The following is a 57671-nucleotide window of genomic DNA, read 5'->3' as shown; positions in this document are numbered from 1 at the left end:
AGGCGCCATTTTCATGGTGTCAAACTACGCCTCAATCTATAAAGTGAACTCCAGCATCGAATCCGTTCAAAGTTCGATCAACTACGAAAATAAAGTAGTGGATGATTACAAACAGCAGGTCACAGAACTAAGTGCACCCGACCGCATTCTTAAAATTGCAAAAGAAAAGCTAGGGATGACGCTTAACGATAAAAACGTAAAAGTGCTTGAAAATTAAGGCGGAGTATTGAACTATGGAAAATAAGTTTAAATTTAATTGGGGAGCAGGGGTTATCATGTTAGTTTTCAGCCTGCTCTTTTTTGTGTTGATAGGAAGATTTTTTTACATCGCGTATACGAAACACATTGAAAATGTTGATTTAAAAGCCTATGCAGAAGAAAAATGGACGAGGCACAAAACCCTTGATGCCAACAGGGGGACAATCTTTGACCGCCGCGGGCAGGCAATCGCCAAAGATATTCCATCCTATACTGTAACAGCCACACTTGACAAGAAGTATCCGACCCATATTAAGGATCCTGCAGCGGCTGCTTCCAAGCTGGCAGGTGTCCTGGATGCAGATGAAGGGACGATTGAAGAAGCGCTGAGCAAAAAGAAATTGTTTGAGGTCCAAGTTCCCGGCGGCAGAAAGATCAGCCACAGCGATAAAGAAAAAATAGAAAAGATGAAAATAGACGGTATTGATTTTCGGCCGGAAACGAAACGATATTATCCAAACCAAACGTTTGCTCCTTACGTGATCGGCTATACGAATGAGCAGGGGGAAAATGAAATATCTGGGGCTTTCGGTCTTGAGAAAACGCTTGATAAATACTTAAAAGAAACAAACGGAAGCCTGTCGTTCAAGAGTGATACGAAAGGCGTAAAGCTTCCGGATCCAGGAGAAAAGATCAAGAAACCGAAGAACGGTTCCAATGTATACTTAACTCTCGATGAGAAAATCCAAATGGTGCTCGAACAGTCGATGGATAAGGCGAACAAAAAATATAAGCCTGAAAAGATTATCGGTATTGTAGCCGATCCCAAAACGGGCAGGATATTGGCCATGAGCAACCGGCCGGCTTTTAATCCGAACAAGCGGAACATTAAAGACTTTACGAACCTTGCCATCTCAGATCCTTACGAGCCAGGATCTACGATGAAAATCTTTACATTGGCGGCTGCGATCCAAGAAGGGGTGTACAATGGCAATGAAACTTATAAATCAGGCCAATACAAGATTCCCCACAACCGGCCGATCAGCGATCATAACAAAGTTGGCTGGGGAACGATCACCTTCAATGAAGGGGTTCAAAACTCTTCCAACGTGCTATTCTCCAAGCTTGCGAGAGAGAAGCTAGGCTATGACAGGCTTTTAAATTACTTGAAAAAGTTCGGCCTGGATCGTCCAACCGGCATTGATCTGCCGAATGAAAAATCCGGAAGAATCCTCTACAACTATGAGATTGAAAAACTCACCACCGCATTCGGACAGGGGACAACAGTAACACCAATCCAGCAGATCCAGGCGGCAACAGCAATAGCGAACGGCGGTAAAATGATGAAGCCGTATGTGATTGACAAAGTGGTGGATCCCTCCGACAAAAAAGTGCTGCTGCAGCACAAACCGGAAGTGGCAGGAAGACCGATTTCAGAAAAAACATCAAAAGAAGTCCGCGATATTTTAGAGACCGTTGTGACGAAAGGAACAGGAAAGCCTTATCAGATCAAAGGGTACTCTGTCGCTGGCAAAACAGGTACAGCACAGGTGGTAGATAAAGAGACTGGAAGATATGCTCACGGATGGGGACAAAATGTTTTTTCTTTCATGGGTATGGCTCCTAAAGACGATCCTAAGCTGCTCGTCTATGTCGCTGTTGACCGCCCTCATTTAAAGAATAATGAGCTCGGATCTTACCCGGTGTCAGACGTCTTCACTACAGTTATGAAAAACAGCCTTCAATACTTGAACATTGAACCTGAAGATGAAAAAGAAACAAAAAGAAAAATTTCCGACAGTTCAATCAAAATCGATGATTACAGCGGTGAGGAGTCTGCAAAAGCTGAAGATGAACTGAAACAGAAAGGGATGAAAGTGCTGACCCTTGGAAGCGGAAACCAAGTCATCTCCCAGCAGCCCTCTGCCTCTTCAGGACTGCTTCCTGGAGAGAGGGTCATCCTACGGACAGAAGGTGATGTACAGATGCCGGACCTTACCGGATGGTCTTTGACAGATGTCCTGAAATTTTCGAAGATCATGGACATCGACGCCTCCGTAGAAGGTTCAGGTTTTGCATCGAAACAGAGTTTGAAAAAAGGATCGGTAATCAAAGATAAAGATTACCTGACAGTCGAGTTTGAAAAGCCTCAGATGCCTTCCGTGAATCTCAGCGATGAAAGCGGAGGCGGAACAGAATAGATTGGCGGAATGGCACACTGCCATTCCGTTCTAATCGCCTATGTACAAGCATATATTGAAACGAGCCATGTGGAGGAGGTAATCATGTGCGTGTTTCAAATGTGACGGTACGTAGGCGGTTAATTTTTGTTCTTACCTTTGGGCTGATCTTCTTTTTTATCATTGGAGTCAGGCTTGGTTATGTACAGTTTGTAATCGGAGACTGGCTGACAGGCAAAGCACTTGACTCATGGAGCCGGAATATTCCGTTTGAACCGCAGAGGGGTGAAATTCTGGATCGGAACAATGTGCCGCTGGCAACCAATATCAGTGCGCCTACTGTCTTTGTGATACCAAGGCAGATCAGCGATCCTGTTCAAACGTCTGAAAAATTAGCAGCCGTGCTGGATATTTCCCAGCTTGATGTATATAAAAAAATCACAAAGAAATCTTCCATCATCCGTCTGGACCAAGGCGGCAGGAAGATCAGCAATGAAAAAGCGAATAAAGTCCGTGAGCTAAACCTGCCTGGTATCTTTATTGCTGAAGACAGCAAGAGGCACTATCCTTTCGGCAGCTATCTCTCCCATGTGTTGGGTTTTGCCGGGATCGACAACCAGGGGCTTATGGGACTGGAGCTCTATTATGATAAACAGCTAAAAGGAACAAAAGGACATGTTTCGTTCTTTTCTGATGCGAGGGGACGCAGAATGCCCTCGTTATCGGATGATTATGAGCGGCCAAAGGATGGTTATAACCTCAAACTGACCATTGACTCAAAAGTACAGACCATCATCGAACGCGAACTGGACATCGCGCAGGCGAAATACAATCCTGATGGAGCAGTAGCCATTGCGATGAACCCGAATACCGGTGAGATCCTTGGCATGTCAAGCCGGCCTGACTTTGATCCCGAAGAATACCGCCGTGTTGCGCCGGAAGTGTATAACCGAAATCTGCCGGTATGGGCAAACTATGAACCCGGTTCAACATTTAAGATCATTACGCTGGCAGCGGCCCTGGAAGAAAATAAAGTTGATCTCGAGCACGACCACTTTCATGATCCTGGATCTATTGAAGTTGGCGGCAGGAAACTGCGCTGCTGGAAAAGGGGAGGACATGGCAGCCAATCCTTCTTGGAAGGAGTTCAGAACTCATGCAACCCTGGATTTGTTATTCTCGGGCAGCGTCTTGGCAAAGAAAAACTGTTCTCCTATATTCAAAAGTTTGGATTTGGCCAGAAAACGGGTATCGACCTTCAAGGAGAGGGAACAGGAATATTGTTTAATCTGAAGAACGTAGGGCCGCTCGAGCTCGCAACGACCGCGTTCGGCCAGGGGGTTTCAGTTACGCCGATCCAGCAGGTTGCAGCGGTATCCGCTGCGATTAACGGTGGTTATCTGTATGAGCCATACATTGCCAAGGAACTGGTTGATCCAGCGACCGGGAAAACGGTGAGCAGGCAGACGCCAAAACTAAAACGGCGTGTCATATCAGAGAAAACATCCAAAGAAGTCCGGCATGCACTTGAGACCGTTGTGGCACAAGGTACTGGCGGCAATGCGTTTGTAGATGGCTATCGTGTAGGCGGAAAAACAGGGACAGCACAAAAAGCTAAGAATGGAAAATATCTTCAGAACAATCATATTGTATCGTTTATCGGTATGGCTCCTGCAGATGATCCGCAGATCGTTGTTTACGTTGCGGTCGACAACCCGAAAGACACCATTCAATTCGGAGGTGTAGTTGCTGCGCCGATGGTTGGAAAGATTGTGGATGACTCCTTACGAGCGATGGGGGTAGAGAAGCGGAAGAACCAGATCGAAAAGAAAAAAACGTGGCAGGATCAGGAGCTGATCAAAGTGCCCAATCTTGTAGGCAAGTCGACGAAAGAAATCAAAGGCTTGCTCTATGATTTGAAAATCCAAAGCTCCGGACGAGGGCAATATATAGTAAAGCAAGCACCGGAACCTGGAGTTAAACTAAAGCCGGGTTCAGTTATTCGCCTGTTTTTGGGTGACAAACCGGATAGGTAGGATTAAAATAGACTTGAATGCTAATAGCCAGGCGATAGCCTTGGCTTCTTTTTCTGATGTGAACTCTTGTAGAAAGGTCTTGATAATGTGGAACTAAAGACACTAGTAAATCATTTATTAAACTATAAAACAGATCATGAAACGAACGCTGAAATTACTTCGATTGAAATGGACTCCAGAGCAGCAGGACCGGGAAGTCTGTTTGTCTGCATCAAAGGGTTTACCGTAGACGGTCACGACTATGCCGGGCAGGCTGTAAAAAACGGAGCAGCTGCAGTATTGGCTGAAAAACCTCTGGAGGGCATTGATTCGGTGCCCGTCATTTTAGTGAACGATACCAAAAGGGCGATGGCGGTGCTCGCGAATGTATTTTACGATTACCCAACAAGTAAACTGCATCTGATCGGGGTCACCGGAACGAACGGTAAAACGACCACTTCTCATCTGATCGAGCAGATTTTTTCAGATGCTGGGAAACGAACGGGCATGATAGGCACCATCGATATGAAAATAAATGGAGTCAGCCATAAAGTATCCAACACCACCCCGGAATCTCTTTTTCTTCAAAAAGCGTTTAAAGAGATGAATGATCAGGGCGTGGAGAGTGCAGTCATGGAAGTTTCCTCCCATGCCCTGGATATGGGCAGGGTCAGGGGCTGCGATTATGACATCGCTGTGTTCACGAATTTTACCCAGGACCATTTGGACTATCATAAAGATATGGAGACGTATTTAAGAGCTAAAGGGCTTCTGTTCGCTCAGCTCGGTAATACATACGCCGGGAATAAGGAAAAGATCGCCATCCTTAACAGGGATGACGAGGCTTCAAAAGAGTTCGAAAAAATGACAGCCGCCCAAATATTAACGTACGGTATTGAACAAAAAAGCGATATTATGGCGAAGGATATTAAGGTGACTGGAAAAGGAACCTCCTTTACTCTTGTAACGCCGTTAGAAGAGAGGCCTGTTTCCATAAAACTAGTCGGTAAATTTTCAGTATACAACGTACTTGCTGCGATTTCAGCTACGCTTTTATCCGGTATTCCGATTGACTCTATTGTCAAAACCATGGAAAATATGAATGGTGTACCGGGGCGGTTTGAAACGGTTGATGCTGGCCAAAGCTTTACGGTAATCGTTGACTATGCCCATACACCTGACAGCCTCGAGAATGCACTTACAACCGTGAATGAATTTGCCGTTGGAAAAGTGATTTCTGTAGTAGGCTGCGGAGGAGACCGTGACCGGACTAAAAGGCCGCTGATGGCAAAGATTGCAGCAGAGCATTCGGATGTTGCCATCTTTACTTCCGATAATCCCAGGACAGAAGATCCCCTTGCGATACTTGAGGATATGAAAGAAGGCGTTCAGGGCTACGAATACATCATTAAGCCAGACCGAAAAGATGCGATCACCTACGCGGTAGAAATCGCAGATGACAATGACATTATCCTGGTTGCCGGAAAAGGGCATGAAACCTACCAAATTATCGGAAAAGACGTTCTGGATTTTGATGACCGGAAAGTAGCTGCAGAAGCGATTGGAGCGAAATAGCAATGAAATTGGATTTAAAAGAATTAACAGGGATAGCTGTATCGACTACTGGAAACATTGAGAATACAGTGATTCATGAGGTAACCAAAGATTCAAGGCAATCTTCTCCGCAATCGCTGTACATCCCAATCTCTGGAGAGAAATTCGATGGACATCGTTTTTTAATGCAGGCCATTGAGCAGGGAGCTGTAGCCTCCCTTTGGAAAGAAGGTACACCCCTGCCAGAGGGGCTCGAAAGCTCGTTCCCTCTCCTTTATGTAAAAGATACGGTGGAATCTCTTCAGCAGATGGCTAAGCTTTATTTAAGGAAAATAAAGCCGGTCGTTATTGCTGTAACTGGTTCCAATGGGAAAACGACGACTAAGGATCTGCTGGAAGCTGTTGTTTCCACGAGTTTTAAAACCCATAAAACACAAGGCAACTACAATAACCATATCGGCCTGCCTCTGACGATCCTGTCCATGGAAAACGACACTGAGGTTATCATTCTTGAAATGGGAATGAGCAATTTCGGAGAGATCTCATTACTTAGCAGATTGTCTGAACCTGATCTGGCGATTGTAACAAATATTGGAGAATCACATATCGAGTACCTCGGAAGCAGAGAAGGCATCGCAAAAGCTAAACTTGAGATTAAAGACGGCCTTAAAGAAAGCGGGCTGCTCATTGTTGATGGAGATGAACCTCTTCTTCAGCATCTGTCATCACCCCATATATTAAAATGTGGCTATGGTGAAAATTGCACGGTGAAGATCGTGAATCAAGATGGTGATGAGGATGGCTTCACATTCGAGCTTGAAGGAGAGAACATGGTTTATTCTCTTCCGCTGCTCGGTACTCATAATGTTAAAAATGCAGCATATGCTATCGCAGTCGGCCATTATTTGAACATTGAGGACAGCGCGATCAATGAGGGTTTGAAAAACCTGAAGCTGACCAACATGAGGCTGGAAAAATACCGCGGCTTGAATGGGGCGCTGCTGATCAATGACGCATATAATGCCAGCCCTACAAGCATGGCGGCTGCTATAGAAGCTGTTAAAGGACTGCAGAATTATAAAAGAAAAGCCGTTGTACTGGGAGATATGTATGAACTTGGTCCGACGGAAGAAAAGATGCACCGTGGCGTAGCAGAGTACATTGATGCTGAAATCACAGATGTTATCGCCATCGGAGAAAAAGGAAAGTGGATCGGCGAAGAAGTATTAAAAAAGGGTAAACCTGGGCTAAACGTCTCCATTTTCAACAAAAAAGAAGAGGCGTCTGATGCGATTCGCTCTCTGCTCTCGAAGGACACGGCAGTTCTGTTTAAAGCATCACGCGGGATGGCGCTGGAGACCATCATTAAACCATTTATTGAGGATGTTCAGGAGGCAGGGAAATGATTGAACAAGTATTACTATTTACACTTCTTGCTTCTTTTCTAATTGCTGTTTTAAGCTCGCCATTTTTCATACCATTCTTACGAAGATTAAAGTTCGGGCAAAGCATTCGGGAAGAAGGGCCGAAATCTCATCAGAAGAAGTCGGGTACACCAACAATGGGAGGCATTATTATTATCGTTGCCCTTTCGCTGGCTGCGTATATTATGACTTTTAAATTCATTGGAATGAAGACGGAGACGTATTTGCTTCTTCTTGTAACAGTAGGTTACGGGATCGTAGGTTTTCTGGATGACTTTATCAAAGTCGTAAAAAAGAGGAATCTAGGGCTCACTTCCAGACAAAAGCTGGTAGGGCAGCTGGTTATTGCCGCAATCTTCTACATTGGACTTATTAAAACAGGTTTTTCAACAGAGATCAGTGTACCAGGGACGGATTTTTCCTTTGATGTTGGCTGGTTTTATCCCGTTCTTGTCGTCGTCATGCTGATAGGAGCTTCTAACGCGGTGAACCTAACGGATGGTCTCGATGGACTTCTTGCGGGAACAGCCGCCATTGCTTTTGGGGCATTCGCGGTTCTTGCTTCCAACCTCCACCACTATGAAACTGCGTTGTTCTCAGTAGCTGTTGTCGGGGGCGTTCTCGGCTTTTTAGTTTTCAATGCCCATCCGGCAAAAGTTTTTATGGGTGATACAGGGTCGCTCGCTCTAGGGGGAGCCATAAGTGCTATTGCCATCATTTTGAAACTGGAACTTCTGCTTGTGATCATTGGCGGTGTGTTCGTTATCGAAACATTGTCGGTTATGCTTCAGGTTGCGTCATTTAAGACGAGAGGAAAACGAATCTTTAAGATGAGTCCTCTTCACCACCACTATGAACTCAGCGGCTGGTCGGAATGGAGAATCGTTGTAACCTTCTGGGGTGTCGGATTGTTATTCGCTGCCCTTGGAATCTATTTAGAGGTGTGGGTATAAAATGAACGATATGAAAAATTTTCAAGGAAAACATGTACTAGTTCTCGGCTTGGCTAAAAGCGGATTCGCTGCTGCCAAGCTGCTTAAGACTTATGGTGCGAACGTCGTCGTGAACGATCGAACGCCGATGGAAGAGAATGAACAAGCAAGAAAACTTTCAAGTGAAGGCTATGAAGTAGTCTGCGGGGATCATCCATTATCCTTATTGGACCGTCCGACAGACTTTGTTGTGAAAAATCCCGGAATTCCTTATACCAATCCGATTGTCAGTGAAGCGGTTAAACGCGGCATTCCTGTCATCACCGAGGTAGAAATCGCCGGAAAGGTATCCCGTGCTGAGATGATTGCTATTACGGGATCTAACGGAAAGACTACGACGACCACCCTGGTGGGAGAGATGCTAAAAAACAGCGGACGCAAACCTGTAGTTGCAGGCAACATCGGAACGGTTCTGTCTGAAGTGGCAGACAAGTCAAACGAATCAGATATTATTGTTGCAGAATTGTCAAGTTTTCAATTGATGGGAACACAGTCGTATGCACCAAGAATCGCAGTTCTTCTTAATATTTTTGAAGCGCACCTGGATTATCACGGTTCACTTGCAGAGTATGCAGCAGCAAAAGGAAGGATTTTTGCCAACCAGAAAGAGAAAGACTTCGCGGTTTATAACGCGGATGACCTGAGAGTTTGTGAATTGGCTCAAAGCACAAAAGCGGTGAAGGTTCCCTTTTCTGTGACGAAAGAATGCCATGATGGGGCTTACATAAAAGATGGAAGCCTTTATTTTAGAGAAGAGAAAATCATCTCTTTGAGAGATATTGTTCTTCCTGGGCAGCACAACCTTGAGAATATTCTTGCCGCTGTTGCCGCTTCGAAGCTAGCTGGAGCGAATAATGAACAGATTCAGGAAACGTTAAATACATTTACCGGTGTCAAGCACCGCCTGCAGTACGTAGCGGAGGTCAACGGCAGGAAATTTTATAACGATTCAAAAGCTACCAATATACTGGCTACCCAAAAAGCCATTTCTGCGTTTGAGCAAAAAATTATTCTTCTTGCCGGCGGATTGGACAGAGGGAACGAATTTGATGATTTGATCCCGCAGCTGAAACAAGTGAAGTCGATCATTTTATTTGGCCAAACATCGCCTAAGCTGCAGCGAGCTGCAAAAGACGCCGGAATAGAAGATATTAAACTTGTTGATAATGTGGAGGAAGCCGTTCCTGCCGCATATCAGAATTCTTCTGAAGGCGATATTATCCTTCTATCCCCGGCTTGCGCGAGCTGGGACCAGTTTAAAACTTTTGAACAAAGAGGGGACATCTTTATCAACTCTGTGCATAAACTTAAGTAGAGTTTGTACATGCTGGTTTTGGAACGAGCAAATACAGAAGAGTTGAGGTGTTTCTTTTGCCTGCGACACGAACAACACCGGATATTATTTTAATTGGCACGACATTGCTTCTATTATCCATAGGCATTATTATGGTTTACAGCGCCAGTGCGGATTGGGCACTTGTAAAGTTCAACGATCCGTTCTTCTTCGCTAAACGGCAGCTTCTTTTTGCCGGAGTCGGAGTGGCAGCTATGTTTTTTATTATGAATGTCAATTATATGACCTGGCGTACTTGGGCAAAGATCCTCTTAGTCATATGTTTTGTTTTGCTGGTAGGCGTGCTCATCCCAGGAGTGGGAATGGTGCGGGGGGGCGCAAGAAGCTGGATTGGAGTGGGAGCCTTTTCCATCCAGCCCTCAGAATTTATGAAACTTGCAATGATTACTTTTCTGGCTAAATATTTAGCAGAACATCAAAAAAAGATAACGTCCTTTAAGAAGGGCTTGCTGCCCACATTAGGCCTTGTTATGCTGGCGTTCGCGATGATCATGCTGCAGCCCGATCTCGGTACAGGTTCTGTCATGGTAGGAACGAGCATCGTTATGATCTTTGTAGCCGGTGCAAGAATCTCCCACTTTGTAGGACTAGGGTTCGTCGGGCTTGTGGGATTCGCCGGTCTGATCATATCAGCCCCATACCGGATTAAGCGGATTACCTCCTTTTTGGATCCATGGAGTGACGAGCTTGGAAGCGGATTTCAGATCATTCAATCTCTGTATTCATTGGGTCCCGGCGGATTGATGGGGCTCGGACTTGGTGAGAGCAGACAAAAGTTTGGTTACCTTCCAGAACCACAGACGGACTTTATCTTTGCGATTCTATCAGAGGAGCTTGGATTTATTGGCGGTGCATTGGTCTTGCTGCTTTTTAGCATCCTTCTGTGGAGGGGAGTCAGAATTGCACTCGGCGCGCCTGATTTGTTCGGAAGCTTTCTGGCAATTGGTATTATTGGAATGGTTGCTATTCAAGTAATGATTAACATCGGAGTAGTCACAGGTCTTATGCCGGTCACTGGGATCACTCTTCCACTGATCAGCTATGGGGGATCATCACTGACTCTCATGCTTGCATCGATCGGGGTTCTGCTGAACATCAGCCGATATGCCAAGTATTAAGCAGCGTCTTACATGCTGAATTTTATGGACAAAGAAGTGAAACAGCTGGAAGTACAGTGTCCTCACAGCTGTTTTAGCTTATTTGTCTCTCGCATGCCCTGTCAGTGTGGTGACAGGGTTTGTATTATTTTTAATCAGTTTTACGGAGGTGCTTTATGAGAATTGTGTTAAGCGGCGGAGGTACGGGAGGACATATTTATCCTGCTCTTGCGCTTGCAAATGAGATTAAGAAACTTCATCCGGATGCGGAGATTTTATATATCGGTACAGAAAAAGGGCTTGAGAGCAAGCTCGTTCCGAGGGAAAACATCCCTTTTAAAAGTATTCATATTACAGGCTTTAAAAGAAGTCTTTCAATGGAAAACGCAAAAACGGTCATGCGTTTTTTAAAAGGTGTTTCCCGCTGCAAGAAAATCATGAAGGAATTTAAGCCGGACGTTGTAGTGGGCACAGGAGGATATGTTTGCGGACCAGTCGTATATGCGGCGAGCAGCCTGAAGATTCCTTCGCTGATCCATGAACAGAACAGTGTCCCAGGCCTGACAAACAAGTTTCTTAGCAAGTATGTTAAGAAAATTGCGATCTCATTTGAAGAGAGCGCAAGTTATTTTCCTCAGGAAAAAGTTGTTTTCACTGGGAATCCCAGAGCTTCTGAGGTCATTGGAACTGACGGTGCAAAAGGAAGACAATCATTGAACCTCGATCCGGAGAAGAAGACAGTATTGATTGTAGGGGGAAGCCGGGGAGCCCGCCCAATCAATGAAGCGTTTCTGGATGTGCTTACAGAAGCAGAGAAGAAGAGCTATCAATTCGTCTATGTTACAGGTGACGTGCATCATGAGAACGTCCTGAAGGCGGTCAGCCAGTCAGGAAGCCCGGCGAATGTGACCATTGTTCCTTTTGTTCACAACATGCCCGAACTTCTTGCAGGTGTTGACCTTGTGGTTGCGCGGGCAGGGGCCACATCTATCGCGGAATTGACGGCGCTTGGAATTCCTAGTATTTTAATACCGAGCCCATACGTGACCAATAATCATCAGGAAAAGAACGCGAGAGCTCTTGAACAGAACGGAGCGGCTGTTGTGATTCTTGAAAAAGATATGAATGGTTCATTGCTTCTTGAAGAAGTGGACAATATCTTGCTTAACCAGGAGAACTGGGAACGAATGCACCAGGCTTCAAAAGAACTGGGTATGCCAGGGGCTGCAGCGAATGTGGTAAAGCTGATGGAAAATATTAAACATACTTCTGCGAAATAATATAAAATATGATAATAGATTTTGTGTGATATAGGGGGGATTTTTTTGAATAAACTGGCAGATCAACTGCGGAATGAAAACTTAGGTAAAGTTTTGGAAAATGAGCCGCTGAAAAACCATACTACATTAAAAATCGGAGGGCCTGCAGATCTTTTTTTTGAGCCGAACAATACAGACTCTCTTAAAAAAGCAATGGAATACATTAAAGCAGCAGGTGTACCTTTCCGTCCGATCGGCCGAGGATCAAACTTGCTCGTATCGGATGAAGGAATCGAAGGAGTCGTCATAAAGCTAGGTGACGGTCTAGACAGCCTTGAACAAAATGGGGGCGAGTTTAGGATTGGAGGGGGGTATTCCCTCGTCAAACTGGCTACCGTTCTATCCCGCGAAGGATACTCAGGACTTGAATTTTCCGCAGGAATTCCAGGATCTCTCGGCGGAGCCGTATTCATGAACGCCGGAGCTCATGGATCAGACATGTCAAAAATCTTGAAAGAAGCATTGGTCCTCTTTCCGGATGGGGAGTTGAAATGGCTCACCAATGAAGAAATGGAGTTCTCTTATCGTACCTCAGTACTACAGAAAACCGGCGGGATCTGCGTGGAAGCCGTTCTGCTTCTTGAAAAAGGCGACAGAGAAACCATAATGGCTGAACTGAAAAAGAATAAGGACTACCGCAGAAATACACAGCCTTGGAACTATCCATGCTGCGGCAGCGTATTTAGGAATCCTCTTCCGAATTATGCGGGCCAGCTTATTGAATCCTCTGGTTTAAAAGGAACAACTGTCGGGGGTGCACAGATCTCTGACATGCATGCTAACTTTATTGTAAACACTGGAAATGCCAAAGCGAAAGATGTCCTGGATCTGATCTCGCTGATCCAGAAAAAGATCAAAGAACTGCACAATATCGATATCGAGACCGAAGTGGAGATAATCGGCAGAAAAAGCTAAAAAATGCCACATCGTTCACGTTAACTTATGTTATAATTTAATAGACATAAATCGGACTGGATGGTTCCTTTTGGAGAAGGAGAATAGCTTGCAGAGCTGTTTTCCTTTCTCTTTACATATGAAGGATGGTATTCAGTTATTTGTATTTACACGGGGGAAAGGAAATGGACAAGGAAAAAGTTGTTACGATTGAAGACCGCATTCCCAAATTAAAAACGCAGCGCAAACAAAAAACAAACAGAAGAATGATTATTTACTTGTCCCTTTTCTTTTTGCTGATATTGGTATTTGTCTATTTCCAATCCAGTTTCAGTGACATAAAAAAGATAACCGTGAGCGGGAACGAAAACATCAGCGACCAAGCCATTATTAAAGCGGCGAAAATCAGCCCTCACACCTCTTTTCTGAACCTGTCGGATGAAGACATTCAAAAAGACATACTAAAAATGGGGGAGATCTCCTCTGTTGATGTACATAAAAAGTTCTACAATCATCTCATCATAGAAGTGAAGGAATTTCATAGAGTAGGCTATCTGAAGGAAAATGGAAAATATTATCCTGTTCTCGAAAGCGGGAAACTCCTTGCTGGTATGAAAAAGGGTTCGTTGCCAGTAAACGCACCAATCATCACAGACTGGAAGGACCGGAAGCTCTTGAAACCTATGGCGAAGGAACTCGGCAAGCTGACGAAAGGGATCGCCCACCGTATTTCTGAGATTCAATTAGATACTGAAAGCAAGGACGGCAATCGAATCATTCTTTATATGACAGACGGTTACGAAGTCAGGTCCTCGATCACCCATTTTGCCAGAAAAATGGAGGCTTACCCATCCATCGTACAGCAGCTGGGACCTCATCAAAAAGGGGTTATCAATATGGATGTCAGCACGTATTTCCATGAATTCGGCAAAGAGGAGGCACCTAAGAGTGAAACCGACAGGTAAGTATGTTTTCTTTTCGATCATCATGCTCGTGACAGGCTTTTTTCTATCGTACTCCTATCAAATTACGAAAAAGGAAGCAGCGACTCATGAAACGAACAGCCAGTGGAAACAAGAGGATGGTTTGAGAAGCGGTATATTGAGAACCCAAAAGACTAACCGGAAATTGAATGGGGAATTAAAAAAAATTCAGCTTCAAATTCAAAAAAGAGAAAACAAACTAGCGGATCAGGAGAAGAAATCCTATAACTTAGTTGAAGACCTGAAAAAAATGAGGAAAGTAGTTGGAAGCGTTAAAGTTAAGGGTCCAGGAATTGAAGTAACCCTCTCGGACTCATCTTATGTTCCAGATGGTGAGAATCCCAATAATTATATTGTTCATGAAGAGCACATTCGAAGCGTGATCTACGAAATGCTTGTTTCAGGAGCGGAAGCTGTTGCTGTTAACGGACAAAGGATTTCCCACAGCAGCTATATCACATGCGTGGGTCCGGTCGTCAGCGTAGACGGCAATCAATATCCAGCTCCTTTTACCATTACAGCGATCGGAGATAAGTCAATAATGGAAAAATCGTTGAATTTATCTGTAGTCAGTGATCTTGTCAATGATGGCATTGAAGTTAGAGTAGCGACAAAGGATGGAATTACGATGGATCCTTATTTAAGCAAAGAGGGATGAGCCAATTGAACAACAAAAGAAAAGCAATATTCGCCGGCGTTGCCTGCATTCTGGGCGTAATGCTGGCCATTCAGTTTCAGACAACCAACAATCCCATAACGAGAGACACAAGAGATACGTGGGAACTCCGTGCGGACTTGGAAAAAGAGAAACAGCGCCAGCAGGATCTAAACAATGAAATCAAAAAGTATCAGGATCTTTTAGATGATTATGAGCAATCACGAAAGAAGGAAAAAACAGAGGCGATGGAAAAAGCGCTTAATGACTTAAAAGAGGCGGCAGGTTTGACAGAAGTGAGCGGACAAGGAATTCTGATCACCATCGAACCCTTTAATGAAGGAGAAGCGCCAAAACTCTATCCGGAATTGATCAGAAGGCTGATCAATGAACTGAACAGATATGAAGCAAAGGATATTTCAGTGGATGGCCAGCGAATCATCTCGACTACACCGATCAGGGAAGTCAATGGCGAAACCTACATAAATAACCAGCCGCTCGGCTCGTTTCCTATTGAAATCAAAGTATTATCAGATGATGCCCAAAAACTTCAAAATAAAATTATTGCTTCGCAATCTGCGGAAGATTTTGTGAGGGAGAACCTATACATTGATTCTAAGCCACAAAACCAGCTGACACTGCCCGCTTACGATAAACCCATCCGTGTAAAATACATGAAGCAGGCAAAGGAGGAATTATAATGTGGCTGCCGGTCTTGGCTTTAATCATTGGTCTGGTTTTGGGTTTTTTATCTGAAATACGGATTCCTTATGAATATACAAACTACCTTTCTATCGCTGTTCTGGCAGCGCTTGACACGTTGTTCGGAGGAATTCGGGCCCACATGCAAGGGAATTTCGAGGATAAGGTATTTATCAGCGGGTTTTTCTTTAATATTCTGCTTGCTGCAGGCCTTGCCTATCTAGGAGTACATCTTGGAATTGATTTATATTTGGCGGCAATATTTGCTTTTGGCGTCAGATTGTTTAATAATATAGCTGTCATTCGTCGGCTTATTATTTCAAAATGGAGCAAATCTAGAAAAAACAGTTAATTTTCTTAAAAACTTAAGAAAAAAAAGAGGGAATAATCCTTGTTTGTGGAATTTATTCCTTAATTAACCCACTCGTATACCGATATAATTACATAACGGATAGACGAATAGTATATAACGGACATTTTAAACTCAAGGAGGTGCCAAAGAATGAACAGCAACGAGATTTATGTAAGTTTAGACATCGGTACATCCAATATTAAAGTTATCATTGGAGAAATGACCAGTGAATCCTTTAATGTAATTGGTGTAGGTCACTCAAAATCTGCAGGAATAAAAAAAGGATCTATTGTTGATATCGATGAAACTGTTCGTTCCATAAAAAAAGCGGTTGAACAGGCAGAACGAATGCTTGGCATACCGGTTAATGCAGTAATTGTAGGTGTGAAAGGAAATCATATTCAGCTTCAGCCATGCCATGGTGTAGTTGCTGTTTCCAGTGAAGACCGTGAAATTGGGGATGAAGACATTGCACGCGTGATTGATGCTGCTCAAGTAGTTTCAATTCCTCCTGAACGGGAAATTATTGATGTCATACCTGGACAGTTTATTGTTGATGGAACCGATGAAATTATTGATCCGCGCGGTATGCTCGGAGTCAGGCTGGAAATGGAAGGAACGATCGTAACAGGATCTAAGACCATATTACATAATTTACTGCGTTGCGTGGAAAGAGCGGGGCTGCAAGTTGCTGATATCTGTCTTGAACCACTGGCTACTGCTTCAATAGCCCTTACCAGGGATGAGATGGACTTAGGAACAGCCTTAATCGATATCGGCGGAGGATCAACTACAGTGTCCGTATTTGATCAGGGAACAATGCAGATGACCACCGTTCTTCCATTCGGCGGAGAGTTCATTTCTAAAGACATATCTATCGGACTTCGAACGACTGCTGAAGATGCAGAAAAAATAAAGGTCAAGCATGGACATGCTTTTGTTGATCATGCATCAAAAGACGAAACGTTTTCTGTCGCTCAGATTGGATCCTCATCAGATCAGGAGATCAGTCAGTACGATCTGGCTCTTATTATTGAAGCCCGTATTGCTGAAATGCTCGAACTAGCTGACGAAGAGCTCATTCGAAGAGGCTATGGAGATCTGCCAGGAGGATTTGTGATAACCGGTGGTGTTGCCGCGATGCCTGGATTGCTGGAATTGGCACAGGAAATTTTCCAAAACAATGTCAGGGTCTCCCTGCCGGATTATATCGGCGTCAGAGAGCCGCAATATACGACAGGTATCGGCCTCATCCAATTTACGTACCGCAACATTAAGGTACAAGGAAAAGAGGTAGCTTCTGCCCTTACTGAGGGAGCAGAGGTCCAGCAAAGAAAGAAACAGCCTCAAGCGGCAAAGCAGCAAAGTGATAAAACCGCAGGCGGCATGAAATCCAAAATGAAAAATTGGTTTGGTTTATTTTTCGAATAAGAGACAGGTTTAACTAGTCATTAGGAGGAACGCTCATGTTAGAGTTTGATATGAACATGGATTCATTAGCTACAATTAAGGTCATTGGTGTCGGCGGCGGCGGAAGCAACGCTGTTAACCGCATGATTGAGCACGGTGTACAAGGAGTAGAATTTATTTGCGTGAATACTGACGCCCAGGCACTAAACCTTTCAAAGGCTCAGATTAAAATGCAGATCGGTTCAAAGCTTACTAGGGGATTGGGTGCAGGAGCCAACCCGGAAATTGGAAAAAAAGCGGCGGAAGAGAGCAGGGAACAGGTTGAAGAAGCCCTGCGCGGGGCCGATATGGTCTTTGTTACTGCCGGTATGGGCGGAGGAACTGGAACAGGTGCAGCTCCTGTAATCGCTGAAATCGCTAAGGAAATGGGAGCATTGACAGTAGGTGTTGTTACCCGTCCTTTCACGTTTGAAGGACGAAAACGTTCTACTCAAGCTGTTGGCGGAATCAGCGTATTCAAAGAAAAAGTAGATACATTGATTGTCATTCCAAATGACAGACTACTAGAAATCGTTGACAAAAACACTCCGATGCTTGAAGCTTTCCGTGAGGCAGATAACGTATTGCGACAAGGTGTACAAGGGATCTCTGACTTGATCGCTGTACCTGGATTGATCAACCTTGACTTTGCCGATGTTAAAACGATCATGACTGAAAAAGGTTCTGCTCTAATGGGTATTGGTATTGCCACTGGCGAAAACAGAGCAGCTGAGGCAGCACGAAAGGCCATTTCTTCACCATTGCTTGAAACTTCAATCGACGGTGCCAAGGGTGTCCTGATGAACATTACTGGAGGAGCCAACCTAAGCCTTTATGAAGTTAATGAAGCGGCAGATATTGTATCCTCTGCTTCAGATCCTGAAGTCAACATGATCTTCGGGTCTGTTATCAATGAAGATTTAAAAGATGAAATTCTGGTGACTGTTATTGCGACCGGTTTCGATGAAAGAGAAAACATGCAAGCCATGCAGGCACAGGCGCAGCGTCCAAAATTCCAGCAGCAGGCTCCAAAGGCTCCAGCTAGCCAAGGAAACCAGCGTGAGGAAGTGACGAACGAAAACCGTCCGGCTCCGCCTTCACAATCCGATTCTGATACACTGGATATCCCTACTTTCCTTCGCAACCGCAACCGTAACCGAAGAAGATAACTAAGAAAAGCAGAAGCGCCAACAATACTTGCAAAACACCTTTCAGACTATGAAAGGTGTTTTTTTATGCCTTCAAAACAGTTTTTTGCAAGCAGTAGATTATGACAAAATCTCTTAAAATAAAAAGATATCTTGTCTCATAAATTGACAGACTTCATATTTCGCCTGTTTTATACTTGTTTCAACTCTTAAGAAAGGAGAAAACAAATGACACTTTATCTGGATGTCATTTGGTTTCTTAATTTTTGCATTGATTTTCTGCTGATTGTTTTAACCGGAATGGTGTTAAAACGCAAAATGCAAAAATGGAGACTGGCTGCGGGTTCTTTCATCGGATCTTCGTATGTTTTGCTGCTTTTCATTCCTACGGATATCAGCATGTATCATCCGCTCATCAAATTTGTTTTTTCCTTGATCATCATGGTCGTGTCATTTGGTTTTCAAAAATTTTCATACTTCGCTAAAAATGTTGGGATGTTTTATTTTGTAACGTTTGTCACAGGAGGGGGGCTTTTTGCGGCACATTATTTCTTACAGACAGATTTAACGATCATGCATGGTGTATTGGCGACCAAGAGTACAGGAAAGGGTGATCTTTTAAGCTGGGCGTTCGTCTGTATCGGCTTTCCGGCAGTATGGCTGTTTTCCAAAAGAAGAGTGGATGACATTAAAGTGCAGAAACTCCATTATACAGAATTGGTGGGGGTGGAAATCAGAATTGAGGATACATGCATACAAGCTGCCGGGCTGATTGACAGCGGAAACAAGCTGCATGACCCGATCACCAAGGTGCCTGTAATGATCCTTGACTTGAATATCCACGAAGAACACCTTCCACCGGAAATCATAGCGTTTTCTAAAGATATGGAGTCATTTAACGAAATTGGTGCCTCGGGGCATTCATGGGAATCACGCCTGCGGATTATTCCATTTCGTGCTGTGGGGAAAGACAGTGAATTTCTCCCGGCCATCAAGCCGGATGAAGTCGTAATCAAAAGCAAACAGGGGAACTTTTCATGTTCGAGAGTTCTTATCGGGTTAACATATACAGCATTATCAAGTGAAAATGCGTTTACCTGCATTGTGCATCCAGAAGTCATGTCGAAAGGTATCGAGAACATAGCAGCCTCATAGAATAAGGAGAGGGGAGAATGGCAAAGTGAGAAAGCTTCGTCTGAAACTGACACTTCTTTGGTACAAACTGTTAATTAAGCTTGGGATCAAAACGGAGGAAATCCATTATATAGGCGGCCATGAGGCGCTTCCGCCGCCGCTGAGCAAGGAGGAAGAAGCTGTACTCCTTGAAAAGCTGCCATCCGGCGATAAGGCTGCTAAATCATTGCTCATCGAAAGGAATTTAAGGCTGGTCGTCTACATTGCAAGAAAATTTGAGAATACCGGGATCAATATAGAGGATTTAATCAGTATTGGTACGATCGGACTGATCAAAGCGGTAAACACGTTCAATCCTGAAAAGAAAATAAAACTGGCTACATATGCATCCCGATGCATTGAAAATGAAATCCTTATGTATTTGCGCAGAAATAACAAAACACGATCAGAAGTTTCTTTTGATGAACCGCTGAATGTTGACTGGGATGGAAATGAGCTCTTATTATCAGATGTCCTCGGGACAGAAGAGGATATTATTACACGCCGATTAGAGGCGAATGTCGATCGGAAATTGCTTTTGAAGGCTTTATTTACGTTAAATGACAGGGAGAAACAGATCATGGAGCTTAGATTTGGACTATCTGGAGGGGAAGAAAAGACCCAGAAAGATGTGGCTGATATGCTCGGAATATCTCAGTCCTATATCTCAAGATTGGAGAAGAGAATTATTAAACGGCTGCAAAAGGAATTTAATAAAATGGTCTGATTGGAGGCAGCAGCCTCTTTTTTTATTTGGCATTGAAATTTGGCATTGCTACTGATGGTTGAAACCCTCAAGTCTTTTCTCCTATAGCAGGGGGGAACAGCTGGCTTATACCCTTCAGCTTATTTTGAAAATAATTTCCAGTCAATTAAGCTATACTGCCGCATGATTTCCGGCATCCTGCTTTACTTCCTGAAGATGAAGCTACTGCATAAAAATTCCTGCCAGGGAAATACTGACTTTGACAAAAAACTCCCGGTAGGAGGGAAATCCATTGACCCGAAACAAAGTAGAGATCTGCGGAGTAGACACGTCTAAGCTTCCAGTATTAAAAAATCCCGAAATGCGTGAATTGTTCACAAAGATGCAGAACGGGGATCCTACTGCACGCGAAACGTTAGTAAACGGCAACCTGCGCTTAGTTCTCAGCGTTATCCAGAGATTTAACAACCGCGGGGAGTTTGTTGATGATTTATTTCAGGTCGGCTGTATTGGCCTAATGAAATCCATCGATAATTTTGACCTTGGTCAAAATGTAAAATTTTCCACGTATGCAGTACCTATGATTATTGGAGAGATCAGAAGATATTTGCGGGACAACAACCCCATCCGGGTATCCCGTTCTCTGCGGGATATCGCTTACAAAGCGTTGCAGGTAAGAGACCAGCTTATGAATAAGCTTTCAAGGGAACCAACGGCACAGCAGATCGCTGAAGTGCTGGAGGTTCCTAAAGAAGAAGTGGTATTTGCACTGGATGCCATACAGGACCCCGTTTCTCTTTTTGAACCTATTTATAATGACGGCGGCGATCCGATCTACGTAATGGATCAGATAAGTGATGATAAGGCTAAAGATTTTCAGTGGATTGAAGAAATTGCCCTGAAAGAAGCAATGAGGCGCCTTAATGAAAGAGAAAAAATGATTCTGACGATGAGATTTTTTCAAGGCAAAACGCAGATGGAGGTCGCCGATGAGATTGGAATCTCACAAGCCCAGGTCTCGCGTCTGGAAAAAGCGGCCATCTCACAGATGAACAAAAATATACAGAGCAGCTAAAAAGACAACCCGCTGATAAAGCGGGTTGTTTGCTGTACATGATTTTACAAGCTCGCTCATATAGTTAGTAAAAGAAGGGCGGGGATACGATGATGAAGATTTCTGACTTTCAGGTCAAGGACGTAGTAAATGTTGCGAACGGCAAAAAACTTGGACATATCGCTGATCTGGAGATTAATTTAAGCACGGGAAAGATAGAATCACTGATCATACCGGGGCCAGGAAAAATGCTCGGCTTTTTTGCAAGAGAAAGTGATATTGTCATTCCATGGAGAAATATCGTAAAGATCGGGACAGATGTCATTCTTGTCCGCTATATGGACGCTCAGGATTCAGGAGAATATATTAAAGAACCTTTTGATCAGCTGAAAAAGTAAATAGCATTATACGCTCAAGACTCATCTGTGATAAAATAAATAGCATAATAACCCAATATCCGTCTCAATTTGATAATACTTTTCACAGAAGGAAGTGTGCGGTTTTGAGAGCTGAACCATTTGTACAACAAGGCAGCATGTTTAAACTGGCTGACTGGATGAACCAGCATGCCGGATTAACAGCAGGCATCACGTCACGGAGTAATGGTTTTAGCAAGCATCCATATGAATCATTGAATTTAGGATTCCATGTCGGAGACAACCCGGAGGATGTTCTAAAAAACCGGCAGAGCGCAAGTGTTGCCATTGGAGCTGCTTTAGACCACTGGGTCGGAACTGAGCAGGTGCATCAGGCAGTCATAAAAAAAGTTACGCATGAGGATGCTGGAAAGGGCGCAAAAGATCTGGCAAGCGCGATTAAAGGCACCGATGGAATATATACATCAGAAGAAGACCTACTACTAACCTCACTTTACGCTGACTGTGTGCCGCTTTTCTTTTTGAGTCCCCAAAGCAAACTTGTCGGGCTTGCCCATGCAGGCTGGAAAGGTACAGTCGGCAAGATCGGAGCAAACATGGTGGATGAATGGGTGAAGGCTGAAGGTGTCAGGCCCGATGACATCATTGCAGCAATCGGCCCATCGATCGGATGCTGCTGCTATGAGGTAGATGAATTTGTTATCAAGCAAGTCAACAAGGCGCTTCCGGCTGATACAGCAAATTTTCCATACCGTCAGATAGACGAGACGCATTATTTGCTGGATTTGCGGGAAGTAAATAAGAGGATCCTGATTCAGGCAGGCATGAAAGAGGAAAATATTGTTGAAACTTCTTATTGCACCAGCTGCAATAATGAACAATTTTTTTCTCATCGCAAGGAACTTGGAAAAACCGGCAGGATCATGAGCTATATCGGGCGTTTGAAAGGAGCAGAACGTGAATATCCAGCAAAATCTTTCAGTCATCCAAACTAATATTTCTGAAGCTTGCAAGAAAAAAAACAGAAAGCCAGAGGACGTTAAAATTATTGCCGTGACGAAATATGTGAGTACAGAAACGGCTGTGGATGCAGTGAAATCTGGCGTTGAGCACATCGGTGAAAACCGTCCGGAAGGCCTCAAGGAAAAGTATGAGGTTCTTGGTGATGATGTGACGTGGCATTTTATTGGTTCTCTTCAGTCCAGAAAAGTTAAGGAAATTCTCCCTTACGTTGACTATATTCATTCATTGGACAGGCTCTCGCTTGCTAAGGAGATCGATAAGAGGGCAGACCGTGTCATCAATTGTTTTGTTCAAGTCAATGTCTCCGGAGAAGAAACAAAACATGGGTTGTCGGCTGAAAAAACTCTATCATATGTCGATAATATGAAAGAGTTTCCAAACATCCGGATCGTAGGGCTGATGACCATGGCTCCTCATACAGAAGATGAGGAAACCCTTCGTTCTGTTTTTTCAACACTTAAACAGCTGCAAAATGACATACAGGCGAAGCATTACGAATTTGCGCCATGCACTGAGCTTTCCATGGGAATGTCTAATGATTATGAAATAGCTGTCCAGGAAGGAGCAACGTTCGTCAGAATTGGGACCAGCCTGGTCGGCAAAGAATTTTAGGAGGTGCCAATCATGAGCATAAAGAACAAATTCAAGCGCTTTTTTGACCTTGAAGAAGATGAATATGTATATGAAGAGGTAGTTGAAGAGGATGGTGCAGAGGCTGTGGAGAGTGAATATCCTCCTGCTCAAACAAAGAAAAACAAGCAGAACGTCGTCAGCCTGCAAAGTATTCATCAGCAATCCAAGGTGGTCCTTGTTGAACCGAGAGTATACGCGGAAGCACAGGACATTGCCGATCAATTAAAAAACAGGCGTGCGGTTGTCATGAACCTGCAGCGCATTCCACATGATCAGGCAAAACGGATCGTCGACTTTTTAAGCGGAACCGTTTATGCGATCGGTGGAGATATACAAAAATTAGGTCCTAACACATTTTTGTGCACACCGGAAAACGTAGATATTTCCGGATCGATTTCGGAAATGCTGGAAGGCGAATAATACGAGGACGGTGGCTTTCTTTGGTATATCAGATTGGGAACTTTGTTAGCGAACTTTTCACTATCTATCGATATATAGTCATAGCGTACATATTAATGTCATGGTTCCCGAATGCAAGGGAATCTTCCATCGGCCAATTTATTGCCAGAATCGTGGAGCCATACTTGGCGCCGTTCAGGAGAATCATCCCGCCGCTTGGCATGATTGATATTTCTCCGATCGTCGCATTATTTGCATTATCGTTTGCACAAGCTGGTGTGAAAATGGTTATTTACTGGATTGGCCAATACCTGGCCTAAAGGCAGAGGAGCATAGATGAACATATATCAGCATTTTCGTAAAGAAGAATATCCCTTTATTGATCAAGTGCTGCAGTGGAAGGCTGAAGCTGAGGAACGATATTCTGTTAAACTGACTGATTTTCTTGATCCAAGAGAGCAGGATATCGCTGAAAGCATGATTGGAAAAGGCTCGGAGGCTTCCCTGGCGTTCTGGGGAGGCTCTTCTTTTTCTGAGAGAAAGAGAGCATTAATCTATCCTTCTTATTTTGTACCCGAGAAAAAGGATTTTGAAGTTTCTGTATTGGAAATTCACTATCCGGCAAAGTTTGTAACGATGGAGCATCGAGACGTTCTCGGCTCTCTGATGAACCTTGGAATGAAGAGAGGAAAGTTTGGTGATATCCTTCAAAACAAGGACAGGATGCAGATTGTTGTTGCAGGCGATGTGAGCGACTACGTCTGCCTTAACTTAGAGCGAATCGGAAAAGCGAGTGTTAAGCTGAAAGAAGTGTCTGAAAATGATCTCATTGAATCAGACGAGATTTATGAAATGAAAGAAGGAACAGTTTCTTCATTGCGGCTTGACGTGGTTCTCTCTGAGATCTATGGGCTTTCTCGGTCAAAAGTCAGCCCTCTCATTCAAGGGTCGAAAGCAAAGGTCAATTGGAGGGTTACTGAAGAAGTGTCCTTCCCAGTTGAACCTGGAGATTATTTATCTTTAAGAGGATACGGCAGGAGCAAACTGATCGCTGTTGAAGGTAAGACAAAGAAAGACAGATGGCGGGTAAGGTACGGAGTTTTACAATAAATTATACAGTTTAGAAGGATTGGCATTACAATTGTCGAAACTAGGTAATTAATAGAAAGCATCATTAGCGGAGGTGGCGGAAATGCCTTTAACACCATTGGATATTCATAATAAAGAGTTTACCCGGGGATTTCGGGGTTATAATGAAGATGAGGTCAACGATTTTCTTGATCAAGTAATTAAAGATTATGAATCAGTGATCCGCGAAAGAAGAGAATTGGAAGAAACCGTAGAAAAGCTTGAAGAGAAGCTTTCCTATTTTAAAAACATTGAAGAAACATTGAACAAATCTATTCTTGTTGCTCAGGAAACAGGCGAGGAAGTTAAACGAAGCGCAACAAAAGAAGCAAGGCTGATCGTAAAGGAAGCGGAAAAGAACGCGGACCGAATTATCAATGAATCGCTGGCTAAATCCCGAAAAATCACGATGGAGATCGAAGAATTGAAAAAGCAGTCTTCTGTTTATCGCACCCGTTTCCGCATGCTCATCGAAGCTCAGCTGGAAATGCTGAAGAATGAGGATTGGGATGCTCTTCAGCCTGCAGAACGTGGTGAAGAATACGAACTGGAGATGAAATAGAACGCTTGACGTTTTTTCGTCCTAAGCATATAATTCTTTAAAGATTATTATATTTTGGCAACGATGAAAGGGAAAGTAAGTATAGAATCCATTTTTCAAGTAAGCGAGCTGGTGATGGTGGAAGACCGGTAAATGGACTGTACAGAAGATCACCCCGGAGTTTCCAGGCTGAACCTGCACTAAGTAAGCCTGGCGTTCTTTCACGATACGATTGCAAAGCGGGTTTCTTTCATTTTGAAACCTATTAGGGTGGTACCGCGGGTGGCCTTCTCGTCCCTTCACAGTGACGAGAAGGCCTTTTTGTATGCATGTGAGCAGTTGGAAATGATTTTTTCGATAGATGTAGGAGGAAAAATATGAATTACAAAGACACGTTATTAATGCCTAAAACAGAATTTCCGATGCGGGGCAATCTTCCTCAGCGTGAACCGGAAGTTCAAGCCAAATGGGAAGATCTGAATATTTACAATAAAGTGCAGGAACATACGAAAGGGCGACCTTCCTTCATTCTTCATGACGGGCCTCCTTATGCCAATGGAGATATCCATGTAGGGCATGCTGAGAATAAGATCTTAAAAGATATGATCGTCCGTTATAAATCCATGACAGGCTATCATGCACCATACGTTCCTGGCTGGGATACACATGGCCTTCCAATTGAAACCGCCTTAACCAAGAGCGGAAAAGTAAAAAGAAAAGAGATGTCGGTTGCAGAATTCCGTAAACGGTGTGAAGAATATGCTCTGACACAAGTGGATCGCCAGCGGAATCAGTTTAAACGACTGGGAGTACGCGGAGATTGGGAGAATCCGTACATCACCCTGAACAAAGCGTATGAAGCCCGTCAGATCGAAGTATTTGGCGAAATGGTGAAAAGAGGATTCATCTACAAAGGATTGAAGCCTGTTTATTGGTCTCCATCATCTGAATCTGCATTAGCAGAAGCAGAGATCGAATATTATGACAAACGTTCAGCATCTATCTATGTTGCGTTCCCGGTGAAAGACGGAAAAAACGTACTTGATCAAGACGTAAGCATCGTCATCTGGACCACGACACCATGGACCATTCCGGCAAACCTCGGTATTTCCGTTCATCCTGATCTTGACTATGTCGTTGTTGAGGCAGAGGGGAGAAAGCTTCTAGTGGCACAGGCGCTAGTCGAGCAGCTGGAAAAAGAATTAGAATGGACGAATGTGACGGTTTCTAAAACCGTAAAAGGTAAAGATCTTGAACATGTTGTTGCACAGCATCCTCTTTATGACCGTGAATCCCTCGTCATGCTCGGTGACCATGTCACGACTGATGCAGGTACTGGGTGTGTCCATACAGCACCCGGACACGGGGAAGATGACTTCCTTGTCGGTAAAAAATACGGACTAGAAGTGCTCTGCCCAGTCGATGACCGGGGTGTTATGACAAGTGAAGCTCCTGGATTTGAAGGCATGTTTTATGATGAAGCTAACAAGCCAATCACACAGAAGCTGGAGGAGGCTGGCGCGCTCTTAAAGCTGTCCTTCATCACCCACTCATACCCGCATGACTGGAGAACGAAAAAACCGGTAATCTTCAGGGCTACTGCTCAATGGTTCGCTTCTATTAAAGGAATGCGTGAAGAGATGCTGGACGCTATTAAAGAAGTGAACTGGATTCCTAACTGGGGCGAAACAAGACTGTTTAACATGATCAAAGACCGTGAAGACTGGTGTATTTCAAGACAGCGTGCATGGGGAGTTCCTATTCCGGTGTTCTATGCAGAAAACGGTGAACCGATCATGACGGAAGAAACAATCGCGCATGTTGTAAAACTGTTCCGTGAACACGGATCGAATATTTGGTTCGAACGAGATGCAAAAGAACTGCTTCCTGAAGGATTCACGTCTGATCACAGTCCGAACGGCAGGTTCTCTAAAGAAACAGACATCATGGACGTATGGTTTGATTCTGGATCTTCTCACTGGAGTGTTCTTGAAGAACGCGAAGATCTAAGCCGTCCGGCTGATCTCTATCTGGAAGGTTCTGACCAGTACCGCGGATGGTTTAACTCATCTCTTTCCACATCAGTAGCGATCACAGGCAAGGCACCGTACAAATCGGTTCTTAGCCATGGTTTTGTTCTTGATGGTGAAGGAAGAAAAATGAGTAAGTCCATCGGCAACGTAATGGATCCAATAAAAGTCATGAACCAGCTTGGCGCTGACATTATCCGCCTATGGGTATCTTCTGTGGACTATCAGGCAGATGTCAGAGTGTCCGATGATATTTTGAAACAAGTAGCTGAAGTTTACCGCAAAATCCGTAATACACTGCGCTTCTTGCTTGGAAACCTTAATGGGTTTGATCCGAAAGTAAACGCTGTTCCTTTTGAAGAACTTGGCAAGATCGATCAATACATGCTCGTTAAACTCAATAAACTGATCGACCGGGTAAAGAAATCTTATGATGAGTACCAGTTCCTGACTGTTTATAACGCGATCCATAATTTCTGTACCATCGATCTGTCATCATTCTACCTTGATATTGCTAAGGATACTCTCTACATTCAGTCAGAGGACGATATTAAACGCAGAAGCATACAGACCGTACTTTATGAAGCACTGATGGCGATCACAAAATTGACAGCTCCAATTCTTGCCCACACGGCAGACGAAGTTTGGAACTACATTCCTGGTGTTACAGAGGAAAGTGTTCAATTAACAACCATGCCGGACTCTGTCACTTATCCTGGCGAAGACCAATTGATGAAAGATTGGGATCTGTTTATGGATCTTCGTGATGAAGTATTAAAAGCACTTGAGGAAGCAAGAAATGCTAAAGTAATCGGGAAGTCCCTTACAGCGTCTATCACCCTGTATCCTGCAGAAAATGTGAAGAGCTGGCTTGAAAATGTAGAGGACCTTAATAAACTGTTTATTGTTTCAGAGGCAGTGATTGGCGGTTTTAGAGATGATGCTCCTGAAAGGGCAGTAAAATATGATCACTTGGCGGTTTCTGTTAAGCCTGCTGAAGGCGAAACGTGTGAGCGCTGCTGGGTTGTAACACCAGAAGTTGGTTCTGATGAAAAACACCCTACACTTTGTGCATCGTGTGCAGAGATTGTAACTAAAAATTATGAAAACTAAATAGTGAATAAAGAATAGCTGTCTTTCTGACGACGCAATCATTGCGGCTTGAGGAGGACGGCTTTTTTTAGGCTATTTTCTGCTTTTTGTATGGACATTCACCTAACCACTTGCTTTGAAATAATGTAAAAGCAAGGAGGCTGAGTATGGAACGGTTATATGACAAGGAGAGTGCATCTGTACTGCTTGACGATTGGAAAAGGAATGCATTCCATGCTTTTCATAGCAAGATGACGAATCATGAACTTAAATTTCCCTGCATTCCCGCCATTCAAGGGTATCAGCTCGGCCATATCCGTTATGGTTTCGCACCCCGACCAGAAAGCAGGGAAGCTTCTGAAGCCTTTGCAGAACTGCTGGATTCATATGGAAAGTGCTCCCGTGAAACCGGCCTTTATTCGGCTCTTGTTGTTTTCTTTAATAATGATCCGGCTCATCCTGAAGAGTATCAAACGGTAAATACGTACGAAGAAGTTTTTTGGGACTTGATGAAAAGAACTTCATCGCTTGACAAAAAACCTTGGCCGGCACATATTTCAAATGATCCAGAGGATGCTACCTGGGAGTTTTGTTATGGATTGGAACAATATTTCGTATTTTGCGGAACACCCGCACATGTGAAAAGGTACAGCCGTTACTTTCCCTTTTTTATGCTCGCTCTTACACCGAGGTGGGTACTTTCCCGTTTCAATGAAGACCAGAGAAAGGCAGAAAAGATGTCTGAATGGATCAGGGATCGACTGTCAACCTATGATACCGCTCCAATCCACCCTGAATTAAAAAAGTATGGAGATGCCGAAAATAAAGAATGGAAACAATATTATTTAAGGGATGATGAGACGGCAGCCTCGTCCTGTCCGTTTCATCATCTATGGAAGCAAAGTTCAGAAGCAAAAAGAGATACATGAGTGTGAGTAGCTGAAAGGGGCTGTCCAAGAANNCGGTGAGCCTTACCGGCGTGAACGCCTACTTTTTGGCGCTAGCGCCTGCGGGAGTCTCACCTGTCACGCTAGTCCCGCAGGAGTCTCGCACCTTCCACTTCAATCAACTTTTCATTGAAGATTTTTCACGTCAAAGGAGCTGCCTGAAGGTCAATTTTCGACTTTCAGGACAGCCCCTTTTCTGCATACTGATGCTTATGGCGATGATAAGCTAAATAATTTAGTCTTTGGATTGTGCTTGGCCTTCAGCCTGTGCTAAAATTTGAAAGTATAAACTTAGGAATCGGAGGAAACAAAGTGTACTATTATCTTCTTGCACTTTTGGTGCTTGGCCTTGACCAGGTGACAAAATGGTGGATCGTTAAAAACATGCATTATGGACAAAGTATTACGGTCATAGAAAATGTTTTTTACATAACCTCACATCGGAACAGAGGAGCTGCCTTCGGTATTCTGCAAAATCAGATGTGGTTTTTTGTCATCATTACGATCGCTGTTATCGCTGCGGTCATCTATTATATGCAGAAGCACGCTAAACATCAGCCGTTGCTGCGAACAGCGCTTGGTCTTGTGCTCGGGGGAGCAACCGGGAACTTTTTAGACCGTATCATCAGGAAAGAGGTCGTTGACTTCCTGGACGTCAAGATATCGAACTATAACTATCCGATATTCAATGTGGCCGATTCCGCACTGGTTATTGGTGTCATACTAATATTTATTCAAACATTAATGGAAAGCAAGAATAAGAAGGAGAACATGAATGGAGCACATCGAGGTTAAAATAGAGGAAGAACAACAGTCTGAGCGAATTGATAAGGTGGTAACTTCCATTGAATCAGACTGGTCGCGGTCTCAAGTCCAAAATTGGGTGAAGGAGGGCATGGTAACTGTCAACGGCAAAACGGTCAAGACCAATTACAAATGCAGTGCAGGGGATATTATCTCCATCACGATTCCCGAACCGACAATCTTGGATGTTGAAGCAGAAGAATTGAATCTTGATATTGTCTATGAGGATTCCGACGTGCTAGTCGTGAATAAGCCAAGAGGAATGGTGGTTCATCCGGCTCCTGGAAATTATTCAGGTACTCTCGTTAATGGTCTCATGGCCCATTGCAAGGATTTATCAGGTATAAACGGAGTTCTTCGGCCTGGCATCGTCCATCGTATTGATAAAGATACCACAGGTCTTTTGATGGTTGCTAAAAATGATATGGCCCATGAATCTTTAGTGAGCCAGCTAAAAGCAAAGACTACGACACGGAAATACAAAGCCATTGTTCATGGCGTCATGCCTCACGACAAGGGAACCATTGATGCACCGATCGGGCGTGATAAAAGTGACCGCCAAAAGATGACGGTTACGGATGAAAACAGCAGAGACGCGGTAACCCATTTTAATGTTCTGGAAAAGTTCAATGATTTCACATTTGTTGAATGCCAGCTGGAAACAGGCAGAACACACCAGATTCGTGTGCATCTGAAATATATCGGTTTTCCTCTTGCAGGAGATCCGAAATATGGCCCCAAAAAGACGCTTGATATCAATGGACAAGCCCTCCATGCAGGTTTGATCGGTTTTGAACATCCTCGCACAAAGGAATATATGGAATTTGAAGTTCCTCTTCCAGAAGATATGGAACAGCTGCTCGACAATCTTCGACGGAAAATGGGTTGACAGCGTCCTTCCTTTCTGTAATAATAAGGTCAAATGAATAGTCCTTTAACAACAGTCCCGTGAGGCTGAGAAGGAAACGGATTTAGGCTGCAGGCCTAACTATGTCCTCTCGCCCATACGGTGAGGGGATTTTTTATGGGCCGCTTAAAGGATAAGCATTAACGAACAAAAAAGAAGGTGACAAGTCATGCAAAAGGCAGTCATTATGGATGATCAGGCGATCCGCCGGGCACTGACAAGGATTGCTCATGAGATCATTGAACGGAACAAAGGAATTGAAAATGTGGTCCTGGTAGGCATTAAAACAAGAGGTGAATATTTGGCGAAGCGCCTTGCAGAACGAATTCAGAACATTGAGGGGAAACCAGTCAAGGTGGGAGACATCGATATCACCCTTTACCGTGACGACCTTAAAGTTAAGACCGAGAATCTTGAACCTGAATTAAAAGGAACGGATATTCCTGTGGATATTGCCAATAAAAAAGTAATATTGGTGGATGATGTTCTGTTCACAGGCAGAACGGTAAGAGCAGCGATGGACGCCGTCATGGACATCGGCCGCCCTGCTTCGATCCAGCTGGCTGTCCTCATCGACAGAGGCCACCGCGAACTGCCGATAAGGGCTGATTATGTCGGCAAGAATGTACCAACATCAAATAATGAAATCATTTCAGCTTCCTTAGCAGAGGTCGATGGAGCTGATGAAGTATCCATCCACGAAAACAATAAATAGCGCACGTCCCTTTAAATCGAGTCCAGAGAGACTAGCAAGGGAGGTATGGATAGACAGGCTGCACAAATAGGCAGACCTGTGTATTCAGCACAACCTCCTTCACTTGCAAAGGAGGTATTTTTTATGGATAAAAACAGAAATAATGAAAATACAGATCAACAGGAAACACGCCATGCCATACTGGATGTGCGTGAAGTACCGAAAATTCACCAATGGCTGACGTTAAGCCTGCAGCACCTATTTGCCATGTTCGGTGCTACGGTTCTTGTACCATTCCTGGTTAAACTGGATCCAGGGGTCGCACTGGTCTCAAGCGGTTTGGCAACATTGGCTTACTTGCTGGTGACAAAAGGCCAGATTCCCGCTTACCTTGGTTCATCCTTTGCGTTCATCACTCCAATCATTTCCGTTAAAATGCTGGGCGGACCTGAAGCCGCGATGGTCGGAAGCTTTCTTGCCGGGCTTGTTTACGGAGCAGTAGCTTTGATCATTAAAACAAGCGGGTTGAAATGGCTGATGAGAATTATGCCCCCCGTTGTAGTCGGTCCTGTCATTATCGTTATTGGACTGGGGCTCGCCAATACAGCAGTTAAAATGGCAATGAACAATCCACATACAAACGAGTATAGCTTGTCCTACTTTTCAGTAGCTTTGTTCACACTGGCTGTCACGATCGTTTGCTCGATGTATTTAAAAGGAATCTTTGGAATCATTCCCATCCTGATCGGTATCATCGCCGGATATCTCTTTGCCTTTGCGAGGGGGATGGTGGATTTGTCGAAAGTAAAGCAAGCTAGTCTCATCGATGCACCTGACTTCATGTTTCCGTTTGTATCCTACACACCGCATTTTTCCTGGTCGATCGCATTTATCATGATGCCGGTGGCTACAGTTACAATCGCCGAGCATATCGGGCATCAGCTTGTACTGAGCAAGGTTGTCGGCCGAAACTTTTTAGAAAAACCAGGTCTGCATCGCTCCATCCTCGGTGACGGCATCGGGGTAATGATCGGTTCTTTCATAGGTGGCCCCCCAGTGACCACATATGGTGAAAACATAGGAGTCTTGGCCATCACGAGAGTGTTCTCCGTTTTTGTTATCGGGGGAGCGGCAGTGACGGCCATCTGCTTCGGGTTTTCAGGAAAGGTCACTGCACTTATCAGCTCTGTACCAACACCGGTCATGGGCGGTGTTTCCATCCTTCTCTTTGGGATCATTGCTTCATCGGGGCTCAGGATGCTGATTGATAATCAAATTGATTTTGGAAACAAACGAAATCTGATCATCTCTTCCGTCATCCTTGTTACAGGAATCGGGGGAGCGGTCCTCCAATTTAGTGAAACTCTGCAGATCACCGGCATGGCGCTGGCCACTTTGATCGGTGTGTTCTTAAACCTTGTCCTTCCAGGACGAGAAGATGATTCTGAACTACTGAATAAGATGTTCGGAGTATCTGAAAACGACCCAGCTGCATAATGAACACCTTTTAAATGAGTCCGAGAGGCTTAGAAGGGTGAACCAGTTTGAAGAGCGTATACGCTTCTTCAAATCTGGCTGCACCCTGACAAGAAAACGTCAGGGTGTTTTTTTAGGAAAAATTAAAAAGGAGCTGATACTATGAAAAATTTACTCACGATGAAAGATCTGTCAGTTCTAGAGATCGAACAGATCCTGCATGATGCACACGCGTTTGCCAAAGGAGAGCGATGGCAGCCGGAAGGCCAGACGTTCACAGCCAACCTGTTTTTTGAACCGAGCACGAGAACGAGAATGAGCTTTGAAGCAGCCGAACGGAAATTAGGACTGGATGTATTAAACCTTGACTGCGTCTACTCGAGCACCCAAAAAGGGGAAACTCTTTACGATACGGTCAGAACACTTGAAGAAATCGGTGCGGCTGCCGCAGTTATCCGGCACAGTAAAGACCGGTACTTTGATGAACTGGCCGGCAGAGTAGGAATTCCGATCATCAATGCAGGTGACGGATGCGGAAACCATCCTACCCAGTCATTGCTTGACTTGCTCACCATCCAGCAGGAATTCATCGTCCTGCAGGGGTTAAAGGTAGTTATCGTCGGTGACATCAGGCATAGCCGTGTTGCGAAATCCAATGCGGAAATTCTAGTTCGTCTAGGCGCAAAAGTTTATTTTTCAGGACCGAGAGAATGGTATGACAGTGAACTGGGTGAGAATGGCTATCTTACGATGGATGAAGCGGTTGAAACAGCAGATGTACTCATGCTGCTGCGGATTCAGCACGAACGCCATGATAACAAGAGCAGCATGACGGCTGATCAGTATCACGAAAAGTACGGATTGACCGTTAAACGGGAAAAAAGAATGAAAGACCATGCCATCATCATGCATCCCGCCCCTGTAAACCGGGGAGTAGAGATTGCCGACGAACTTGTGGAATGTGATCGTTCAAGAATTTTTAAGCAGATGAACAATGGAGTTTTTGTCAGAATGGCGGTTCTTAAATGGGCGCTGGAAACCAATTCAAAGGAGGAAACAAAGAATGGGCATCTTGTTAAAGGGTGGTAAAGTACTGACTGGGACAAATGGTTTAAAAGTACAGGACATTTTAATCGAGGATACAAAAATAGCAGATCTGGGCGAGTCACTGCCTGAAGAAGGCCATAAGGTGATTGACGTGTCAGGGAACCTGGTTACTCCGGGACTTATCGATCTCCATGTCCATTTGCGGGAGCCTGGCGGAGAACATAAAGAAACGATTGAAACAGGAACAAAAGCAGCTGCAAGAGGAGGATTTACGACAGTTGCCGCCATGCCGAACACTAAACCGGTGCCTGACAACGCTGCACAGCTTCAATGGGTGAATGAAAAGATCAAAGAGACAGCTTCCGTTCGTATCCTTCCATATGCTTCGATCACAACCAGGCAGGCAGGCAAGGAACTTACTGATTTTGAAGCGTTAAAAAACAAAGGTGCGTTTGCCTTTACAGATGATGGAGTAGGTGTCCAGTCGGCGGACATGATGCTTCAGGCGATGAGGCTGGCTAAACAGAGCGATGCGGTTATCGTTGCTCACTGTGAAGAGAACACACTGATCCATAAAGGATCGGTACATAAAGGAGATTTTGCAGAAAAACATGGACTAAATGGAATCCCTTCCGTATGCGAAGCGGTTCAAATTGCCAGGGATGTTCTTTTGGCAGAGGCAGCTGGAGCCCGCTATCACGTCTGCCATGTGAGTACGAAAGAGTCTGTTCGTGTGATAAAAGATGCGAAGGCAGCAGGAATCAAAGTAACAGCTGAAGTAACTCCGCATCACTTGCTATTGTGTGATGAAGATATACCAGGATTAGACACGAATTATAAGATGAATCCTCCGCTGAGAGGAAATGAAGACAGAAAAGCGCTGATTGAAGCCTATAAATCCGGGGTTATTGATTTTCTGGCTACTGATCATGCGCCTCATAGCAAAGATGAGAAAGACCAGGGAATGGAACTTGCTCCTTTCGGTATCGTTGGTCTGGAAACAGCCTTCCCGCTTCTATACACCAATCTTGTTCAAAAGGGAGTTTTGACCCTGCAGGAACTGGTTGACGGGTTTACGCGGAAGCCAGCTGATTCGTTCAATCTTCCTTACGGAACATTGGAGATTGGAGCGGTGGCGGACCTGACGGTGATCGACTTAAATCATGAAGAAAAAATAGATCCTGAAAACTTTGTTTCAAAAGGAAAGAATACACCGTTTGCAGGCTGGAGCTGCAAAGGATGGCCCGTACTTACGATTGTAGAAGGCAGCTTTAAGTATGAAAAGGAGAGTGTAAACGCATGAAACGGATTCTGGTTTTAGAAGACGGTACCGTATTTCACGGAGATGGATTTGGAAGTGCAATCGATCAGGAAGGCGAAGTTATCTTTAATACAGGGATGACGGGCTATCAGGAGATCTTGTCCGACCCTTCCTATTGCGGACAAATCGTGACACTGACATACCCGATGATCGGAAACTACGGCGTTAACCGCCAGGACTTTGAATCCATCTCACCTGCTGTTCACGGACTGATCGTCAACGAAGCGTGTTCAATGCCCAGCCACTATCAGTCCCTCGGGACACTTGATGAACTGTTAAAAGCAAAAAATATACCGGGCCTAATGGGAATCGATACAAGAAAGCTAACTCGTTTAATCCGGAAACATGGAACGCTGAAAGGCAAGATTGCTTCAGCTGAGGCTGATACAGCTGCTATCGTAGAAGAGCTTAAATCTGCACCGCTTAAAACGGACCATGTTCAATCTGTTTCTACGAAAACACCTTATCATCTCCCAAACACAGGACGAAGGGTCGTCGTAGTGGATTATGGGGCAAAAAGCGGGATCTTAAGAGAACTGTCACAGCGCAGCTGCGATGTGGTTGTGGTTCCCTACAATACAACAGCAGAGGAGATCTTACTGCTGAATCCAGACGGTATTCTTTTAAGCAATGGCCCTGGAGACCCTAAGGATGTGCCGGAAGCCCTTCATATGATCACCAGCATTCTGGAAGAAGAAATCCCGCTGTTTGGGATCTGCTTAGGCCACCAGCTGTTCGCGCTGGCAATGGGAGCAAATACAGAAAAACTGAAATTTGGCCATCGCGGCTCAAACCATCCTGTAAAAGACCTTCAGACAGGAAAAATAACAATGACGGCACAGAACCACGGGTATACAGTCAGCCCCGAAACCCTTGCCGGGACGGAGCTTAGATTAACGCATACCGCTGTCAATGACGGAACTGTCGAAGGATTGGGACACAAAGTAAAACCCGCATTTTCAGTGCAATACCATCCAGAAGCCTCACCAGGGCCTATGGATGCCAATCCGCTGTTTGAAAAGTTCATGAACATGATGGAAACTACCAAGGAAGAGGGGAAAGAAATATGCCTAAACGCTTAGACATTAAAAAAATACTTGTGATCGGATCAGGTCCGATCGTCATTGGACAAGCTGCAGAGTTTGATTATGCCGGTACACAGGCTTGCCAGGCGTTAAAAGAAGAAGGCTATGAAGTTATCCTTGTCAACTCCAATCCGGCGACCATCATGACCGATACCTCGATGGCAGACAAAGTTTTCATAGAGCCGCTTACGGTTCCGTTTGTCAGCCGGATTATCCGCCAGGAACGCCCAGATGGACTTTTAGCCACACTTGGCGGACAGACAGGCTTAAACCTTGCTGTGGAATTGTCAGAGAGCGGCATTCTTGAAGAATGCAATGTGGAACTGCTTGGAACAACACTTTCAAGCATTCAACAGGCAGAAGATCGTGAACTTTTCAGAGGGCTGATGAATGAACTGAACGAACCGGTGCCGGAGAGCGAGATTATCCGTACGTATGAAGAGGCAGCAGCATTTACGGCGGAAATCGGTTATCCCGTGATCATTCGCCCAGCTTTCACCCTCGGTGGGACAGGCGGGGGAATTGCCAGTGATGAAGAGGAATTGAAAGAAATCGTAACGAGCGGCTTGCTTGCCAGCCCTGTACACCAGGTCTTGCTTGAAAAGAGCATTGCCGGATTCAAAGAAATTGAGTATGAAGTGATGCGTGACAGCAACGACACATCCATCGTTGTCTGCAACATGGAAAACATCGATCCTGTCGGCATCCATACCGGGGATTCAATTGTAGTTGCACCAAGCCAGACGCTGAGCGACAGAGATTACCAGCTTTTAAGAAACGCTTCTCTCAAGATTATTCAGGCATTAAAGATAGAGGGAGGATGCAATGTCCAGCTTGCTCTCGATCCTGACAGCAGCAACTATTACATTATTGAAGTAAATCCAAGGGTAAGCCGGTCGTCTGCGCTAGCCTCAAAAGCAACAGGTTATCCCATTGCCAAGATCGCAGCTAAAATTGCTGTCGGATACACACTGGATGAGATCAAAAACCCGGTCACAGGCTCCACTTACGCAAGTTTTGAACCGGCACTAGATTACATCGTAACAAAGATTCCGAGATGGCCGTTTGATAAATTTGAAGGAGCAAACCGAAAGCTCGGTACCCAGATGAAAGCAACGGGAGAAGTGATGGCGATCGGAAGGAATTTGGAAGAGTCATTGCTGAAGGCGGTCCGCTCGCTTGAAACAAAATGCTATCATCTTGAAATCAGCAATCCGAAGCAGACAAGAGAAGAATTGATCCCAGTACTGGTCAGCGCAGACGATGAGCGTTTATACCATATCGCGCAAGGTTTCAGAATCGGAATGACGGTAAGGGACATTTGGGAGCTGACGAAGATCGATGTTTTCTTCCTTGAAAAGATCAAAGGAATCATTGACCTTGAGCAGAAAGTGCTTAACAAAGTTGGTGATTTAGGATTGCTGCGTGCCGCAAAAGAAAAGGGCTTCAGCGACGTATGGCTGGCGAAAGCCTGGAACATGCCTGAGAAAGAAATCTATGAACTTAGAATGAAGAAGGATATCAAGCCTGTGTACAAGATGGTAGACACATGTGCGGCAGAGTTTGAGTCTGAAACGCCATATTACTATGGAACATACGGTGAAGAAAATGAATCGTTACGAACAGAAAGAGAAAGCGTCCTTGTTCTCGGTTCCGGGCCGATCCGGATCGGTCAGGGCATCGAATTCGACTATGCGACCGTGCACACGGTCTGGGCGATCAAAGAAGCCGGCTATGAAGCGATCATCATCAATAACAATCCAGAAACAGTGTCCACAGACTTCAGTACATCGGATAAGCTTTATTTTGAACCGTTAACCGTTGAAGACGTGATGCATGTCATCGATCAAGAAAATCCAAAGGGAGTGATTGTCCAGTTTGGCGGGCAGACGGCCATCAATCTTGCAGATGCTTTGCATGAGCGAGGGGTAGCCATCCTTGGAACCTCACTTGACAACATGGATAGAGCAGAAGACAGAGACCGGTTTGAACAGGCGATGAAAGAACTGAACATTCCTCAGCCGGAAGGAGAAACAGCGTTTTCTGTCAAAGAAGCACAGGTTATTGCAGAGAGAATCGGCTATCCGGTCCTCGTTAGGCCTTCCTACGTTCTGGGAGGCAGAGCGATGGAGATCGTCTATAAAGAAAAAGAACTTCTTCAATACATGGAGAATGCGGTGAGAGTAAATCCTGAACATCCTGTCTTGATCGACCGTTACCTTGAGGGCAAAGAAGTAGAAGTTGACGCGATATCCGATGGAGATGATGTATTCATTCCAGGAATAATGGAGCACATCGAACGTGCGGGCGTTCACTCAGGTGACTCCATTGCCGTCTATCCGCCTCAGCGATTGACGCCTGAACAGAAAGATAAAATTATCGAACGTACGATCTCAATGGCAAGAGGCCTCGGAATCATCGGACTTCTTAACATCCAGTTCGTGCTGCATGGCGAAGAGGTCTATGTATTGGAAGTCAATCCAAGATCAAGCCGAACGGTACCTTTCTTGAGCAAGATTACAGGTATTCCGATGGCCAACCTGGCAACCAAAGTGATTCTTGGAACACCACTGAAAGAACTGGGCTACGAAACAGGATATGCTCCAGAAAAAGAAGAAGTTTTCGTTAAAGTACCCGTGTTTTCTTTTGCCAAACTGCGCCGGGTGGATACGTACTTAAGTCCGGAGATGAAGTCCACTGGAGAAGTGATGGGAAGAGATACCACGCTGCAAAAGGCGCTATATAAAGGACTTGTGGCTTCAGGAATGAAAATGCCAACATATGGATCTGTACTGTTCACCGTAGCAGATAAAGACAAACCAGAAGCGCTCCGCCTGATGAAGCGTTTCTACGAAATCGGCTATACGATCATGGCGACAGAAGGAACAGCGAACTATTTGCAAGAGCAGCAGATCCCTGTGACGGTTGTTCACAAGATCGGAAGCAAGGAAAGAAACCTGCTTGATGTGATCCGCCAGGGCGAAGCGCAATTTGTGGTCAACACGCTGACGAAAGGAAAAGTTCCTGCACGCGATGGATTCCGCATACGAAGAGAATCGTCCGAAAACGGAGTGGTGTGTTTAACAAGTCTTGATACTGCAGAAGCCTTGCTTGGTGTCCTTGAGTCCTTGACCTTTACAGCCAGACAAATGCCAGCCTTTGAAAAGGATCGTGTTCTCATATGAAAAAGGAACTGGTAGAAGTAGTTTCTCAGAAGGAGATTGCTCGTCACATTTTTGAACTGAAAGTACAGGGAAATATTGTTAAGGAAATGACTTCTCCCGGCCAGTTTGTCCACATACGAGTCACTGACACATTTCAGCCTTTGCTCAGAAGGCCGATTTCTATCTGTGATGTGGACCTGGATAGCCGGACCGTGACGATGCTTTACCGCAAAGAGGGCACGGGTACCGCTTTGCTCAGCCAAAAAAAGGAGGGCGAGAAGATCGACCTTCTCGGACCGTTAGGAAACGGGTTTCCTCTGGACGAGCTCTCCCAAGGACAGACAGCGCTGCTTGTCGGCGGGGGTATCGGTGTGCCTCCCTTGTACTATCTGGCAAAAAAACTGCGCAGCCAAGGAATCAATGTGATATCCGTACTTGGATTCCAATCTGCAGAAGACGGATTTTACAGTGAGAAATTCGCCGAGCTAGGAGAAGCATATGTTTCAACGGTGGATGGATCTCAAGGGACTAAAGGGTTTGTAACAAATGTGATAAAAAACAAAGATTTACATTATGACCTGCTGTTTTCGTGCGGACCCACTGTAATGCTAAAAGCTTTGGAACAGCAGGTGCCTTCAGCTGATGGTTACTTCTCTTTAGAAGAACGGATGGGCTGCGGAATCGGAGCTTGTTTCGCCTGTGTTTGCCATGTGAATGGAGGGCTTCCCTCAGACTATGTGAAAGTATGCAGCAATGGTCCGGTATTCCCGATTGGTGAGGTGGTATTATGAAACGTCTTGAGGTAAGTCTGCCAGGTTTAAAAATGAAGAATCCGATCATGCCTGCTTCAGGATGTTTTGGATTCGGCCGTGAATATGCAGGATTTTATGATCTGTCAGTCCTTGGGGCTGCTGCCATTAAGGCAGCCACCGTTGAAGCGAGGTTCGGCAATCCTACACCAAGGGTGGCCGAAACCCATAGCGGGATGCTCAACGCGATAGGATTGCAGAATCCTGGTGTGGATCAAATCATGGAAAAAGAACTGCCTTTTCTTAAATCGTATGACCTTCCGATCGTTGCCAATATCGCTGGATCAACAGAAGAAGATTACTGTGAAGTCGCAGAGAAGATGTCCAGCCATCCTCAAGTCTCTGTTTTGGAGCTGAATATATCATGTCCGAACGTAAAAGAAGGCGGCATTCAGTTTGGAACGGACGCGAGAACAGCAGCCGCACTGACAAAAAGAGTGAAAGCCGTCTCGTCCAAGCCGGTGTATGTTAAATTGTCTCCAAACGTTGCCAATATTGCCGAGATGGCAATAGCGGTAGAGGAAGCTGGGGCGGATGGTCTTTCAATGATCAACACGCTTTTAGGTATGAGAATCGATTTGAAAACACGAAAACCGATTTTAGCCAATAAAACTGGCGGGTTGTCAGGACCAGCGATCAAGCCAGTGGCGATCCGCATGATCCATGAGGTGAGCCAGGCGGTATCCATCCCGATCATTGGAATGGGAGGCGTCAGCTGTGCGGAGGATGTGATCGAATTCATGCTGGCCGGTGCTTCTGCAGTCGCGGTCGGAACGGCGAACTTTGTAGATCCGTTCATCTGCCCGGATATTATCTCACAATTGCCGGAATTGCTTGAGAAAATGAACGTCAGCCATATCAGAGAAATAATCGGAGGGAGCTGGAGGGAATGCGAAGTCCCGTCATTATCGCGCTAGATTTTCCGGGTAAAAAAGAAGTAGAAGCGTTTATTGAACCATTTGAAGGGCAAGAGGCCTGGGTAAAAGTTGGGATGGAGCTGTTCTATGGAGAGGGACCTCAACTGGTCTCTTATCTGAAAGAAAAAAAGTTCCGGATCTTTCTTGATTTAAAGCTTCATGATATTCCGACAACGGTCCGAAAAGCGATGGAACGAATTGCCGCTCTCGGAGTCGATATGGTAAACGTTCATGCAGCCGGGGGGCGAGAAATGATGAGAGGTGCCATCGAAGGGCTGGAAGCTGTAGCAGGTCCAGAAAAGCGTCCTCTCTGCATCGCGGTGACCCAGTTAACCAGTACATCGTCACAGATGCTCAAGGATGAATTGCTGATCGGCGAATCCATGGAGTGGGCGGTCAGCCATTATGCAAAGCTTGCGAAAGAAAGCGGGCTTGATGGCGTGGTCTGTTCACCGCTTGAGGTGCCGCACATCAAGAGGGTCTGCGGACAAGAATTTCTAACCGTAACTCCCGGGATCAGGCTTAAAGATGATGATAAGAACGATCAGAAGAGAACCGCTGACCCTGCAGTAGCCAAAGAGCTAGGATCTGATTACATTGTGGTGGGAAGAAGCATTACCGGGTCTCTTGATCCATTGCAAACATACGTAAATATCGAAAAAGAATGGGGGATTTTACATGAAAAAACAAATCGCTAAAGACCTGCTTTCCATTGAAGCCGTTACACTATCGGTGGAACATCCGTATACTTGGTCATCTGGAATGAAATCTCCTATCTATTGCGACAACCGCCTGACACTCTCCTATCCAAACGTGCGCAATGAGATCGCAGAAGGATTGAAGAACCTTGTTCTAGAGCATTTTCCGGAAACGAACATGATCGCGGGAACAGCAACAGCCGGGATTCCGCATGCGGCACTGCTTGCAGACCGTCTTGACCTTCCGATGAGCTATGTGAGGAGCAGTGCAAAGTCTCACGGAAAAGGCAAACAGATCGAAGGGAAAGCGGAAGCCGGAATGAACGTGGTAGTGGTCGAAGATCTGGTTTCAACTGGAGGGAGCGTCATTACTGCCGTTCAGGCACTTAGGGAAGCAGGCTGCAATGTACTTGGAGTTGTTGCGGTCTTTTCTTACGAACTTGCCAAAGGGGCGGATAATCTGGCAGCCAACAACATAAACGTGCAAACTCTCACCGATTTTAGTACATTAATAGAAACAGCCTCTGTGGAAGGCTATATTTCTAAAGATGATCTCTCGTATTTGCTCTCTTGGAAAGAAAATCCGGAGAACTGGCTTCAAAACGCATAGCGGGAGAATGGAAGGAGCGCTTCTGATTGAGGAAGATGAACGGTGAAGAATTCGATGAATTGGTCTCTTTTTTCGATAGCATGGCACGAACCACCTGGCTCGGCGGAATCCATGATACATTAAAGGAGAAAACAGGATCGTGGAGAGATAAAAACGTTCTTGATGTCGGATGTGGAACAGGAAGACTGCTGCTTCGCGGCGCAGATGAAGCCGACAAGCTTACAGGTATTGATCTGTCATCGGAAATGATAAAAGCCAGCACGCAAAATTTCTTCTTTCATAACCGCAGCAAGAAGGGGGAGTTTTTGATCGGCGATGCATGTGATCTGCCGTTTGGTGATGAATCATTTGACGTGGCTTTATCAACGTGTGTCCTGTTTCTCCTTCCTGAACCGGAAGTGGGCATCAAGGAGATGATCCGAGTCCTGAAACCAGGCGGAACGCTGGCTATGCTGAATCCATCAGAAAAAATGAATCAGATGGAAGCTTTTCAGTATTGCAAGCAGCATAACATTTCAGGGTTTGAACAAACGGCCATGCTGAAGTGGGCGAATGTTTCAACGAGGAGACATCGATACATATCAGATAGCCTGACTTCTCTTCTTATAACAAACGGCCTTGAAGAGGTCACACATCATGAAGTGCTTGATGGATTGGCCATCATCACCATTGCAAAAAAAATAACCAGGTAGCTCCTGGTTATTTTTTTAATTTTAGCAGTTGATCTTCATCTGGAGTGACATAAAGGGTTTGCTGCTGGTCGTAGATCACAAATCCCGGCTTGGCCCCTGATGGCTTTTTAACGTGCCGGATCAGCGTATAATCCACCGGAACGGAGCCTGAATGCCTGGCTTTGCTAAAATAGGCGGCAAGTCCTGCGGCTTCAAGGAGCGCTGTTTCGCTAACTTCCTCGCTCTTTATGACGACGTGAGAACCTGGAATGTCTTTCGTATGAAGCCACGTTTCATTTTGACGTGAGGCTTTAAACGTCAAATAGTCATTCTGTTTATTATTTTTGCCGACAAGGATGGTAATGCCATCTGTTGATTGATAGGTTTCTAGAACAGGCTTTTCATTCTTTTTGGCCTTTTGCTGTTTTCGTTTTCTGACATACCCTTGCTCTTCTAATTCTTCCCGGATGCCTGCCACATCTCTCACAGATGCGGACTCCATCTGCTGGATGAGACTCTCGAAGTAAAGAAGATCTTCTTTCGCTTTTTCCAGCTGCTCTTCAATATAAGCGACCGAGTTTTTAAGTTTAGTGTACTTTTTGAAATAAGCTTGAGCGTTTTCAGAAGGACCTTTCAGGGGATCAAGCGGAATTTCCAGCTTCGGCTGATCCTCTTCGTAGAAATTCGTCACTTCAATTTTCTTTTGGCCTTTTTTCACCAAATAAAGGTGGGCTGTCAAAAGTTCACCGAGGACTTTAAATCTATCTGCTTTCTCTGTATCTGAAAGAGATGCATTCAGTTTCTTGATTTTTTTGGCAATTTTATCATGCTCGTTATGCAGCATTTTTTCCAAATCTGCAGCTTGCTGCTTTACTCTGTCCCGTTCGGATTTGCCGTAATAGAAGCGGTCCAGAAGCTCTCCAGCCGTATCGAAATCCTTCCTTTCTCCCTTTAAATGGGAGAGAGCTGTAACCGAAAAGTATTCCTTTCCATCTGAGACAGACATCTGTGGTGCATATCGGTTGTTCCTGAATTCCTCCATCATGGCGGTGAACGCTTCAGAAAGAGTCTCTTTCGTTGCCAGTCCGGCACGGAACGTTATCTCCCTGGCAATCTGTGGTGAGATTCCGCTGTAAAGCTGCACGATCTGACGGTCGATCTTACCTTCGTTCCATCTGATTTTTTGTATAAAACCTTCTGCACTTTCTGTAAGCGGAGAATGTTTTTCCTGAGGCGGAGGAGATAAGTATTTCTGTCCGGGAAGCAAAGTTCTGTATCGGTTCAGTGACGGGGGAATATGCTTGATGCAGTCTATGATCGTGCCGTTCTTATCTTCTACAAGAATAATATTGCTGTGCCTTCCCATAATTTCTATGATCAGCGTCTTATAGGCGATATCACCGATCTCATCTCTGTTTTTTACTTTAATATGAATGATTCTTTCCAGATCAATCTGTTCGATCGATTCGATGACTGCACCTTCCATATGCTTTCTTAGCAGCATGCAGAACATGGGTGGGACTGCAGGGTTATCATACGATTTTGCGGTCAGCTGAACTCTGCTGAATGAAGGATTGGCGGATAACAATAGTTTTTGGTTTTTTCCTCCGGATCTTATCGTAAACAGCAAGTCTGTTTTATCAGGCTGATAGATTTTTGTAATCTTTCCGGATTGCAATGTCTTTTTTATCTCTGAAGCTGTTGCTCTTGTAACAATTCCATCAAAACTCATAGTTTCACCTCTGTTTCTCTCTTCATCAGTATAGCATTATTGAGGACATGCCTGCATATAAATGGCTATATACGTTATGAGGCAGAGGTGGAGAAATGAATTGGTATCAGCTATCAAAGGAAGATGTTGAACGCCTGACCAACAGTAACCTGCAGACTGGCCTGAGTGATAAGGAAAGCCAGAAAAAGCTGAAAACAACAGGACATAACCAGCTGCAGGAAGCAAAGAAACCGTCGTCGATTCTCGTTTTTTTCGCACAATTCAAGGATTTCATGGTGCTCGTCCTTCTAGCCGCCACGTTATTGTCAGGCTTGCTAGGAGAGTATCTTGATGCCATTGCGATTATTCTGATCGTGATCATGAACGGAATATTAGGATTTATTCAGGAACGAAAAGCGGAAAAGTCACTGACTGCACTGCGTGAGCTGTCTGCTCCAACTGCGATCGTTATGAGAAACAGCAGCTGGACGGCGATCTCTGCTAAAGAACTCGTTCCCGGTGATATCGTGAAGCTTTCAGCTGGAGACCGGGTCGGTGCTGACATCCGCATGGTATCTGCTAGAGGCCTTTATATTGAGGAATCAGCACTGACAGGAGAATCCATTCCTGTTCAAAAACGGGGAGAGGCACTCCAAGGAAGCGGATTGCCGCTTGGTGACCAGGCCAACATGGCTTTTATGGGAACGATGGTGACCAGGGGCAGCGGAACAGGAGTTGTTATTGCGACGGGAATGACGACGGAGATGGGAAAAATCGCCCATCTGATCCAGAATGCTGATACGCTTGCAACTCCTCTGCAGCTTAAGCTTGAGCAGCTTGGCAAGATTTTAATAGGCATCGCTTTGCTTTTGACTGTCCTTGTTGTTGTTACAGGCGTATACAGGGGACATGACTTATACAGCATGGTGCTGGCGGGTGTGTCACTTGCAGTGGCTGCCATACCTGAAGGACTGCCAGCTATTGTAACGATCGCCCTGGCGCTTGGGGTTCAGAAGATGATTAAGCGCAGAGCCATCGTAAGAAAGCTTCCTTCGGTCGAGACTCTGGGCTGTGCCACTGTCATCTGTTCCGATAAAACGGGAACGTTGACTCAGAACAAAATGACGGTCACTCATTTGTGGAGTGAAGGAACGACATGGAATGTAACAGGAAGCGGTTATGATACTGCAGGAGAATTTATAAGAAACGGGCAAAAGACGAGAATCGATGAGCATGAGGGGCTGCTTCAGCTTCTTTCATACGGCGCGATCTGCAACAATGCTGAACTTACGGATTCTGGCAGCATCATGGGTGATCCTACAGAAACCGCATTGCTGATCAGCGCAGCAAAAGCAGGGCTGATGAAAGATAACATTCTCCGTTCGGTTGAAATTTTGGACGAGGTTCCGTTTGACTCGGCAAGAAAAATGATGAGTGTAATCGTCCGCAACCAAAACAACGAGATTTTTTTAATCACTAAAGGAGCACCAGATGTCCTACTGGAAAAAAGTGATTATGTATTATGGGATGGAAAGCGGCAGCTGTTAAAACAGCAGCATACCGAACAGATTAAAGAGGCGATCCTGGGTCTCGGAAGCCAGGCACTGAGAACCATAGCCGTTGCCTACAAGCCACTGCATACAAAAGACAGAGCTGCCGCAGGACCGTCGGCAGAAAACCATCTGACGTTCATCGGTCTTCAAGGAATGATAGATCCCCCAAGAGAAGAAGTGAAAGAGAGTATCGACCGATGCCATGAAGCAGGGATTAAAACCGTTATGATTACCGGTGACCATGTCGTTACCGCAAGTGCCATCGCCAGACAGTTGAACATCCTGCCTCAGGGAGGGAAAGTTATTGATGGTGCGGCTTTATCGGTCATGTCAGATGATGATCTGGTAAGGGAAGCAGAAAACATCTTTGTTTATGCCAGGGTCTCACCTGAACATAAGCTTAAGATTGTCAAAGCTCTGCAAAAAAGAGGGCATATCGTCGCGATGACAGGGGACGGGGTTAACGATGCACCGGCAATAAAATCTGCCAACATTGGAATCGCGATGGGTATAACGGGAACAGACGTGGCCAAGGAGGCATCCTCACTCGTTTTAAGTGATGACAATTTTTCAACCATTCGTGCAGCGATCGAGGAAGGAAGAAATATTTACGAAAACATCAGGAAGTTTATCCGATACTTGCTGGCTTCAAATGTAGGTGAGATTCTCGTCATGCTGTTCGCCATGATCCTGTCGATGCCGATGCCGCTTGTGCCCATCCAGATCTTATGGGTAAACCTCGTAACAGACGGTCTGCCGGCAATGGCCCTTGGTATCGATCCTGCGGAAGATAATGTAATGAAACGCTCTCCGAGGAAGCCCAATGAAGGGGTATTCTCAAGAGGGCTTGGATGGAAGATCGTTTCCAGGGGTTTCATGATTGGAATCGTAACGATTCTTGCTTTCTGGACCGCTCTGCACGAGCACCCGGATCAGCTGATGAAAGCACAGACTGTCGCTTTTTCAACCCTGGTAATGGCCCAGCTGATCCATGTCTTTGACTGCAGAAGCGAAAGGTCAGTTCTGCACCGGAACCCGTTTGGTAACATGGCGTTAGTCCTGGCTGTTTTGTCTTCTGTTCTGCTTACGCTCGTGGTCATGTACATTACTCCGCTGCAAGCAATTTTCCATACGGTTCCCTTGTCTGGCCGGGATTGGCTGCTGGTCCTCGGAATGGCTGCGATTCCTACATTTGCCCTTACAGGGTTTCAAGCATTTAAAAAATTATAAAGCGGGGGGATAGAAACAAATCTTCATAGGTTTCTATCCTTTTTATTGTTCAGGGTTGTACAGACTGTTAAAATTGTTTAGAATAACGGAGGAATATGTTAAAATGATATAAATGTGCTGGGTACGGACATATCCATACATCGAATTAATTTCTACATAATGATTATGATCTTGCTCGTTCTGGCTAGAATAGAACTACCAACGTTAGGAGCGGTTATATACATGAAGCTAATCAATATTGGTTATGGAAACATTGTAGCAGCACACCGAATCATTTCCGTCGTAAGTCCGGAATCAGCGCCGATCAAACGCTTAATAACTATGGCAAGAGACGGAAATATGCTTATTGATGCCACATACGGCAGACGGACGAGGGCGGTCATCATTACGGACAGTGATCACGTTGTACTCTCTGCTGTTCAGCCTGAAACCGTGGCACAGCGGCTTCTCTCAATTGAAGAGGGAGCGGAAGAAAGTTAAGTGGAGGTAAGTATGGATAGAGAACGGGGCATTTTATTTGTGCTCTCCGGCCCATCAGGTGTCGGAAAAGGTACTGTATGCAAAGCGCTGAGAGCACAAAAGCTGGACATTCAATATTCAGTTTCAGCGACCACCCGAAATCCTCGGGTTGGAGAGGTTCATGGGGTAGATTATTTTTTCAAGTCTAAAGAAGAATTTCAAAACATGATTGAAAATAACGAACTGCTCGAATGGGCAGAATACGTTGGCAACTTCTATGGCACACCGATTGAGTATGTCAATCAGACACTGGATGAAGGCCGCGACGTTATTTTAGAAATTGAGGTTCAGGGAGCGCTTCAGGTACGAAAGACCTTTCCAGAAGGCGTTTTTATTTTTCTGACCCCGCCTAGTCTTGAAGAACTGCGAAGCCGCATTGTCGGAAGAGGAACTGAAACGGAAGACTTGATCAATAACCGCATGACAGTAGCCAGGGAAGAAATAGAAATGATGCAGCACTATGATTATTCCGTCGTAAATGATGAGATAAGCCATGCCTGCAGCAGGATCCAGTCTATTATCACCTCTGAACACTGCAAGGTGGACCGTGTAACCAATCGTTATAAAAAATTACTGGGAGATGAATAAGCATGCTGTATCCTTCAATTGATGCCCTTATGGACAAAATAGATTCAAAATATTCACTGGTGACCCTCTCTTCAAAAAGAGCAAGAGAGATTCAGAGAAGCAATAACGGAATCGTTGAAAACCCGGTTTCCCACAAATTTGTCGGAAAAGCTTTGGAAGAGATTTATGCGGGATATTTAACGCCAAAAAAGTCTGACACTGAATGATGATCAATAACAACCTATGATTATAGGTTGTTATTTTTTTCAATTTTTTCGGAATATTACATCTGTTAATCATAATTATATTATGTAAACAGATAGGCAGGGGGGAGATTTCATTGGATCATTCAATGAAAAAGATTTTGCTTTGTGTAACTGGAGGGATTGCGGCATATAAGGCAGCAACGATCGCAAGCCAGCTGTATCAGCTGGGGTTTGAGGTAAAGGTAATGATGTCAGAGTCATCACAGAAGTTTATTACTCCGTTGACACTGCAAACCTTATCCCGGAACGAAGTCTACACCGATACATTCGAAGAACGGAATCCAAAAGTTGTTGCCCATATTGACCTTGCGGATTGGGCAGACCTTGCTGTCGTGGCACCGGCTACCGCTAACTGCATTGGCAAACTGGCAAACGGGATAGCTGATGACATGATTACAACAACTTTGCTGGCCACTACGGCACCGATAATGATTGCGCCTGCAATGAATGTCAACATGTATCAGCATCCTGCTGTTCAGGCAAACATGCAAAAGCTGGCAGACTACGGATACCGGTTCGTGGAACCAGGGGAAGGGCTGCTCGCATGCGGATATATCGGAAAAGGGAGACTTGCTGAGCCAGAAGAAATTATTGCCTGTATTAAGGATTTCTCTGCCGGGCAGATGGATTTGCCTCTTGAAGGGAAAAAGGTCTTGATTACAGCGGGACCAACGAGAGAACAGGTGGACCCTGTGCGTTACTTCACGAATTATTCATCCGGGAAAATGGGTTATGCCATTGCAAGGGCGGCAGCAGGAATGGGAGCTTCAGTCACCTTGGTCAGCGGACCAACAGCTCTTGATAAACCTGCAGGCGTCAAGTTCATATCGGTAGAATCCACCGATGAAATGTTTCATGCGGTTATGAAAGAGTACCCTGAAATGGATCTCGTTATTAAGTCGGCGGCTGTTGCAGACTATACTCCCCGGATTAAATATGGTGAAAAAGTTAAGAAAAAGAATGAGAGCTGGTCGGTGGAAATGGAGAAAACGACCGATATTCTGTCAGTACTCGGAGAGAAAAAAGAGAGACAAGTCCTCGTGGGATTTGCCGCAGAAACCGGAAACCTTGAGGGTTATGCGCTCGACAAACTGAAACGCAAAAACCTGGATATGATCGTTGCCAATAACGTCGCTCAAGAAGGGGCCGGCTTCAGTGTTGATACAAACCGTGTGGTCATTTATAAAAAGGACGGTTCTGTAAAGGAATATCCGCTGCTGTCAAAAGATAAAGTGGCTCAGGAAGTTTTGGCGCAGGCTATGGAACTGATGCCTCTATGATCGCAAAAGTTATCGTGGATGTGCCGGCCAGCAATGTAAACCGCACCTTCGATTACCTTGTGCCTGAAGAACTGAAAGATACAGTTAAACCCGGTATGAGGATAGCCGTGCCTTTTGGACCAAGAAAACTGCAAGGCTTTGTCATCGAGCTTGGCGAGGAAACTTCTGTTCAAAAATTAAAGAAGATCATTGAACTTCTGGATCCGGTCCCAGTATTGACTGAAGAACTCCTGAAACTCGGCAAGTGGGTATCGGATCAGACACTCTGTTTCTTAATCACAGCTTATCAGGCTATGATTCCAGCTGCTTTAAAAGCTACCTACCACAAGGAATTCAGGCTGGTTGACGGAGTCGGCCTCGCTGACTTGCCGGACGAAGCTAGAGAGTGGTTTAAACACCGGGAATACATCCCGATGGAAGATCTGCTGAAAATTTCACCGACACCGCTTGCCCTCTTCCAAAAACTTGTTCAAAAGAATTCCCTGGAAGTGATCTACAGGATGTCAGACAAAATAACGAAGAAAAAAATAAAGATCGTGCAGAGACGGGGAACAGAAGAGGAGAGACTGCAGCATATCGAATCACTTTCCAAACAAGCGGTTAAGCAAAAAGAGATTCTATCATTTCTTCATGAGTCTGAAAGCCCTGTAGTATTAAAAGATCTTCTAGAGATGTTCGACACGACAAGGTCCACAGTCCAAGCCTTGGAGAGCAAAGGTTTTATAGAGATAGCGGAGAAGGAGATCTACCGTGATCCGTATGGTGGCCGTGAATTTAAAAGAACGCAGCCCCTGCTCTTAACCTCTCAGCAGGAACAAAGCATTCAGCCTGTTTTGGCTGCTCTCGAGGAGAAGAGGCATGAAACTATTCTGCTTCATGGCGTTACAGGAAGCGGTAAAACAGAAATCTATCTGCAGAGTATTGACAAGGCAATTCAATTGGGGCAGGAAGCCATTGTATTAGTGCCTGAGATCTCTCTGACACCGCAGATGGTAAACCGTTTTAAAGGGCGGTTCGGTTCAAGGGTTGCTGTTTTGCATAGTGGACTGTCCGCCGGAGAAAAATATGATGAATGGCGAAAAATTCAGCGTAAAGAGGTATCTGTTGTGGTAGGTGCCCGGTCGGCAGTTTTCGCTCCGTTTGAAAATCTGGGCCTGATCATCATCGATGAAGAGCATGAATCAAGCTATAAGCAAGAGGAAAATCCCCGTTATCATGCGCGGGATGTTGCTGTCCAGCGGGGAGAGCATCATCAGTGTCCGGTAATTCTAGGAAGCGCAACACCGTCACTTGAATCTTATGCCAGAGCTCAAAAAGGGGTCTACACGCTCTGTGAGTTAAGCGACAGAGTGAACAAGCGGGAGCTTCCCTCTGTTTCGGTAGTGGATATGAGGGAAGAGCTCAGGGCAGGAAACCGCTCGATGTTTTCCCGCGAGTTATTTGATAAAATCAATGACCGCCTAAAACGCGGAGAACAATCTGTATTGTTTCTCAACCGCAGAGGCTACTCATCGTTTATTCTTTGCAGAGACTGCGGATATGTCGGAGAATGCCCGCATTGTGATATTTCTCTTACGTACCATAAAAAACAGCATCTGCTTAAATGCCATTATTGCGGCCATCAGGAACCGATGCCTTCCCAATGTCCCATGTGTGAAAGCCAGTATATCCGTTTTTTTGGCACAGGGACACAAAAGGTGGAGGAGGAGCTCGCCAAGCTGCTGCCTCACGCAAGAGTGATCAGGATGGATGTGGATACCACCGGGCGAAAAGGGAGCCATGAAAAGCTCCTAAATCAGTTTGGTGAAGGAAAAGCAGACATATTGCTCGGCACGCAGATGATCGCTAAGGGGCTTGATTTTCCAAAAGTGACTCTGGTGGGGGTGCTCGCTGCGGACACGATGCTGCACCTTCCCGATTTCAGGGCCTCTGAAAAAACCTTTCAGCTCCTCACTCAGGTCAGCGGAAGAGCAGGGCGGCACGAGCTTTCGGGAGAAGTGGTCGTACAGACCTACACCGTCGGCCATTACAGCATCGATCTGGCATCAGGACATGATTATCATTCGTTCTATGAAACGGAAATGCAGATCAGACGGGAGCACAAATATCCTCCGTATTACTATTTGACGCTCATTTCGTTTTCGCACACTGAGCTATTGAAGGCTGTAGATGCCAGTGAAAAATCGGCATCCTATCTTCAGCAGAAAGTGTCTCCGGGAACAATCATCCTGGGTCCGGTCGTCTCGCCGATCGCCCGTATTAAAGATAGATATCGATATCAGGTAATGATAAAATACAAAAATGAACCTCGGCTGAGTGACTTGATCTCAGAGCTATTGCAGCATTTTCAGCATGAAATGGATGGGAACGGCCTGCAGATTTCAGTCGATATGAATGCGCAAAATATTATGTAAGCCTATAGATGGGAGAGAATGAGGATGGGAGTTAGGGAGATTGTATGTTATCCTGATAAAATTTTAGAAAAGAAATGTGAAAAAGTGACAGAATTCAACCAGAAGCTGAGCCAGCTGATCGATGATATGTTTGAAACGATGTATGAAGCGGAAGGAGTAGGTCTCGCCGCTCCTCAGATTGGAATCGGCAAACAGATTGCTGTAGTTGATGTCGGAGATGAAACAGGTAAAATTGAACTGGTCAACCCGGTCATTGAAAAAATGGAAGGCGAACAGGACGGTCCAGAAGGGTGCCTTAGCTTCCCAGGTATATTTGGAGATGTTAAACGCGCTCAAAAAGTCAGTGTGACTGCGCAGGACAGACATGGAAGAACGTTCACGATTACTGCAGAAGACTTTCTTGCCCGCGCCCTTCAGCATGAGATCGACCATCTGAACGGAATTCTATTTACCTCTAAGGTCAGTTCGTATTATGAAACGGGAGAGTTTGAAAGGTAGGAGTTACAAATGAAAATAGTATTTATGGGAACGCCTGATTTTTCTGTGCCAGTACTGCGCAGACTCGTTAACGACGGCTATGAAGTCACAGCCGTCGTCACGCAGCCGGACAAGCCGCAAGGGAGGAAAAAGGAAATTAAGCCAACGCCGGTGAAAGCAGAAGCCGAATTGCACGGCATTCCTGTCTTGCAGCCTGTAAAACTAAAGAATGAGTTTCAGGAAATTTTAGATCTACAGCCGGATCTGATCGTAACTGCGGCATACGGACAAATCTTGCCTTCAGAAATATTAGAAGCACCGGAATATGGCTGTATTAATGTTCATGCTTCACTACTGCCGGAATACCGAGGCGGAGCGCCGATCCATCAGAGTATCATTGACGGCAAGAAAGAAACGGGCGTAACGATCATGTACATGGTAGACAAGCTCGATGCCGGCGACATTCTGACACAGGTAGTGGTCCCAATAGGTGAAGAAGACCATGTCGACAGCATGTTCAGTAAACTCAGCATTGCAGGAGCAGAACTCTTATCCAAGACAATACCTGACCTGATCGAGGGGAAATTGACCCCGATAAAGCAAGATGATGATAAAGTTACCTATGCCTATAATATCTCTAGGGAAAAAGAGAAGATCGACTGGACAATGAGCGGTGAAGCCATCTATAACCAGATAAGAGGACTTCATCCTTGGCCGGTTGCATTTTCCACACTGAATGGCCAGACGTTAAAAATATGGTGGGGGAAAAAGGTGCCTGTTCCATCGGATGCAGTGCCTGGGACTGTTCTTGAAACAAGCAAAGAGGGATTGACGGTGAAGACCGGAGATTCTACAGGAATATTGATCACCGATCTGCAGCCGGCCGGAAAAAAACGCATGGCAGCTTCACAATTTTTGCAAGGAGCCAAACTGGAACCGGGTACAAAGCTGGGTGAAGAACTGTGAAACAAAACGTGAGAAATACTGCAGTTGAAGTTTTATTGAAAATTGAACAAAATCAGGCCTATAGCAATCTTTTGCTGAATCAGTCCATACAGAAGGCCAATCTTAGCCAAAAGGATGTCGGATTGCTGACAGAGCTTGTATACGGGACTGTCCAGCGGAAAAACACTCTTGATTATCTGCTGGAGCCTTTTGTCGCAAAAGGGTTGAAAAAGCTTGAAAAATGGGTGCTTGTCCTGCTGAGGATGTCGCTCTACCAAATGGTCTATCTCGATAAGATTCCGGATCATGCCATCATTAATGAAGCGGTGGAAATTGCTAAGAAACGAGGGCATAAAGGGATCTCCGGCATGGTAAACGGCGTGCTGAGAAGAATTCAGAGGGAAGGAACGGCTGATCTTTCCGAATTGACCCATGATGAGGAAAGGCTCGCTCTTCAATACAGCATGCCAGAGTGGCTGGTCCAGCGATGGATCACTCAGTATGGCTTGGATAATGCTGAAAAGATGTGCGCGGCCAACATGGAGCCTGCCCCGGTTACGGGCCGTGTCAACAGCATGAGATCCAGCAGGGAGAAAGTGCTGCAATCGCTGCATGATGAAGGCATAGAGGGGAGCAACGGCGGCCTTTCGCCCGATGCGATTAAATTAAAAAAAGGGAGCCTTTCACATTCTTCTGCATTTAAGGAAGGATATGTTACAATACAAGACGAAAGCTCCATGCTCGTTGCAAGGGCGCTTAATCCATCATCAAACGAAAAAATCCTGGATGCCTGTGCAGCTCCTGGAGGAAAAACGACCCATATTGCCGAACTGTTAAATAATACGGGAGAGGTAACGGCCCTGGATCTTCACCCTCATAAGGTGAAATTGATACAGGAGCAGGCGGAGCGCCTCGGCCTTACCAATATCAAAACGGAAGCTCTTGACAGCCGTAAGGCCGGCGAAAAGTTTTCTGTGTCATCGTTTGACAGGATTCTGGTAGATGCACCGTGCAGCGGTTTCGGAGTGATACGAAAAAAGCCCGACATCAAATGGTCGAAAAAAGAAGAGGATATCCATCGCATAGCCGAGATTCAGATGCAGATCCTCGATAAAGTGGCCGAACTGTTAAAACCCGGCGGTACTTTACTTTACAGTACATGTACCGTCGATAAAGAGGAAAATGATGAAATTGCAGATGCTTTCTTAAAGCATCATCCTGATTTTGAATGGGACAAGTCTTTTAACGAACGGCTTCCTGAAACATTACAGCCGTACCTTAAACCTGGTGAAGCACAGGTACAGATTCTTCCTCATTATTTTAACAGTGATGGTTTTTACCTTGCATGCTTTAAGAAAAAGACTACAACTGGTGGTGAAACCCGATGTTAAAACCGTTAAGTGAAAAACAGCAGAACCCGGCAATTATGCCTTCTATTTTTTCGCTTGAGCTGACAGATCTGGAAAATTGGCTTTCTGATATAAAAGAACCTAAATTCCGTGCTTCCCAGGTTTATGATTGGCTTTACGAAAAAAGAATTACGAGTTATGAAGAAATGTCGAACCTTCCTAAAGGGCTTCGCGATAAGATGCAAGAAACCTTTCATATTCAGCCGATGAAAGAATTAGCCCGTCAGGAATCTTCTGATGGTACGATAAAATTTTTGTTTGAACTCCAGGACGGTTATTCTATCGAAACAGTCCTGATGCGCCATGAATATGGAAACAGCGTATGTGTGACAACACAGGTAGGCTGCCGTCTCGGCTGTACATTCTGTGCGTCAACGCTCGGCGGGTTAAAGAGAAATCTGCATGCCGGCGAGATTGTAGCTCAAGTGCTTCAAGTGCAGCGTGCGCTCGATGCCACTGAAGAAAGAGTTAGCTCAATTGTCATCATGGGGATTGGTGAACCTTTCGATAACTACGAAGGACTGATCAAGTTCCTAAAAGTAGTAAACCACGACAAAGGTCTGAATATCGGTGCAAGGCATATTACGGTTTCCACAAGCGGAATCGTGCCTTACATCTACAAATTTGCTGATGAAGGAATGCAGATCAACTTTGCGGTATCCCTTCATGCTCCGAATACTGAAATCAGAAGCAGGCTCATGCCGGTCAACCGCATGTATCCAATGGAAGAACTGATGGAATCAATTCGTTATTACATCAAGAAGACCGGGCGCCGGATTTCTTTCGAATATGGTCTTTTCGGCGGTGTGAATGATCAGGTTGAACATGCTGAAGAACTGGCAGATCTGATTAAAAACGTAAAATGCCATGTAAACCTGATTCCTGTCAACTATGTACCGGAACGTGATTATGTCCGGACACCTAAGAAGCAGATCTTCAAATTTTTAGATACGCTAAAAAAACGGGGTGTCAATGCTACCCTACGCAGGGAGCAGGGACATGATATTGACGCAGCCTGCGGGCAGTTAAGAGCGAAAGAGCGTCAGGAAGAGACGAGGTGACGTAAATTGCAGTATGCCTTTAAAACAGATACTGGTAGAGTTCGTCAGCATAATGAAGACAGCGGGGGAGTGTTCACAAAAGGTGAACACTTTCTTGCCCTTATTGCGGATGGCATGGGCGGACATAAAGCCGGAGATGTTGCCAGTTCCAAAACAATCCAGTCATTTGAGGAAGCCTGGAACGCTTCTTCAGAAGAAATTTCGGAGACTCCTGTAAAGGCTGAAGAGTGGCTTTTAGAAACCGTAACACAGACCAATTTGGATCTGCATCAGTATGCAAATAAGAATATTGACTGCAGCGGGATGGGGACAACGCTTGTCGGAGCCCTTTGCACACCTTCCTATTTAACGATTTTACATATCGGTGACAGCCGCGTTTATTATTTTTCTGAAAAAAAGCTGATTCAAAAGACCGAAGACCATACCCTCGTTAATGAGCTGGTGCGGTCAGGGCAGCTATCGGAAACAGAAGCGGAAAATCACCCTAGAAAGAATGTGATTTTGCGGGCCCTTGGAACGGATGACCATATTGATGTGGATATTCAAACGATTTCCTGGGGCGAGGGAGATATCGTTTTGTTATGTTCAGACGGCCTCTCCAACAAAGTAACCCGCGA

Annotated in this window: 53 protein-coding genes and 1 other annotated feature (2 of these 54 running past the window's edge); of the genes, 52 read left to right on the top strand and 1 reads right to left on the bottom strand. The window is 45.0% G+C overall.

What is annotated here, in order from left to right:
- The 41 genes from ftsL to P4361_RS14245 form a co-directional block, all read left to right on the top strand.
- Window positions 1-217, top strand: the 3' portion of a protein-coding gene (ftsL, locus tag P4361_RS14445; protein WP_053354586.1) for a cell division protein FtsL. It extends 152 nt beyond the left edge of the window; only the last 217 of its 369 coding nucleotides appear in the window; its start codon lies beyond the left edge, outside the window; it ends in the stop codon at window positions 215-217.
- 16 nt (window positions 218-233) lie between these two features.
- Entirely contained in the window at window positions 234-2399 is a 2166-nt protein-coding gene (locus P4361_RS14440; RefSeq protein WP_328089835.1) for a penicillin-binding protein, read from the top strand.
- Window positions 2400-2485: 86 nt separating this feature from the next.
- Window positions 2486-4414: a stage V sporulation protein D gene (locus tag P4361_RS14435; protein ID WP_328089834.1), complete on the top strand. Its 1929-nt coding sequence runs from the start codon at window positions 2486-2488 to the stop codon at window positions 4412-4414.
- An 87-nt stretch (window positions 4415-4501) separates the two neighbouring features.
- Window positions 4502-5968 carry a UDP-N-acetylmuramoyl-L-alanyl-D-glutamate--2,6-diaminopimelate ligase gene (locus tag P4361_RS14430; RefSeq protein ID WP_328089833.1) on the top strand — a complete coding sequence of 489 codons (1467 nt, stop codon included), beginning with the start codon at window positions 4502-4504 and terminating at the stop codon, window positions 5966-5968.
- 2 nt (window positions 5969-5970) lie between these two features.
- A complete protein-coding gene (locus tag P4361_RS14425; RefSeq protein WP_328089831.1) occupies window positions 5971-7353 on the top strand; it encodes a UDP-N-acetylmuramoyl-tripeptide--D-alanyl-D-alanine ligase in 1383 nt (460 codons plus the stop codon).
- Window positions 7350-8324 (top strand): phospho-N-acetylmuramoyl-pentapeptide-transferase, encoded by a 975-nt coding sequence (mraY, locus tag P4361_RS14420; protein WP_053354581.1) that lies wholly within the window; start codon window positions 7350-7352, stop codon window positions 8322-8324. The genes P4361_RS14425 and mraY overlap by 4 nt, the downstream gene beginning before the upstream one ends.
- Window position 8325: 1 nt before the next feature.
- Window positions 8326-9678: a UDP-N-acetylmuramoyl-L-alanine--D-glutamate ligase gene (gene murD / locus P4361_RS14415; protein ID WP_328089829.1), complete on the top strand. Its 1353-nt coding sequence runs from the start codon at window positions 8326-8328 to the stop codon at window positions 9676-9678.
- A 56-nt stretch (window positions 9679-9734) separates the two neighbouring features.
- Complete coding sequence (gene spoVE, locus P4361_RS14410; protein ID WP_053358283.1) at window positions 9735-10835, top strand: stage V sporulation protein E; 1101 nt, start codon at window positions 9735-9737, stop codon at window positions 10833-10835.
- A gap of 155 nt (window positions 10836-10990) precedes the next feature.
- A complete protein-coding gene (murG, locus tag P4361_RS14405; protein ID WP_053354579.1) occupies window positions 10991-12094 on the top strand; it encodes an undecaprenyldiphospho-muramoylpentapeptide beta-N-acetylglucosaminyltransferase in 1104 nt (367 codons plus the stop codon).
- Between the two features lie 45 nt (window positions 12095-12139).
- Complete coding sequence (murB, locus tag P4361_RS14400; protein ID WP_062231631.1) at window positions 12140-13048, top strand: UDP-N-acetylmuramate dehydrogenase; 909 nt, start codon at window positions 12140-12142, stop codon at window positions 13046-13048.
- A 164-nt stretch (window positions 13049-13212) separates the two neighbouring features.
- Entirely contained in the window at window positions 13213-13992 is a 780-nt protein-coding gene (locus P4361_RS14395) for a cell division protein FtsQ/DivIB (RefSeq protein WP_328089828.1), read from the top strand.
- On the top strand, window positions 13976-14668 hold the full coding sequence (locus P4361_RS14390) for a DUF881 domain-containing protein (protein ID WP_231689121.1): 693 nt from the start codon (window positions 13976-13978) through the stop codon (window positions 14666-14668). The genes P4361_RS14395 and P4361_RS14390 overlap by 17 nt, the downstream gene beginning before the upstream one ends.
- 5 nt (window positions 14669-14673) lie before the next feature.
- A complete protein-coding gene (locus tag P4361_RS14385) occupies window positions 14674-15366 on the top strand; it encodes a DUF881 domain-containing protein (RefSeq protein WP_053358282.1) in 693 nt (230 codons plus the stop codon).
- Window positions 15366-15719: a small basic family protein gene (locus tag P4361_RS14380; protein WP_053354575.1), complete on the top strand. Its 354-nt coding sequence runs from the start codon at window positions 15366-15368 to the stop codon at window positions 15717-15719. The genes P4361_RS14385 and P4361_RS14380 overlap by 1 nt, the downstream gene beginning before the upstream one ends.
- A 150-nt stretch (window positions 15720-15869) precedes the next feature.
- Window positions 15870-17150: a cell division protein FtsA gene (gene ftsA, locus P4361_RS14375; protein WP_328089827.1), complete on the top strand. Its 1281-nt coding sequence runs from the start codon at window positions 15870-15872 to the stop codon at window positions 17148-17150.
- 35 nt (window positions 17151-17185) lie between these two features.
- On the top strand, window positions 17186-18337 hold the full coding sequence (gene ftsZ / locus P4361_RS14370) for a cell division protein FtsZ (RefSeq protein WP_248252518.1): 1152 nt from the start codon (window positions 17186-17188) through the stop codon (window positions 18335-18337).
- Between the two features lie 207 nt (window positions 18338-18544).
- A complete protein-coding gene (spoIIGA, locus tag P4361_RS14365; RefSeq protein ID WP_328089823.1) occupies window positions 18545-19471 on the top strand; it encodes a sigma-E processing peptidase SpoIIGA in 927 nt (308 codons plus the stop codon).
- Window positions 19472-19496: 25 nt separating this feature from the next.
- The gene (sigE, locus tag P4361_RS14360; RefSeq protein WP_053354571.1) at window positions 19497-20216 is read left to right on the top strand and encodes an RNA polymerase sporulation sigma factor SigE; all 720 of its coding nucleotides are present in this window, start codon (window positions 19497-19499) and stop codon (window positions 20214-20216) included.
- Window positions 20217-20487: 271 nt separating this feature from the next.
- Window positions 20488-21270: an RNA polymerase sporulation sigma factor SigG gene (sigG, locus tag P4361_RS14355; RefSeq protein WP_062231643.1), complete on the top strand. Its 783-nt coding sequence runs from the start codon at window positions 20488-20490 to the stop codon at window positions 21268-21270.
- 89 nt (window positions 21271-21359) lie between these two features.
- A complete protein-coding gene (locus P4361_RS14350) occupies window positions 21360-21647 on the top strand; it encodes a YlmC/YmxH family sporulation protein (RefSeq protein WP_053354569.1) in 288 nt (95 codons plus the stop codon).
- Between the two features lie 104 nt (window positions 21648-21751).
- On the top strand, window positions 21752-22621 hold the full coding sequence (gene pgeF / locus P4361_RS14345; RefSeq protein WP_328089821.1) for a peptidoglycan editing factor PgeF: 870 nt from the start codon (window positions 21752-21754) through the stop codon (window positions 22619-22621).
- The gene (locus tag P4361_RS14340) at window positions 22584-23261 is read left to right on the top strand and encodes a YggS family pyridoxal phosphate-dependent enzyme (RefSeq protein WP_062231648.1); all 678 of its coding nucleotides are present in this window, start codon (window positions 22584-22586) and stop codon (window positions 23259-23261) included. The genes pgeF and P4361_RS14340 overlap by 38 nt, the downstream gene beginning before the upstream one ends.
- Window positions 23262-23273: 12 nt before the next feature.
- The gene (locus P4361_RS14335; protein ID WP_062231650.1) at window positions 23274-23702 is read left to right on the top strand and encodes a cell division protein SepF; all 429 of its coding nucleotides are present in this window, start codon (window positions 23274-23276) and stop codon (window positions 23700-23702) included.
- Between the two features lie 20 nt (window positions 23703-23722).
- Window positions 23723-24001 (top strand): YggT family protein, encoded by a 279-nt coding sequence (locus P4361_RS14330; protein ID WP_234293161.1) that lies wholly within the window; start codon window positions 23723-23725, stop codon window positions 23999-24001.
- A 16-nt stretch (window positions 24002-24017) separates the two neighbouring features.
- On the top strand, window positions 24018-24791 hold the full coding sequence (locus tag P4361_RS14325; protein WP_062231652.1) for an RNA-binding protein: 774 nt from the start codon (window positions 24018-24020) through the stop codon (window positions 24789-24791).
- A gap of 82 nt (window positions 24792-24873) precedes the next feature.
- Window positions 24874-25371, top strand: coding sequence for a DivIVA domain-containing protein (locus tag P4361_RS14320; protein ID WP_328089820.1), 498 nt, complete (start codon window positions 24874-24876; stop codon window positions 25369-25371).
- Between the two features lie 54 nt (window positions 25372-25425).
- Window positions 25426-25652, top strand: a binding site (T-box leader).
- 75 nt (window positions 25653-25727) lie between these two features.
- Window positions 25728-28493 carry an isoleucine--tRNA ligase gene (gene ileS / locus P4361_RS14315; RefSeq protein WP_328089819.1) on the top strand — a complete coding sequence of 922 codons (2766 nt, stop codon included), beginning with the start codon at window positions 25728-25730 and terminating at the stop codon, window positions 28491-28493.
- A gap of 146 nt (window positions 28494-28639) precedes the next feature.
- A complete protein-coding gene (locus P4361_RS14310) occupies window positions 28640-29401 on the top strand; it encodes a YqcI/YcgG family protein (protein WP_328089818.1) in 762 nt (253 codons plus the stop codon).
- A 330-nt stretch (window positions 29402-29731) separates the two neighbouring features.
- A complete protein-coding gene (lspA, locus tag P4361_RS14305) occupies window positions 29732-30214 on the top strand; it encodes a signal peptidase II (RefSeq protein WP_053354560.1) in 483 nt (160 codons plus the stop codon).
- Window positions 30195-31112, top strand: a complete 918-nt coding sequence (locus P4361_RS14300) for an RluA family pseudouridine synthase (protein WP_328089817.1) — start codon at window positions 30195-30197, stop codon at window positions 31110-31112. The genes lspA and P4361_RS14300 overlap by 20 nt, the downstream gene beginning before the upstream one ends.
- A 187-nt stretch (window positions 31113-31299) precedes the next feature.
- Window positions 31300-31845, top strand: a complete 546-nt coding sequence (gene pyrR, locus P4361_RS14295) for a bifunctional pyr operon transcriptional regulator/uracil phosphoribosyltransferase PyrR (RefSeq protein ID WP_053354558.1) — start codon at window positions 31300-31302, stop codon at window positions 31843-31845.
- Window positions 31846-31968: 123 nt separating this feature from the next.
- Window positions 31969-33321 carry a solute carrier family 23 protein gene (locus P4361_RS14290; RefSeq protein ID WP_091005344.1) on the top strand — a complete coding sequence of 451 codons (1353 nt, stop codon included), beginning with the start codon at window positions 31969-31971 and terminating at the stop codon, window positions 33319-33321.
- 141 nt (window positions 33322-33462) lie between these two features.
- Window positions 33463-34389, top strand: a complete 927-nt coding sequence (locus tag P4361_RS14285) for an aspartate carbamoyltransferase catalytic subunit (protein ID WP_328089816.1) — start codon at window positions 33463-33465, stop codon at window positions 34387-34389.
- Window positions 34364-35650: a dihydroorotase gene (locus P4361_RS14280; protein WP_328089815.1), complete on the top strand. Its 1287-nt coding sequence runs from the start codon at window positions 34364-34366 to the stop codon at window positions 35648-35650. Before P4361_RS14285 ends, P4361_RS14280 begins: the two co-directional genes overlap by 26 nt.
- The gene (locus P4361_RS14275) at window positions 35647-36750 is read left to right on the top strand and encodes a carbamoyl phosphate synthase small subunit (RefSeq protein ID WP_328089813.1); all 1104 of its coding nucleotides are present in this window, start codon (window positions 35647-35649) and stop codon (window positions 36748-36750) included. The genes P4361_RS14280 and P4361_RS14275 overlap by 4 nt, the downstream gene beginning before the upstream one ends.
- A complete protein-coding gene (gene carB, locus P4361_RS14270) occupies window positions 36735-39938 on the top strand; it encodes a carbamoyl-phosphate synthase large subunit (protein ID WP_256225719.1) in 3204 nt (1067 codons plus the stop codon). The genes P4361_RS14275 and carB overlap by 16 nt, the downstream gene beginning before the upstream one ends.
- Window positions 39935-40708, top strand: a complete 774-nt coding sequence (locus P4361_RS14265) for a dihydroorotate dehydrogenase electron transfer subunit (RefSeq protein WP_328089812.1) — start codon at window positions 39935-39937, stop codon at window positions 40706-40708. The genes carB and P4361_RS14265 overlap by 4 nt, the downstream gene beginning before the upstream one ends.
- Window positions 40705-41643 (top strand): dihydroorotate dehydrogenase, encoded by a 939-nt coding sequence (locus tag P4361_RS14260; protein WP_256225721.1) that lies wholly within the window; start codon window positions 40705-40707, stop codon window positions 41641-41643. Before P4361_RS14265 ends, P4361_RS14260 begins: the two co-directional genes overlap by 4 nt.
- Entirely contained in the window at window positions 41616-42341 is a 726-nt protein-coding gene (pyrF, locus tag P4361_RS14255) for an orotidine-5'-phosphate decarboxylase (protein ID WP_256225722.1), read from the top strand. The genes P4361_RS14260 and pyrF overlap by 28 nt, the downstream gene beginning before the upstream one ends.
- Entirely contained in the window at window positions 42322-42951 is a 630-nt protein-coding gene (gene pyrE / locus P4361_RS14250; protein ID WP_256225725.1) for an orotate phosphoribosyltransferase, read from the top strand. Before pyrF ends, pyrE begins: the two co-directional genes overlap by 20 nt.
- A 35-nt stretch (window positions 42952-42986) precedes the next feature.
- Window positions 42987-43643, top strand: coding sequence for a class I SAM-dependent methyltransferase (locus tag P4361_RS14245; RefSeq protein WP_328090026.1), 657 nt, complete (start codon window positions 42987-42989; stop codon window positions 43641-43643).
- 7 nt (window positions 43644-43650) lie between these two features.
- Here the strand turns inward: P4361_RS14245 and P4361_RS14240 are convergent, their stop codons facing one another.
- Window positions 43651-45354, bottom strand: a complete 1704-nt coding sequence (locus P4361_RS14240) for an Rqc2 family fibronectin-binding protein (protein ID WP_256225726.1) — start codon at window positions 45352-45354, stop codon at window positions 43651-43653.
- A 95-nt stretch (window positions 45355-45449) separates the two neighbouring features.
- Here P4361_RS14240 and P4361_RS14235 point away from each other — a divergent pair, with 95 nt between their 5' ends.
- The 11 genes from P4361_RS14235 to P4361_RS14185 all read left to right on the top strand — a co-directional run.
- Window positions 45450-48116, top strand: coding sequence for a calcium-translocating P-type ATPase, SERCA-type (locus P4361_RS14235; RefSeq protein ID WP_328089810.1), 2667 nt, complete (start codon window positions 45450-45452; stop codon window positions 48114-48116).
- 216 nt (window positions 48117-48332) lie between these two features.
- Window positions 48333-48596: an extracellular matrix/biofilm regulator RemA gene (gene remA, locus P4361_RS14230; RefSeq protein WP_053358281.1), complete on the top strand. Its 264-nt coding sequence runs from the start codon at window positions 48333-48335 to the stop codon at window positions 48594-48596.
- A 12-nt stretch (window positions 48597-48608) separates the two neighbouring features.
- Window positions 48609-49223 (top strand): guanylate kinase, encoded by a 615-nt coding sequence (gene gmk, locus P4361_RS14225; protein WP_053354545.1) that lies wholly within the window; start codon window positions 48609-48611, stop codon window positions 49221-49223.
- A gap of 2 nt (window positions 49224-49225) precedes the next feature.
- Window positions 49226-49429, top strand: coding sequence for a DNA-directed RNA polymerase subunit omega (rpoZ, locus tag P4361_RS14220; RefSeq protein ID WP_053354544.1), 204 nt, complete (start codon window positions 49226-49228; stop codon window positions 49427-49429).
- Between the two features lie 125 nt (window positions 49430-49554).
- Window positions 49555-50748, top strand: coding sequence for a bifunctional phosphopantothenoylcysteine decarboxylase/phosphopantothenate--cysteine ligase CoaBC (coaBC, locus tag P4361_RS14215; protein ID WP_328090025.1), 1194 nt, complete (start codon window positions 49555-49557; stop codon window positions 50746-50748).
- The gene (priA, locus tag P4361_RS14210) at window positions 50745-53162 is read left to right on the top strand and encodes a primosomal protein N' (protein ID WP_328089809.1); all 2418 of its coding nucleotides are present in this window, start codon (window positions 50745-50747) and stop codon (window positions 53160-53162) included. The genes coaBC and priA overlap by 4 nt, the downstream gene beginning before the upstream one ends.
- Before the next feature lie 24 nt (window positions 53163-53186).
- Window positions 53187-53660, top strand: coding sequence for a peptide deformylase (def, locus tag P4361_RS14205; protein ID WP_256225728.1), 474 nt, complete (start codon window positions 53187-53189; stop codon window positions 53658-53660).
- A gap of 9 nt (window positions 53661-53669) precedes the next feature.
- Window positions 53670-54605, top strand: a complete 936-nt coding sequence (gene fmt, locus P4361_RS14200; protein WP_328089807.1) for a methionyl-tRNA formyltransferase — start codon at window positions 53670-53672, stop codon at window positions 54603-54605.
- Entirely contained in the window at window positions 54602-55975 is a 1374-nt protein-coding gene (gene rsmB / locus P4361_RS14195) for a 16S rRNA (cytosine(967)-C(5))-methyltransferase RsmB (protein ID WP_328089806.1), read from the top strand. The genes fmt and rsmB overlap by 4 nt, the downstream gene beginning before the upstream one ends.
- The gene (gene rlmN, locus P4361_RS14190; RefSeq protein ID WP_053354539.1) at window positions 55969-57054 is read left to right on the top strand and encodes a 23S rRNA (adenine(2503)-C(2))-methyltransferase RlmN; all 1086 of its coding nucleotides are present in this window, start codon (window positions 55969-55971) and stop codon (window positions 57052-57054) included. Before rsmB ends, rlmN begins: the two co-directional genes overlap by 7 nt.
- A gap of 6 nt (window positions 57055-57060) precedes the next feature.
- Window positions 57061-57671, top strand: the 5' portion of a protein-coding gene (locus tag P4361_RS14185; protein WP_053354538.1) for a Stp1/IreP family PP2C-type Ser/Thr phosphatase. Its footprint extends 154 nt past the window's final position; the window shows 611 of its 765 coding nt (coding positions 1-611); its start codon is at window positions 57061-57063; the stop codon falls past the right edge of the window.

It is taken from the genome of Fictibacillus sp. B-59209, from assembly GCF_036216745.1.
Taxonomy (GTDB): Bacteria; Bacillota; Bacilli; order Bacillales; family Fictibacillaceae; genus Fictibacillus_C; species Fictibacillus_C marinisediminis.
Note: the sequence above shows the minus strand (reverse complement) of the source record. Positions and strands in the feature narration are given on the sequence as shown.

Coding starts and splice junctions, on each gene's coding strand:
- ftsZ (WP_248252518.1), top strand. CDS start 17,186: ATGTTAGAGTTTGATATGAACATGGATTCATTAGCTACAATTAAGGTC.
- ileS (WP_328089819.1), top strand. CDS start 25,728: ATGAATTACAAAGACACGTTATTAATGCCTAAAACAGAATTTCCGATG.
- P4361_RS14380 (WP_053354575.1), top strand. CDS start 15,366: ATGTGGCTGCCGGTCTTGGCTTTAATCATTGGTCTGGTTTTGGGTTTT.
- pyrR (WP_053354558.1), top strand. CDS start 31,300: ATGCAAAAGGCAGTCATTATGGATGATCAGGCGATCCGCCGGGCACTG.
- P4361_RS14350 (WP_053354569.1), top strand. CDS start 21,360: ATGATGAAGATTTCTGACTTTCAGGTCAAGGACGTAGTAAATGTTGCG.
- fmt (WP_328089807.1), top strand. CDS start 53,670: ATGAAAATAGTATTTATGGGAACGCCTGATTTTTCTGTGCCAGTACTG.
- P4361_RS14275 (WP_328089813.1), top strand. CDS start 35,647: ATGAAACGGATTCTGGTTTTAGAAGACGGTACCGTATTTCACGGAGAT.
- P4361_RS14320 (WP_328089820.1), top strand. CDS start 24,874: ATGCCTTTAACACCATTGGATATTCATAATAAAGAGTTTACCCGGGGA.
- P4361_RS14335 (WP_062231650.1), top strand. CDS start 23,274: ATGAGCATAAAGAACAAATTCAAGCGCTTTTTTGACCTTGAAGAAGAT.
- priA (WP_328089809.1), top strand. CDS start 50,745: ATGATCGCAAAAGTTATCGTGGATGTGCCGGCCAGCAATGTAAACCGC.
- P4361_RS14440 (WP_328089835.1), top strand. CDS start 234: ATGGAAAATAAGTTTAAATTTAATTGGGGAGCAGGGGTTATCATGTTA.
- P4361_RS14425 (WP_328089831.1), top strand. CDS start 5,971: ATGAAATTGGATTTAAAAGAATTAACAGGGATAGCTGTATCGACTACT.
- gmk (WP_053354545.1), top strand. CDS start 48,609: ATGGATAGAGAACGGGGCATTTTATTTGTGCTCTCCGGCCCATCAGGT.
- carB (WP_256225719.1), top strand. CDS start 36,735: ATGCCTAAACGCTTAGACATTAAAAAAATACTTGTGATCGGATCAGGT.
- P4361_RS14285 (WP_328089816.1), top strand. CDS start 33,463: ATGAAAAATTTACTCACGATGAAAGATCTGTCAGTTCTAGAGATCGAA.
- pyrE (WP_256225725.1), top strand. CDS start 42,322: ATGAAAAAACAAATCGCTAAAGACCTGCTTTCCATTGAAGCCGTTACA.
- P4361_RS14245 (WP_328090026.1), top strand. CDS start 42,987: ATGAACGGTGAAGAATTCGATGAATTGGTCTCTTTTTTCGATAGCATG.
- coaBC (WP_328090025.1), top strand. CDS start 49,555: ATGAAAAAGATTTTGCTTTGTGTAACTGGAGGGATTGCGGCATATAAG.
- murG (WP_053354579.1), top strand. CDS start 10,991: ATGAGAATTGTGTTAAGCGGCGGAGGTACGGGAGGACATATTTATCCT.
- ftsA (WP_328089827.1), top strand. CDS start 15,870: ATGAACAGCAACGAGATTTATGTAAGTTTAGACATCGGTACATCCAAT.
- P4361_RS14280 (WP_328089815.1), top strand. CDS start 34,364: ATGGGCATCTTGTTAAAGGGTGGTAAAGTACTGACTGGGACAAATGGT.
- rpoZ (WP_053354544.1), top strand. CDS start 49,226: ATGCTGTATCCTTCAATTGATGCCCTTATGGACAAAATAGATTCAAAA.
- P4361_RS14235 (WP_328089810.1), top strand. CDS start 45,450: ATGAATTGGTATCAGCTATCAAAGGAAGATGTTGAACGCCTGACCAAC.
- P4361_RS14310 (WP_328089818.1), top strand. CDS start 28,640: ATGGAACGGTTATATGACAAGGAGAGTGCATCTGTACTGCTTGACGAT.
- P4361_RS14265 (WP_328089812.1), top strand. CDS start 39,935: ATGAAAAAGGAACTGGTAGAAGTAGTTTCTCAGAAGGAGATTGCTCGT.
- murD (WP_328089829.1), top strand. CDS start 8,326: ATGAACGATATGAAAAATTTTCAAGGAAAACATGTACTAGTTCTCGGC.
- P4361_RS14290 (WP_091005344.1), top strand. CDS start 31,969: ATGGATAAAAACAGAAATAATGAAAATACAGATCAACAGGAAACACGC.
- spoIIGA (WP_328089823.1), top strand. CDS start 18,545: ATGACACTTTATCTGGATGTCATTTGGTTTCTTAATTTTTGCATTGAT.
- P4361_RS14395 (WP_328089828.1), top strand. CDS start 13,213: ATGGACAAGGAAAAAGTTGTTACGATTGAAGACCGCATTCCCAAATTA.
- P4361_RS14300 (WP_328089817.1), top strand. CDS start 30,195: ATGGAGCACATCGAGGTTAAAATAGAGGAAGAACAACAGTCTGAGCGA.
- pyrF (WP_256225722.1), top strand. CDS start 41,616: ATGCGAAGTCCCGTCATTATCGCGCTAGATTTTCCGGGTAAAAAAGAA.
- mraY (WP_053354581.1), top strand. CDS start 7,350: ATGATTGAACAAGTATTACTATTTACACTTCTTGCTTCTTTTCTAATT.
- rlmN (WP_053354539.1), top strand. CDS start 55,969: ATGTTAAAACCGTTAAGTGAAAAACAGCAGAACCCGGCAATTATGCCT.
- def (WP_256225728.1), top strand. CDS start 53,187: ATGGGAGTTAGGGAGATTGTATGTTATCCTGATAAAATTTTAGAAAAG.
- P4361_RS14325 (WP_062231652.1), top strand. CDS start 24,018: ATGAACATATATCAGCATTTTCGTAAAGAAGAATATCCCTTTATTGAT.
- P4361_RS14260 (WP_256225721.1), top strand. CDS start 40,705: ATGAAACGTCTTGAGGTAAGTCTGCCAGGTTTAAAAATGAAGAATCCG.
- P4361_RS14240 (WP_256225726.1), bottom strand. CDS start 45,354: ATGAGTTTTGATGGAATTGTTACAAGAGCAACAGCTTCAGAGATAAAA.